We start from the raw sequence: 49,833 nt of genomic DNA on the forward strand, positions 1-49,833 counted from the left end.
GGCTGATGCCCCGCAGCGCGCCAATCTCCTCGAAGGACCAGCCCTCCACCTTGCTGAGCACCACGGCTTCACGGTGGTCCGGGTGGAGTTGTTGCAAGGCGTCCAGCAGGTGCCTGCGCAGCGACGGGTCGCTGTCATCCGGCGCCGCGGATGCGGGCGTCGCGGTGTCCTCCCGGGAGGCATAGGCGTCTACGTGCCGCTGATGCCTCAACGCGTCGCGCGCGGCGTTCGCGGCAATGGTCATCAGCCAGGGGATGAAGCGGGTGCCGGGCTCGTAGCGGCCCCGCGAGCGGATGACGGACAAGAAGGTGGCCTGGAGCAGATCTTCCGCGAGCGCGCCATTGCGCACCATCCGGGCCAGGAAGCCTTGGACCCGCGGCGCGTGCCGCGCGAAGAGGTCCTCGAAGGCGTCCTGTGCTCCGTCGCGAAACCGTTCCATGAGTGCTTCGTCCGTTTGGCTCCGCATCACCCGACTCCTCTACGGGCCACCTGCGAAAGTGTTTCCGGCGCTCGCGCTTCTCAAGGTTCGGTGAGGAAAGCTCTGGAAAGTCACGGGGTTGCGAACGCCAGCAGCATCCCGTCCTGCCCTGGAGGGCGAGGCCGTTAGTGTTGGGCGCGGAGGCACCTCGGACGCGTGGACCATTGGAGCATCGAAGGCATGGGGGCGGGGTTGGTGGCAAGCCTGCTGGCGGGCACGGCGACGGGACTGGGCGCGCTGCCCGTGCTCGTCACCTCGGAGCTCAGCCGGAAGGCCCAGGACCGGATGTTGGGCTTCAGCGCGGGCGTGATGCTGGCGGCCACGTCCTTCTCGCTGGTCATCCCCGCGATGGAATTGGTGAGAGGGCAGGGCCATGACGGGCCTTCGGCGGCACTGCGCGTGGCGGCGGGTGTGTTGCTGGGTGGGCTGTTCCTGCGCGTGTGGCACGACTTGATGCCGCACGAACACGCGCTCAAGGGCCACGAGGGCCATGGCGGCACGAAGTGGAACAGCGCGCTGCTGTTCGTGCTGGCCATGACGCTGCACAACTTCCCGGAAGGCCTGGCGGTGGGCGTGTCCTTCGCCGCGCCGCAGCCGGAGCTGGGCCTGTCGGTGGCGCTGGGAATCGGCGCGCAGAACATTCCCGAAGGCCTGGTGGTGGCGCTGGCGCTGCGGGCCTCGGGGGCGTCCGCGTCGCGCGCCGCGTTCCTGGCGCTGCTCACCGGCATGGTGGAACCGGTCGGCGCGCTGTTCGGCGTCCTGGCCCTGTCACTCAGCTCCGCGCTGCTGCCGTGGGGACTGGCCTTCGCGGGCGGGGCGATGCTCTATGTCATCAGCCACGAGATGATTCCGGAGAGCCACCGCGGCGGCTTCGAGCGCGAGGCCACCACCGGCCTCATGTGGGGCTTCGTGCTCGCGTTGGTGCTGGACATGTCGCTGGGCTGACGCGGCCCGAGGGCTACGCGGGCAGCAGCACCAGTCGGGCAATCTCCGGGGGCGCGCCCACGCGCATGGGTGGGCCGACGAAGCCACAACCCCGGCTGACGTAGATGAGCGAGTCGCCCGTGCGGCTCAGGCCCGCGTTGCGGTCTCCCCAGATGAGGTCGCCCATCAGGTTGCCCGGGAACATCTGTCCGCCGTGCGTGTGCCCTGAGACTTGGAGCCCCACGCCGCGCCGGGCCACCTCGTCGAAGTTGGACGGCTGGTGTGCCAGCAGCACGGAGGCACGGTCGGGCCGCACGTCGCGCAGCGCCGCGTCCAGGTCATAGCCGCGCTCGCCCATGCGGTGCGCGCTCCAGTCGTCCACGCCCGCCAACTGGAAGGAGGCCGCGCCGTCGCCAATGGACACGGAGCGGTTGCGCAGCGCGTGGATGCCCAGCCCCTCCAGGAAGGCGACCCACGAATCGGCGCCCGAGTAGTAGTCGTGGTTGCCGGTGACGAACCAGGTGCCGTACCGCGCGCGCAGCTTCCCCAGGCTGGCGGCGAAGCCCCCCAGCGCATTCACGGAGCCGTCCACCAGGTCCCCGGTGATGGCGATGACGTCCGGCTTGAGTGCGTTGGTGCGGGACACCAGCTCATCCATGAAGCGGCGCTGAATCACCCCTCCGATGTGGATGTCGGTGAGTTGCACCAGCGTGAGGCCTTCCAGCTCGCGCGGCAGGTGGGGCAGCCGCACGGGGATGTCTCGCACATCGGGTGGGTGGTATGCGCGCCAGCCGCCGTAGGAGCTCGTCGCCACGCCCGCGAGCCCCGCGCCCACCGCGAGCCCCTGACCCAGCAGCGCCCGGCGCTCCGGCGACGCGGGCGCGGTGGGGGCCGTCGTCTCCGCGCGTGCCTTGCGGCGCTCACGCCACGCGGCCAGGGCCCGCACCATGTCCACCGCCAGGGTGAACATGAGCAGGTAGAGGACCAGGCCAATCCACAGGAGGAAGACGATGCCCAGGCGCCGGGCGCCCTCCGAGGGCAGCACGGAGCCAATGGCCCGCGCGCTCAGGGCTCCGACGAAGCCCACGGCGAACAGACCCTGGGCGGTGCGCCGCAGCCACTTGCGCTTCGTCACGTCACGGACGAGCCGACGGTAGAGATAGACATGGCCCACCGACAGTACGGCGAGCACGGGAATGAAGAAGAGGAGCAGGCTGACCCAGCGTGGCATCGGGAATCCTGCATAACGAATGCGTTCCCGCCGCGCTCCAGGATTCCAGGGGGGCAGGCGGGAAGGCGGCATGGGCACACCCCTGGCCCCTTTCCCACGCCGCCGCGCCGGGGCAGGCTTCGCCATCCCGCGAGGCCGATTCCCGGTTCACGCACCCCTTCGAGGTCGTCATGCTCCGCTCCCTGCTGGTTCCCATGCTCCTGGCTGTCTCGCTGCTCGGCTGTGGCGACGACGAAAGCGTCAACCCCGATTCGGGAGACCCGACCAAGGTGACGTACGCGGAGTCACTCAATGTGGACCTGGCCGAGATGACCCGGCTGGAGAGCGGGCTCTACATCCAGGACACCTTCGTCGTGGAGGATGGCGCGCAGGCCGAGGCGGGCAAGCGCGTGCAGGTGCGCTACACGGGCTACCTGCCGGACGGCCGCAGCTTCGACGCCACCGGCAACGGGCCCGCCATCGGCTTCACCCTGGGCGTGGGGCAGGTCATCGCGGGCTGGGATGAAGGCATCGCCGGCATGCGCGTGGGGAGCCGTCGTCGCCTCATCATCCCGTCGTCCCTGGGTTATGGCGCCACCGGCTCGGGCAGACGGATTCCGCCGTACACGGTCCTCATCTTCGACACCGAGCTCGTGTCCGTCCGCTGACGGAGGCGAGGAACTCCGCTCGCCGACGTGCTATAGGATTTCCTTGTCTTCCGGGAAGTTCGGGTCGGCGTGGACCGGCCTGGATGTTCGTGGTGACCCGGAATGGGGGAGGCGAGCGATGTCGCGGTCCGAGGCGGAGATGAGTTTGGAAGGCCCCCGAGCAGCAGTCCCGGGGGAGGGCGCGTTCCACGGGCTGCTCACGCAGCCGTCGTCCGAGGTGGCGGCGCAGCTCTACGAGGAGCTGGGGAGCTCCCAACGCGAGCGGCTCCAGAAGGAGGCCGCGCAGGCCGCGGTGGCGGAGCGCCAGCGTCTGGCGGAAGTCCTGCGCCAGGCCCGTGACTTCTCGGGCGCCGCGCGCCTGCTGGATGGCTGCGGCGCCGCGGGCCTGGTGGCGGAGCTGTACGTCCAGGGCGGGCGTTACGTGGACGCGGCGGAGGCGTACCTGCGCGCGGGTGAGGTGGAGCGCGCCGCAGCCGCCTTCGAGCGGGGCGGCGCCATGGAGCGCGCGCTGGAGGCCTACCGCGGCCTGGGCGCGCGTGAGGCCATGGCGCACTGCCTGGTGCGCCTGGGGCGTCCGTACGAGGCGGCGCAGCTCTACCGCGAGCTGGGCCAGCCGCACGCGGAGGTGGAAGCGCTCGCGAGCGTTCCCTCCGGTGACCCGCGTCACCTGGAGTCCGTGCTGCGCATGTGCAAGCTGCTGGATGGCGAGGGCTTCACGCGGCGTGCGCTGGCGCTCCTGGCCGACACGGTGCGCGGCACGGAGTCGGCACGGGGAGACCCGGCGCTGGCGGCGGAGAAGGCCCGGCTGCTGCGCCGCCTGGGCATGGACGCGGAGGCCGAGGCCGTCATTGCGCGCCTGCCCTCGAACGCGGCGGCGCCGGAGGCCAATGGCTACCACTACTTGAAGGCCATCCCCATCTTCGGAGAGCTGTCGCTCGATGACATGAAGGACCTGTACCGCGTGGCGCGGCAGGTGCTCATCCCGGCGGGCGGGGTGCTGCTGGAGAAGGGCTCGCCGGGCAGCGGCCTCTTCGTGCTCCTGGAGGGCGAGGTGGACGTGTTCAGCGGGCCGGAGACGGATGCGCGCCGGCTCAACACGCTGGGGCCTGGCGCCTACCTGGGAGAAATCTCCCTGGTGCAGGATGCCCCGGTGTCCGCACACGTCCGCGCGCGCACGGCGGTCCGCGCCCTGCGCGTCACCCGCGCGGGTTTCCAGCACTACCTGGACACGCATGACGCGGCGGCGCTGCGCATCTTCCGCCTCTTCACGCACAACCTCGCGGCGCGCGTGCGGGCGCTCAGCACCTGACGGCGCGCATGTCTGTGATTCCGGGCTCGCGTGTTCGCACCCGTGCCCGGATTGACAACACGGCGTCTGTGCTTTAATTCAAACGCATCATGAGGCCCGTCTTCTTCAACGCCCTGCTGTGTGCGCGCACGTTCGCGCCGGCGGCGGACGTGTGCCTCGCCCCCCGTCACGAGGTTCTGCTCGACATTTGAGTTGGCGGACCGGTGTCTCCGGCGCGCGGGTTGGCTGGTTCCCGTGTGCCGTGAGCCCCGGCTCCGCCCTCTCTCTTGCCGCGTCCTCGTGTGTCCTCACGCGTCCCTGAGCGGGCCTGACGTGCCCCTCCGGCGAGTCGCGCGTGTGTGCCGCTGAGGCGTTCGCGGCGTCATCCCTTCATTTCAACCGGCGCCTCAATTCAACCCGCGGGCCTCGCTGCTCGACGGGAACGGGAGTCCTTCATGTCTCGCCACACACGCATCGAGCGGTACCGCAACATCGGCATCATGGCGCACATCGACGCGGGGAAGACGACGCTCACCGAGCGCGTCCTCTTCTTCACCGGTCGCATCCACTCCGTGGGAGAGGTGCACGACGGAGCCACGGAGATGGACTGGCTGCCGCAGGAGAAGCAGCGCGGCATCACCATCACCTCCGCGGCCACCACCGCGTTCTGGCAACCCCGGCAGGGGATGGGCGCGGGTGTGCCCCACCGCATCAACGTCCTGGACACCCCAGGGCACGTGGACTTCACCATCGAAGTGGAGCGCTCGCTGCGCGTGCTGGACGGCGCGGTCGCCGTCTTCGACGCGAGCCAGGGCGTGGAGCCCCAGTCGGAGGCGGTGTGGCGGCAGGCGGACCGGTACAACGTGCCGCGCATCGCCTTCATCAACAAGATGGACAAGGTGGGCGCGGACTTCGCCATGAGCGTCGCGTCCATCCAGGCGCGGCTGGGCGCGCGGCCGGTGGCCGTGCAGTGGCCCCTGGGCGCGGGCTCGGAGTTCCGCGGGCTGGTGGATCTGGTGCGCATGCGGGCCGTGATGTTCGACGGGGAGGACGGAAGCTTCGTCGACGGCCAGGCCGTTCCGGAGGCCGTGCGCGCGGAGGTGGAGGCGCAGCGGCTGCGGCTCATCGAGGCGTGCGCGGACGAAGACGCCACCGTGCTGGAGAAGTTCGTGGACGGGCGATTGGAGGACATCACCGCGGAGGACCTGGAGCGCGCGCTGCGCTCGGGCGCTCTCGCGCGGACGCTGGTGCCGGTGCTGTGCGGGTCGGCCTTCAAGAAGAAGGGAGTGCAGATGTTGCTGGACGCCATCGTCAACTACCTCCCCGCGCCGTCGGACATGCCCGCCGTGGAGGGCTTTGTTCCGGGCAAGGAGGAGCGTGTGTCCCGGCCCGTATCCGATTCGGGGCCGCCTTGCGCCCTGGCCTTCAAGCTCATGAGCGACAAGGCCGTGGGCGGCATCGTGTTCCTCCGCGTCTACTCGGGCACGCTGCGTGCGGGCACCGTCCTGCTCAACCCCGCCACCGGGCGGCGTGAGCGGGTGGGGCGCTTGATGTTCATGCACGCCAACCGCCGCGAAGAAGTGGCGGAGGTCCATGCGGGAGACATCTGCGCGGCGCTGGGCCTGAAAGGCGTGCGCACGGGCGACACGTTGTGCGACCCGGCGGAGCCCGTGGTGCTGGAGTCGCTGGGCGTCATGGAGCCCGTGGTGCAGCTCGCCGTGGAGGCGCGCTCGCCCGCGGAGCTGACGAAGCTGGAGGACGGCCTGCACCGGCTGGCGGCGGAGGACCCGTCGCTGCGTGTGGGCGTGGACCCGGAGAGCGGCCAGGTGCTGCTGTCCGGCATGGGTGAGCTGCACCTGGAGGTGGTGGTGGACCGCTTGAGGACAGAGCACGGCGTGGAGGCCCGCGTGGGCCAGCCAAAGGTGGCCTGGCGCGACACACTCCGGCGCCAGGTGCGGCAGGAGTACCGCCACGTCCGCCAGTCGGGCGGGCCTGGACAGTACGCGTACGTGGTGCTGGACGTGGGGCCGGCGCCGCGTGGCGCGGGGCTCGTCTTCACGGACGACACGCGCGGGGGCACCATCCCCAAGGAACTGGTGCCCGCCATCGAGAAGGGCGTGGCCGGGGCCATGGCCCGAGGCGTGCGGGACGGCGTGCCGCTGGTGGACGTGGAGGTGCGGCTCTTGGATGGGGACACGCACGTGCGTGACTCCACGCCCCAGGCCTTCGCCGTGGCGGGCTCCCTGGCGCTCCAGGCGGCGGCGCACAGGGCGGGCGTGCAGCAGTTGGAGCCGGTGATGGAGGTGGAGGTCACCACGCCCGAGGAGTACCTCGGCGAGGTGTTGGGAGACCTGGCGGCGCGGCGGGGGCGGGTGCTGGGCATGGAGGCGCGCGGCGTGGTGCGGCTCGTCTCCGCGCGGGTGCCCATGGCCAGCCTCTTCGGCTACGTCACCGGGCTGCGCGGCCGCACCCAGGGCCGGGCCCAGGCCAGCATGCGGCTGGGCGCGTACGAGCCGGTGCCAGAGGCACTCCAGGCCTCTTACGCGGCGGAGGCCCGTGCCTGAGGTGAAGGGCGGCCCCGGGAGCCAGGAGTGGCTCCCGGGGCCTGTAGGGCATTCCGGGTCTTTCGACTTGGAAGGATCTGGACCCTGTACAAATGTCCATCAGGGGCCACAAAACCGGAAAGCAAGCCGTTGATTTCACGGGACTTCCGGGACGGGAAAGTGCAGGGTCCCGCGCCGATTCTCCGGAATGGGTAGGGGAGACCCCCTGTTCCCATCCGTTCCCAAAGCGGTTCGGCCGGCCGGGCCCGACCGCGCACCGCCAGGCGCCCCGGACATACGTCCGACTGGGCGCGCTGCGCGGGCTTCCTCCCCTGGGGAGGAGGCGGGCTCACTTCAACGTCAGGAACCCATGACTTTCGACGATCTTCAGCTTCACGACACCCTCCTGCGCGCCGTCAAGGCAGAGGGTTACACCACCCCCACGCCCATCCAGCAGAAGGCCATCCCCCACGCGCTGGCCGGGCGGGATGTACTCGGCGTGGCCCAGACGGGCACGGGCAAGACGGCGGCCTTCGCGCTGCCCATCCTCCAGCGGCTGTCCGCCAAGGCGCCCGCGGGCGGGGCGCGCCCGGTGCGCTGCCTGGTCCTGACGCCCACGCGCGAACTGGCGGGTCAGGTGGGTGACAGCTTCGGGACCTACGGCAAGGGGCTTCCCCTGCGTCACGCCGTCATCTTCGGTGGCGTGGGCCAGAATCCGCAGGTCCAGACGCTGCGCAATGGCGTGGATGTGCTGGTGGCCACGCCGGGCCGCCTGCTCGACCTGATGGAGCAGGGCTTCGTGTCGCTGCGCTCGCTCGAGGTATTCGTGCTCGACGAGGCGGACCGCATGCTCGACATGGGCTTCATCCACGACGTGCGGCGCGTCATCAAGGCGCTGCCGCCCAAGCGGCAGACGCTGTTCTTCAGCGCCACGCTGCCCCCGGACATCGTGGACCTGGCGCGCAGCATCCTCACGGACCCCATCCGCGTGGAGGTGACGCCGGCGTCCAGCACCGCGGAGACGGTGAGCCAGCAGGTGTACTTCGTGGAGCGCGAGCAGAAGCGCGGGCTGCTGACGCACCTGCTGAAGGAAGGCAACATCCACCGCGCGCTCGTCTTCACCCGCACCAAGCACGGCGCGAACCGGGTGGCGAAGCAGTTGGAGGGCGCGGGCGTCAGCTCGGCGGCCATCCACGGCAACAAGAGCCAGAACGCCCGTGAGCGCGCGCTCGACGAGTTCCGCTCCGGGACGCTCCGCGTGCTCGTGGCCACGGACATCGCCGCGCGCGGCATCGACATCGACGGGCTGAGCTACGTCGTCAACTACGACCTGCCCAACGTGCCGGAGCAGTACGTGCACCGCATTGGCCGCACCGGCCGCGCGGGGGCCAGTGGCACCGCTGTGTCCTTCTGCGACGCCGAGGAGCGCGCGTACCTGCGCGACATCGAGCGCACCATCCGCCGCAACGTGCCCGTGGTGGAGGACCATCCGTACCGCTCGGGCCAGCCCGCGCCGCGTCCCGTGAGTCATGCGTCCGGCGCCGCGCCGGAGGCCCGCCCTTCGGGCAACGGTGGGCGGCCCCAGGGCACGCCGCGTCCCGCGGGCAACGGTGGTGGAGGCGGGCACTCCGCGGGGGCTTCGCGCCGCCGCCGGGGGGGCCGTGGTGGCGCTGGCGGCGGAGGCCGTGGGCAGGGTCGTCCCGAGGGTGGCCGCTCGGCGCAGGGCTCGGGTGGCTCCGGTGGCAACGCCAGCCGGGGTGGCCAGGGCGGTTCCAGGGGTTCGGGTGGCGGCCGTCCCGCGGTGGCGCAGGCTCCGGCGAAGGCCCCCGAGGCCTCCCCGCTTCCTCCGCGTCGCCCATCGCCCAAGTGGTTCTGAACGGCTGAGGCCAGGCGTCGGCTCCGGCCCGCCGTGAAGTCCAGGAAGGGAGCTCGCGCCAGTGGGGCGGGCTCCCTTTTGCATGTCAGTGGAGGACCATCAGCGCCATGGAGCCGAAGGCGAGGGCCATGGCCAGGATGCCCCAGCGGAACCACTTCTGCGTGAGCAGCAGGTAGTCGTCGAACGAGGCCCCGGTGTCGCCGAAAGCCTCGGCCATGGCCAACTGACGCGCCTGGATGGGGCGCAGCGTGAGCTGCCAGACGATGCCGCACAGCATGAAGCAGACCTGTCCCGCGGCGAGCGCCGGGTTCGTCCACAGGGGGATGTCCTGGAGGTGCGCGCGCAGCATGCCGGTGGCGGCGAGCGCGAAGACGCTTGGCACCAGCAGGTACTTGTCGGTGAACTGCACCAGCCGCAGGGCATAGACAATCACCCGGGGCTCGCGCGTCCTGTCCGCGAGCAACCGCCACACGGCCGTCACGACGATGTCGCCCAGGAACACCACGACGGCGATGAGGTGCAGGAGCTTCAGGACGTTGTGGACGTTCATGGGGTGGGTGTCGGACGTGGAATGAGCGCGAGCAGGTGCTGGGCGAGCACCGCCGCGTGCGGATCGCGGAGCAGCGACAGGTGGGTGCCAGGGACGGGGTAGGCCGAGCAGGCCTGCTGCGTCAACTGGCTCCAGCCGAGCGTGCCGTCTTGCACGAGCGCGTCGAGCGCCGCCGTGCTGGGGCCACTGCGGTCCTCCGCACGGAACACCGCCAGGGGCACCGGTTGTCCACGGCGGGGCCGGTAGTTCAGGGCGTCATGGGCCCGCGCCACGTTGAGGATGCCCTGCACGTGGACGGGCTGCGCGCCTTCGGGGAGGACCGCCGCGGCCTGGAGCCGTGCGACGAAGAACTGGAGCCGCTCGGCTTCGCCCATGGCGCGCACTTCGGGCAGGGCGAGGTCGATCTTCACGTTGAAGAACGCCTCCATGATGCCGGCGAGGTGGAGCATCCACTGCGCCGTGTCCCAACCCTCGCCCTGCGGCCGGGTGACGTCGGGGAAGGGCGCCAGGGTATCCAGCATGGCGACGACGCCCACCTCGCGGCCGCGGGCCTTGAGCTCCTGGGCCAGCTCATAGGCGATGTGTCCGCCCATGGAGTGTCCACCGACGGAGTAGGGGCCTTCAGGCTGCATGGCCAGGATGGCGTCCGCGTACCATGTGGCGATGGCCTCCACCGTCTCGTGGGGTGGCACGTCGCCATCCAGGCCCTGGGGCTGGAGGCCGAACACGGCGACGCCTTCCAGGTGTCTGGCGAGGGACAACAGGTAGAACGGCGTCGAGCCTCCACCGGGCACCAGGTAGAGCACCGGCGTCCGGTTCGGGTTCGCGGCGCCGGCGGCCATGAGTGCGTGGGCCTCGGGGGTGAGCGGCACCAGCGGAGAGACGGCCGCGTTCTCGGTCCGGAGGACCGCCGTGAGCTGCGCGGGCGTCGGGTTCCTGAACAGGGACACCAGCGGAAGCGGGCGGCCCAGGCGCTTCTCCACCGCGAGCTTCATCTTGAGCGCCAGCAGCGAGTGGCCGCCCAGGTCGAAGAAGCTGTCGTGGATGCCCACGGCGCGCACGCCGAGCACCTCCTCGAAGAGCCGGACCATCTCCAGCTCCAGCGCATCACGCGGCAGGCCCTCCAGGGCGGTGACGCGCGCGTCGGCGAGCTCCATCGCGCTCAGCGCTCGCGTATCCACCTTTCCGTTGGGCGCGAGCGGCAGCGCGTCCAGGAGGACGAACTGCCCAGGCACCATGTTCGCCGTGAGCTGCTGCTCGACGAAGCTCCGGAGCTCGGTGGGCTCGGGGCGCTGCGCGGACGCATGGGGCACCACGAAGGCCACCAGCCGGGAGTCTCCACCCGTGCCGCGCACCAGCGCGACGGCTTCACGCACCGCCGGGTGCCGGGCAATGGCGGCTTCGACCTCGCCCAGCTCGATGCGATGCCCGCGCAGCTTCACCTGCCGGTCGGCGCGGCCCACGAACAGGAACGTGCCATCCGCCAGCCGGCGGACCACGTCACCCGTCTTGTACATGCGCAGCGTCGGGCCTCCGGGGAAGGCGTGTTCGATGAAGCGCGACTGCGTCAGCTCCGGGCGGTTGAGGTAGCCGCGCGCCAGGCCGGGCCCCGCGAGATAGAGCTCTCCGGGGACACCCTCCGGGACAGGGCGAAGCCTGCCATCCAGGATGAGCGCTTCCATCCGGTGGATGGGCAGGCCAATGGGCTCGGTCGGGCCGTGCGCGCCCACCTGTCCGGGCAGACACCGGTGCGCCAGCGAATCGATGGTCGCCTCTGTCGGTCCGTAGAGGTTCCACACCTCCGCCTTCGAACGGCTGAAGAGCGTGGCGACGGTCGCGGAGGGCAGGGGCTCTCCACCCACGCAGACGCGCCGGAGCGCCGGGAGGTTCGCGAAGCCGGGCTCCTCCACCAGCGCCGTCAGCAGCGAGGGCACCAGTTGGAGCACGGAGACGTCGCGCTCGCGCAGCACGCGGGCCAGGTGCTCCGTATCCGCGCCAAGGCCGTGCGGCGCCAGCACCAGCCGGGCACCCACCATCAGCGGGGCGAACAGCTCCCAGACGGAGGCGTCGAAGCTGAGCGACGTGCGCTGGAGCACCCGGTCCTCGTGAGCCAGCGGCATGGCGTCGTCCATCCACGCCATGTGGTTGGCCAGGGCGGAGTGCTCAATCAGCACGCCCTTGGGCTGCCCCGTCGAGCCGGAGGTGAACAGGCAGTACGCCAGCGCGCCGCTCCGTGGCTCGAACGACTCCAGGGTGTCGTCCCCGAGCACCACCACGTCGGTCCCCGGAAACCGCGAGGTGAGGTGCGCTTGCGTGATGACCACCCGCGCGCCGCTGTCCTCGAGCATGAACGTCAGCCGCTCGCGGGGGTAGGCCGGGTCGAGCGGGACGTAGGCCGCGCCCGCCTTGAGGATGCCGAGCAGCCCCGCCATCATCCCCACGGAGCGTTCCACGGCGAGGGCCACCAGTGTTCCTGGCGTGACGCCGCGTTGGACCAGCGCCTGGGCAACGGCCTTCGCGCGGGCCTCCAGGGCCGCGTAGGTGAGGGTGCCGTCCTCGGCCTCGACGGCGATGGCCGTCGGCGTCTTCGCCGCCTGGGCCGCGATGACCTCGTGCACGGCGGGCAGGGACGGTGCCGCCTCCGGTGCGCGAGGCGTGAGCCGGGCACGCTCCTCGGCGCCCAGCAGGTCGACATCCACGACCTTCGACCGCGGCTCGGCGGCCAGCCGCGTGATGAAGCCCGTCAGCTGGCGCACCATTGCCTGGATGCGCCATGCGTCGAAGAGGTCGCGGTCGTATTCCAGCACGCCTTCGAACCCCTGGGCCGTCTCGGACAGCGTCAGGGTGAGGTCGAACTTGGCGGCGCCGCTGGGGATGGCCACCGGGGTGACCTCCAGGCCCGGCAGCGCCATCTTCGCGGTGTGCGTCTGCTGGTACGCGAGCATCACCTGGAAGAGCGGACTGGTTCCGAGCACGCGCTCCGGCTTGAGCACCTCGACCAGCTTCTCGAACGGGACGTCCTGGTGCTCATGGGCGTCGAGCACCTGGCGGCGGACACGCTGGAGGAGCTCGAGGAACGTGGGCTCTCCGCCCAGGTCGATGCGCAGGGGCAGCGAGTTCACGAAGAACCCGATGAGCGGCTCCGTCTCCGCGATGCGGCGGCCCGCGAACGGTGAGCCGATGACCACGTCGTCCTGCCCACTCACCCGGCCCAGGTAAGCGCCAAAGGCGGCGAGCAATGCCATGTAGGCCGTCACTCCTTGCTCACGGCAGAGCGAGGTGAGGGCCTGGGCCACGTCGGGCGCCAACGCCAGCGGCTCGGTGGCACCCCGGTGACTCCGGACCGCGGGCCGGGGCCTGTCAGTAGGCAGGTCCAGCACGGCGGGCGCACCCGCGAGCGCCTTGCGCCAATGGCCGAGTTGATGTTCCCGGGCCTGGCCGTCGAGCCAGCTCCGCTGCCACGCCGCGTAGTCCGTGTACTGGATGGGAAGGTCCGGAAGCGCCAGGGGCTCACCCCGGACCTCCGCGGCGTAGAACGCGGAGAACTCACGCATCATCACGCCGAAGGACCAGCCGTCGGACACGATGTGGTGCATGGCCACGAGGAGCACGTGTTCGTCGTCCGCGCGCTTGAACAGGTGCACGCGCACCACGGGGCCCACGTCCAGCGCGAAGGGCCGGGCGGACTCCTCGGCCAGCCGCTGGTCGAGGCTTACCGCGCCAGCGTGGCGGAGGTCCTCTGTGGTCAGCGTGAGCACCGCGTCGGCCACCCGGGCCACCGGCAGACCGTCGACGAGCGGGAAGTTCGTCCGGAGGACCTCATGGCGCTCCAGCACGCGCTGGAGGCTCCGTCGCAACGCGGCCTCGTCCAGCGAGCCGCGCAACGTGAACGCGAAGGGGATGTTGTAGGCCGCGCTCTGGCCTTCGAGCTCGGCGAGGAATCGCAGCCGCTCCTGCGCGAACGAAAGGGGCCGGTCCCCGGGGCTCGTCAGTCGGACCAGCGGAGGAAGCTGCGGTGCGGCCTCCTTGGCGGCAATCACCGCCGCCAGTGCCGTCAGCGTCGGCTGCTCGAAGATGGCGGAGAGGGGCACGTCGACGCCGAATGTCCTCCGCACGCGGCTCATGACCTGCGCGGCCAGAAGCGAGTGCCCGCCCAAGTCGAAGAAGTTGTCCTCCGCGCCAATCGGGCGGCGCTCCAGGAGCGACTCCCACAGCGAGGCCAGCGTCTGCTCGGTGGGTGTACGCGGGGGCACGAAGCGCGTCTCGCTCGCGGACGCCTCGAAGCGCGGCGGCGGTAGACGTCGCTTGTCCACCTTGCCGCTGGATGACAACGGCAGCTCCTCCAGGTGGATGAACTGCGCGGGCACCATGAACTCCGGGAGCTTCTTCCGGGCGTACTCGCGGAGCGCGTGCACATCCACGGGCTGGGTCGAGACGACGTAGGCAATCAGGGCCTTCACGCCCCCCTGGGCGCCCGCGGAATGAACGTTGGCCACGGCCTTCGCCACACCGGGGTAGGAGGCGAGCACCGCTTCGATTTCACCCAGTTCGATGCGATAGCCACGGAGCTTGACCTGATGGTCGATGCGCCCGAGGTACTCGAGGTTGCCATCCTTGCGCCAGCGGACCAGGTCTCCGCTCCGGTACAGCCGTGCGTCGGGCTTGAACGGATGCGGGATGAACTTTTCGCGCGTGAGCTCCTCGCGGTTCAGGTAACCGCGGGCGACACCGACGCCTCCGATGTGCAGCTCGCCCGGGACGCCAATGGGCAGCAGTGCGCCGTGGCGGTCCAGGGCGTACCCCTCCAGGTTGAGGGCGGGGCGCCCGATGGGCGGAGCTCCCGGGTCGTCCTGCCGGCAGTGGCCGAGCGTGCTGATGATGGACACCTCGGTGGGGCCATAGGCGTTGACGAACAGGACGCCGGGCCGCGCCCACGTGTGGACGACCTCTGGCGGAAGGGCCTCTCCCGCGGACGTCAGCATGCGAAGCGCGGGGTACTCGCGGTCGGTGGGGAGCGCTGCATACGACGTCGGAGGCAGCACCATGTGCGTGACGCCGTGAGCCAGCAGCACCTTGGCCAGTTCGTCGCCCGCGAGCAGCGTGTCCGCGGGGGCCACCACGAGCCGGCCCCCGTTGGTCAGGGCCATGACGATTTCCCAGACCGAGACGTCGAAGGAGATGGAGGAGAACTGGAGCATGACGCAGCCTGCGTCGGCGCCCAGTTCGTGCCGCTGCATCTCGATGACGTTCGCGAGCCCCCGGTGTTCCAGAATCACGCCCTTGGGTCTGCCCGTGGAGCCCGAGGTGTAGATGACGTAGGCGGCGTTCTCCATGCGAACGCCACTGTCGGGATTGCCGGTGGGCGCGGCATCCGCGGGCTCGTCCAGCCAGAGCGTCCGCACCTGCGGCGCGCGCCACTTCTGCTCCGCCGCATGGGTGCTCACCATGAGCGCGGCGCCCGAGTCCTCCAGGATTCCGTCGAGCCGATCCTTCGGGTACGAGAGGTCGAGCGGGACGTAGGCCGCCCCCGCCTTCCAGATGGCGAGCAGGCCGATGAGCATCTCGAACGACCGAGGCACGGCCAGGGCCACCAGCATCTCCGGGCCGGCGCCCATCGCGATGAGCTGGTGCGCGGCGCGGTTGGCCCGGCGGTTCAGCTCGCCATACGTGAGCCGCTCTTGCCCCAGTTCGAGCGCGATGGCATCCGGCGTTCGCTCCGCGTGTTCCTCCACGAACCGGTGGGCTGGGACGTGGCGGGTGGGCGCCACCAGGCGCCCCTGGGTGAACGCGGCGACGACGCCGCGCTCCTGCTCGGGGAGGAGCGCGAGCTCTGACAGCCGCTTCTCTGGATGCGCCACCGCGTCGGCGAAGAGCACCTGGAGGTGGGCGACCATCCGCTCGATGCGGTCCGCGTCGAAGAGGTCCGTGCTGTACTCGATGACGCCGGCCAGCCCTTCACGCGTGGGCTCGAAGCTCAAGGTGAGGTCGAACTTCGCGCTCTCGATCTCCAGGTCGATGGGCTCCAGCGCCAGCCCCGGAAGGCTCAGGTGGCCCTCCGGGGTGTTCTGCAGCATCAACATCACCTGGAACAGCGGGGCGTGGCTCAGGTTCCGCTCGACCCCGAGCGCCTCGACAATCTTCTCCAGGGGAACGTCCTGGTAAGCGTAGGCGTCCAGCGCGGAGGCACGGACGCGCGCGACGAGTTCCTCGAAGGTCGGATTGGCGGACAGGTCGATGCGCAGTGGCAGGGTCCCGACGAAGAAGCCAATCAGGGACTCGAGCTCCGCGCGGTCGCGGTTGGCCACGGGCGTACCGATGACGATGTCATCCTGCCCGGTGATGCGCGCCAGGTAGGCCGCGAATCCGCCCATGAGGACCATGAAGCTGGTTCCACCCGTGCGCAGGCTCAGGGCTTCGATGGCCTCGCTCAGCGCCTTGCCCAGGGCGATGCGCTCGGTGGCACCGCGCATGCTCGTCCGGGGAGGACGAGGCCGGTCCATGGGCAGGTCCAGGGCCGACGGCGCGCCATGAAGCGTCTTCCGCCAGTGGTCGAGCCGCTGCTCCAGCACCTCGCCCTGGAGGTGCCGCCGCTGCTGGTACGCGAAGTCCCGGTAGTCGACGGGGAGCTCGGGCAGCGTCACCGGCTGGCCGGAGACACGTCCGGCATAGAGCTGGGAGAGCTCGCGTACGAGCACGCTGATGGACCACCCGTCACCGACGGTGTGATGCATCGTCGCGACGACGACGTGTGCCGCCTCGTCGAGGCAGAACAGCTTCGCGCGGAACAGCGGGCCGTTTGTCAGGTCGAACGGTCGCGCGGCCTCCTCCGCGATGAGCAGGCGAAGCGCCTCGGGGGACGTCTCTCCCAGGGTGACCTGCTCGAACGGAACGTCCTGGTTCGCCCGCGGCTCTTGCCACACGCGGCCATCTCGCTCGACGAAGCGCATCCCGAGCACGGGGTGCCGCCGGACGATGTCGGACAGGCTTTCCTGGAAGGCGCTGACGTCCAATGTGCCCGTCAGCCGCAGCGCCATGGGCAGGTTGTAGGCCGTGGTGCCGGGGTAGAGCTGATCCAGGAACCAGAGCCGCTCCTGGGAGAATGACAGCGGAATGGCGGCGCCCTCGGGCGCCGGTTCAATCCGGGCAAGCGTCAGCGTCTGGCTTCCCCGGCGCGCATCGAGCACCCGGCTCAAGGAGGCGATGGTCGGATTCTCGAAGAGGTCGGAGACGCGGAACGCAGCGTCCACGTCGCCGCGAATCCGCGAGACGACCTGCATCGCGAGCAGCGAGTGCCCGCCCAGTTGGAAGAAGTCCTGCTCCCGCCCGACAACGCCGCGTCCCAGGACCTGTTCAAAGGCCCGTGCCACGGTCGCCTCCGTAGGCGTGCGAGGCGGCTCGGATGGGCTCTCGGCCTGCACGGGCGCGACGGGGGCGGGGAGCGCACGGCGCGCGACCTTGCCACTGGGCGTCCGGGGCAGCTCGGGCATCGGCACGAACAGCGCGGGAACCATGTACTCGGGCAGGTCCCTAGCGAGGAAGTCGGGCAGCTCGGCCAACCGCACCGTCTCCGGGACGACGTAGGCCACCAGCCGCTTCTCGCGCGTGGCATCACCGTCGACGATGACCGCCGCATCGCGGACATCGGGGTGCGCACACAGGGCGCGCTCAATCTCGCCGGGCTCCACACGGAAGCCGCGAATCTTGACCTGGTCGTCCGCGCGGCCGAGGAACTCGATGCTCCCGTCCACCGTCAACCGGCCAAGGTCCCCGGTCCGGTACGCCCGCACGGGGGGAGACAGGGGCAGCTCGACGAAGCGCTCGGCGGTGAGGTCCGGCCGTGACAGGTAGCCGTCGGCGAGGCACGTGCCCGCCAGATAGAGCTCTCCGGGCACTCCCACCGGAACGGGGCGCTGGTTCGCGTCGAGCAGGTGGACCGCCGCGTTGGCGATGGGCCGCCCGATGGACGGCAGCCCAGGCCAATGCCGCGGGTCGCCCTCCAACTCGAGCGCCGTCACCACATGCGATTCGGTGGGGCCGTAGTGGTTGTGAAGGCGCTTGCCACCTTCCTGGAACCAGCGGCGGATGGGGTCGGTGATGCGGAGTTGGTCTCCCGCGGTGATGACTTCCGTGAGCCCTGGAACGCGATGCTCGGTGCGCAGCGCGGCCTGTGCCAGATGGTGGAGCGCCACGGCCGGCAGGAAGAGGCGTTGGACGCGCGCCACATCGAGGAAGTCGGCCAACGCGTCTGGGTCGCGTCGGGTGCCTTCATCGATGAGGACCAACGTGCCACCCGAGCACCAGGTGGAGAAGGTCTCCTGGAACGACACATCGAAGTTGAGCGGCGCGAACTGGAGCGTGCGCAGGGGGCTGGCGTGTTCGGTCTGCCACTCGATGAGGTTGACCAGTGCCCGGTGCGGCATGGCCACGCCCTTGGGCTTGCCCGTCGAGCCCGACGTGTAGAGAACGTAGGCCAGATGATGCGGCTCCACCCGGGGCCGCGGTGTCTTCGTGGCAGGTGCCTCCGTGTCATCCAGCAGGACCTGCGTCAGGCCCTGAGACGGGAGCAGCTCGCTGTACTTCTTCTCCGTGAGCAGGACGCGCGGCCTGGCGTCCTCCAGCATGTAGCGAAGGCGCTCAGGCGGGTACGTCGGATCGAGCGGCACATATGCGCCCCCGGCCTTGAGGACCGCGAGGAGGGCGACCTGCGCATGGATGGAGCGGTCCAGACAGATGGAAACCCGGACCCCTGGGCCCACGCCCAATGCGCCCAGCCGGTCGGCCAGGGCTTCCGCGGCCTCATGGAGCTGGCGGTAGGTCCGCGTCTCGCCCTGGTGCTCCAGCGCGACCACGTCAGGCGTCCTCTGGGCCTGACGCTCGAACAGCTCGGGGAGGGTGCGGCCGGTGTACCTGCGCTCGGTGCGGTTGAGGTCGGCGTACAGACGCCGCTCCTCGTTGGACAAGAGCGGGAGCTCTGAGGTGTGGAGCTCGGGCTCCTCGGCGATGGCCTGGAGCAGCCGGCCGAGGTGCGCGGCCATCCGGTCAATCCGGTCCGCGTCGAAGAGGTCCGTGTCGTACTCGATGCTGCAGGCGAGCGCGCCCTCACGCGGCTCTACGAAGAAGGTGAGGTCGAACTTCGACGTCGAGCTCGCCGGCGCTTGAATCTCGGCGCGAACATCGGGGAGCTGGAGCTCGCCACCGCTCTGCCCCTGGAGGACGAACATCACCTGGAACAGCGGGTTGTGCGCAAGTCCACGCGGTAGCTCGAGTGCGGCCACCAGCTTCTCGAAGGGCACGTCCTGATGCGCGTAGGCATCGAGCGCCGTCTTGCGGACGCGCAGCAACAGCTCGGAGAACGTCGGGTCTCCAGACAGGTCGACGCGGAGCGCGAGCGTGTTGAGGAAGTACCCGACCACTCCCTCCGTTTCGTGCCGGTCGCGATTGGCGACAGGCGAGCCAATCACCACGTCCTCCTGGCCACTGATGCGCCCGAGGTACGCGGCGAAGGCGCCAAGCAGGGTCATGAACAGCGAGGCGCCCGAGCTCCGGGAGAGCGCTTCGAGCCGCTGGCCCAGCGGCGCGTCCAGCACGAAGCCATGAGTCTTCCCATGGAACCGCTGCCGTTCCGGTCGCGGATGGTCGGTGGGGAGCGGAAGGACAGGCGGGGCGTCCTTCAAGGCTTCACGCCAGAAGGCAACGCTCTCGTCCAGGCGTCCTGATTCCAGCCGCTGCCGCTGCCATGCGGCCCAGTCCGCGTAGCGAATGGGCAACGCGGGCAGGGCCGGCTCCGTGCCGCTCACCAGCGAGGCGTACACGATGCAGAACTCGCGCAGCAGGACCCCGACGGACCAGGCGTCCGCGATGATGTGGTGCTGGTTGAGGACCAGGACGTGGTTGTCGGGTGCGAGCCGGAAGTGCCGCGCGCGGAAGAGCGGGCCGTCCGTCAGCGAGAACGGCGCGGCGACCTCCTCGGCGATGCGTGCGTCGAGGAGGGCAGGGGAGACGTCCTCGCTCACGAGCACGGAGGCGGCAGGTGCCTGGACTCGCAGGACGGGCGTGCCTCCACGGTCGTGGAAGGTGCTCCGGAGCGCCTCATGGCGTTCAACCAGGAGCTGGAGCGTCCTTGCGAGCGCGCTGCCATCGAGCGTCCCCTGGAGCCTGAGCACCAACGGGACGTTGTACGCCGCGCTGTCTCCTCCGAGCGCGTCGATGAACCACAGGCTCTCCTGGCCCGGAGCGACGGGCGTGTCTCCCGTCAGCTCCACGTGCGGGATGGGCTCGACCGCCGTGCCCTGTCCGGAGAGCGTCTCCGCGAGCTGCGCGATGGTCCGGCGCTCGAAGATGGCTCGGACGGGAATGTCGACGCCGAAGGCCTCGCGGGTGCGCGCGATGACCTGCGTCGCCTTCAGTGAATGCCCACCGAGGTCGAAGAAGTCATCGTGGATGCCCACGCGCTCCTGGCCGAGCACCGCGCTCCAGATGCCGGCGAGAATCTCCTCATGGGGCGTCCGGGGCGCGGCCGAAGCCACCTGGGGCTGGGCCTCCAGGGCACGTGCTTCGAGCGCCGCGGTGTCGACCTTCCCGTTGGGCGTCAGCGGAAGCCGGTCGATGACGATGACCCGGCTGGGAAGGATGGCCGTGGGGAGCTTCGTCGCCAGAAACTGCGTGAGCACGGCCGCGTCGGGCTGAGGCACCACGTCGCTGACAGCAAACGCAATCAGCCGAACGTCGCCGTTCTGCCGCTGCGCCTCGCTCACCACGGCAGCAGCGGTGACGTCGGGGTGGGCCGCCAGCGCGGCCTCGATTTCGCCAAGCTCCACCCGCACGCCGCGAATCTGGACCTGACGGTCCGCGCGGCCGTGGAACGCGATGGTTCCATCTGGGAGGAACCGGGCGAAGTCACCGCTCGCGTACATGCGCGCTTCAGGCACGCCCGCGAACGGGTCGGGAACGAAGCGCTCCACGTTCAGGTCCGGCCGGTTCAGGTAGCCCCGGGTGACGCCCACGCCGCCGATGTACAGCTCTCCGATGACACCCGGAAGGACGGGACGCCGCTGGCGGTCGAGGATGTAGATGCGGGCATTGGCGACCGGCCGGCCGATGGAGGGCAGCCCTTGTTTGCCATCCGGCGCAACGGTTCCGGATGTCGCCACCACCGTCGTCTCGGTGGGGCCATAGTTGTTGACGAGCTGGAACGGAAGTCCCGCGGGCGGTGTGGCGTGGAGCCGGTCGCCGCCCGTGAGCACGAAGCGCAGCGCGCACGGCGAAGGCCACTGCAAGGCCAGCACGGCCTCTGCGACCACCGTCGGCAGGAAGCTGATGGAGATCTGCTGCGCCACCAGCCAATTCGCCAGGTCGGAGGGCGCACTGGACAGCTCGGGTGGGACCAGGTGCAGCGTGGCGCCCGCAGCGAGCGTCGGCCAGATTTCCCAGACGGAGGCGTCGAACGCGGTGCTGGCGAGCTGGGTCGTCCGGTCCTTCGCCGTGAGGCCGAAAGCCTCCGTGTGCCAGGACACCAGGTTCATCAGGTTCCGGTGTGTGACCAGGACGCCCTTGGGCGCGCCGGTCGAACCCGAGGTGTAGATGACGTAGGCCAGGTCATCCAGCTGCACCGGCTCCTTCGCGGGGACGTCGGGCGTGGCCGTCTCGTTCAGGACTCGGGAGACGTCGAGCCGGGGAACGCGCGTGTCCGCGATGGGGTCCGCACCCGTGTTGAGGATGGCGACCGGCGCCGCATCGCCCACGATGTAGGCCAGCCGCTCAGCGGGATAGTTGGGGTCCAGGGGCAGGTAGGCCGCTCCCGCCTTGAGCACGCCCAGGAGCGCCACCACCATCTCCACGGACCTGCCAATGCACACGCCGACGATGCGCTCCCGACCGGCGCCCAACTGTCGGAGGTGCCGCGCCACGCGCTCGGCGCGGCGGTCGAGTTCGCGGTAGCTGATGGATTGGCCGTCGGGGCCCACCACGGCGGTCGCGTCGGGTGCGGCCCCGTCCAGCAGGGCTGTCACAGGGCGGGTGACATCGTAGGCACGGGGATGCTGGCCCCACTCCGCCAGCACGCGCCGGGCGGCCTCGTCCATCAGGTCGATATCGCCGACCGTCTTCGCGCCCGGCAGCGACTCGAGCGCGGCTTCCAGCAACCGCGCGATGCGCTCCGCCATCGGGCGGGAGAACGCGTCCGCCGCATACATGACGCGCAACTCCAGCGACTCGCCCGGGATAGCGACCAGCGCCAGTGGGTAGCTGATGCGGTCGTGCGTGTTGACCGAGCTGATGGTGAGGCCACTGCGAGGCAGGAGCGTCGAGGCGTCGAGCGGATAGTTCTCGAACACCAGGATGCTCTCGAAGAGCGGCCGGTCCTTCGGCGCGTCCGACCAGTGCTGGATGTCCGCCAGCGAGGCGTAGCTGTACGGCTCGACCGCGCCTTGCTCAGTCTGAAGCCCCGACAGGAACGTGGCGACCGGCGCCGTGCCGTCCAGCCGCGCTCTCAGGGGCAGGGTGTTGATGAAGAGCCCGACAATGGACTCGGAACCGGCAAGGTCGGCGGGACGGCCGGAGACCGTCACACCGAAGATGACGTCGTCCGTGCCTGTCGCTCTCGCCAGGACCAGCGCCCACGCACCCTGGACCAGCGTGTTGAGCGTCAGCCGGTGCGCCTTCGCGAAGCCCGTGAGCCGCGCGGTCAGCTCTGGCGACAGCCGCTTTGTGACTTCCGGCTGCGTATCGCCGGCCGGTTCGCTGGTGTCCTGTCGCTCGGTGAAGGGCAGTGGCGTGGGTTGCTTGAAGCCCTGGAGCCGCTCGCGCCAGAAGGACTCCGCGCGGGAGGGGTCCTGCTCCTGGAGCCAGGCGATGTAGTCGCGGTAGGGGCGTGCGGCTGGCGGCAGCGCTGCGACGCCCTCCTCGAAGGCACCGAGCACCTCGCGGAGGACGATGGAGAAGCACCACCCGTCCAGCAGCAGGTGGTGGTAGGTCCACACGAACAGGTGGCGCGCATCATCGAGCCGGATCAGCGCGCAACGAATCAGGGGCGGCGTGCCCAGGTCGAAGCCCTGGAGCCGGTCCTCGCGCAGGAAGTCGTCAATCCACCGCTGCTGCGCGTCCTCCGGCACATGTCGGATGTCCTCGATGCGCCAGGGGACTTCGGCCTCCACCGCGACGACCTGGAGCGGCTTCTCCAGGCCTTCCCAGAGGAAGCCGGAGCGCAGGATGGGGTGCCGGGCGAGGACGTGCTGCCAGGCCTCCTTCCAACGGTTGATGGGCAGGTCCCCCCGGACCTCGCAGCTCAGTTGCTCCACGTACATGCCCGCGCCGGGCTCCATCAGCGCGTGGAAGAGCATGCCGTGCTGCATGGGGGCGAGCTCGTAGATGTCCTCGATCGACTCTTCTGACGTCATGGCGCTGTCCTGCCCCTCACCTTCCACCTGGCTCATCGCGGCTTCTTGGTCAGCGTGAGCACGCGCTTCAAATCCTTGGCACTCAGACGCGCCGCCGGGAAGTCAGACGCCACCCGGACCGCCGCGGCGGGCTCCGCGCGCTCGCGAATCATCGCTCGCACGTTGGCGTGGAACTCCGCGTTCAGCCGCTCGATGGTCTCCTTGTGGAAGACCTTGGCGCCGAAGGTCCAGTCGAGGCGGAGACGCTGACCCGCTTCGACCACGGCGTTGAGCTCGATGCGGTGGGGCCGGGTGGCGCCAGGCGCGTGCAGCAGGCCCAGTCCCTCCTTGGCGCGGCCTCGCACCACACCCTGCGTCGGCACGGCGCCCATCTGTCCCAGGTAGTTGAAGACGATGCCCGCGTTCGGAATCGCGCCGAGCCTCGAACGAATCGACGCATCCGGCGACAGCGCACGGAGCACGCCGTAGCCGATGCCGCCCCGAGGCGTCCGGCGCAGCGCGTCCTTCGCGCGGGCCAGCGTCTCACGCACGCCTTCCCGGGCACCCACGTGCAGGCGGAGCGGGAAGAGCGCGGTGAACCAACCCACCGTGCGGCTCAGGTCCACGTCCTCGAACAGGAACTCGCGTCCATGGCCTTCCAGGTCGATTCGGACAGTGCTGTTGCCGGACCAACCCGTGAGCGTCCGGGCGAGCGCGGCAATCAGGGCCTCGTTGACCTTGACGTCGTACGCCGTCGGGACCTCGTTCAGCAGGAGCTGGGTTTCCTCCGCCTCCAGCCACGTGACGAGCGTGCCCGCGTCGCTCACCGTGTCCGGGGCGTGGGGGTCGTTCAGCGGCAGGTCCTGCGAGTCATCCCGCTGCGCGGTGGCGAGCCAGGCGTCGAGCTCGGCCCGGGCGTTGGGCGTCGCCGCATACGCTTCGAGCCGCTTCGCCCAGTGCTGGAAGGACGTCGTCTTCGGCGGGAGGCCGACCTCCTGGCCATTCGACAGTTGGCTGTACGCCGTCAGCAGGTCCTCGATGATGATTCCCCACGACACGGCGTCCACCACCAGGTGGTGGGCCACCAGCGCGAGCCGCGCGGAGTCCCCACCCAGCCGCAGCAGGGCGGCGCGCATGAGCGGGCCCTGCTCCAGGTCCAGGGACTCGTGGAGGTCGGCGAGCGCCTCTTCCACGTGCTCGCTCCCGTCCACGTCCAGCGTGTCCAGGGGAATGCCAGTCAGCGCCGCCTCTTCCGCGTGGAACTGGGTCCAGCCGTCACCGTCCTTGCGGTAGCGGAAGCGGAGCGCGTCGTGGTGGCGCTCCACCGCTTCGAGCGCGCCGCGAAGCGCGGCCAGGTCGATTCCTGGCTCCACGTCGAGCATCACCGCCATGTTGAAGTGCTGCGGCCCGGCGCGGTTCTGGTCGAAGAACCAATGCTGGATGGGCGTGAGGGGCGCGCTGCCCGTCACGAGCCCCTGCTCGGCGTTGATGACCTGGGTGCTGGAGGCCACGCGCGCCAGGTCGGCGATGGTCTGGTGCTCGAACAGTTGGCGCGGACGCAGCCGCAGGCCCTGCTGGGTGGCGCGGGAGATGATCTGCAGCCCGAGGATGGAGTCGCCGCCGAGCGCGAAGAAGTTGTCGTGGATGCCCACGGACTCCTTCTTCAAGACGGTGGCCCAGATGCTGGACAGGATCTGCTCCTCCCGCGTCCGCGCATCGGCGAAGGCGGCGGGCGCCTGGGCCTGCACGGGGTCCGGAAGCTTCTTGCGGTCCACCTTGCCGCTGGGCGTCAGCGGGAAGGTTTCCAGCACGACGAAGTGCGCCGGCACCATGTAGTTCGGAAGCAGGCCCATGGCATGGTCGCGCAGGGACTGAATCGTCAGCGACGTGCCCGGACGGCCCACGGCATAGGCCGCGAGCTGCCCCTGGTGGACCGTGATGACCGACCGCTGGACCTCGGGGTGGCTGTCGACGACGGTTTCCACCTCACCCAGTTCGATGCGGTAGCCGCGCAGCTTCACCTGGTCGTCGATGCGGCCCAGGAAGTCGATGCTGCCGTCGGCACTCCAGCGCGTGAGATCGCCGGTTCGGTAGAGCCGGGCGTTCGGAGCGTCGGAGTACGGGTCCGGGATGAAGCGCGTCCGGGTGAGCTCGTCGAGTCCGTGGTACCCGCGCGCGAGCGCCACACCGCCCACGTACAGCTCGCCGGGAACCCCGATGGGGACCTGCCGCTGGTCGGCGTCGAGGATGCGCGCCACGAGCCCTGGCAGGGGCCGGCCGATAGACGGAACGCCCGTGTCGCCCTTCTTGAGCTCGGCGACCGTCGCGATGACCGTCGTCTCCGTCGGACCATACGCGTTGACGAAGCGACGGGTGTCCGTCACCCACTTCTTCACGAGCTCCGCGGGGAGCGCTTCTCCGGCCGTGATGAGCACGCGGAGATCGGGATAGGCACCCTCCGGCAGCGTCGCGAGCGCGGAGGGTGACAGCACCACCTGGGTGATGTGCTTCTCCGTGAGCACCGTGGCCAGGGCCTCGCCCACGCGCGCGGTCTCATCGGTGGGCAGCACCAGCCGGGCGCCGCTGGCGAACGCCATCACGATGTCCCAGACGGATACGTCGAAGGACAGCGACGCCGCCTGGAGGAGCCGACTGTCCGGTCCGAGACCGAAGAGCGGGGCCGAGGCCACGGCGAGGTTCGCCACGCCCCGGTGTTCCAGCACCGCGCCCTTCGGCTTCCCGGTGGAACCCGAGGTGTAGATGACGTAGGCGGCGGAGTCCGCGTCGGGGAACGGGAGGGTGGACGGCTCGGCGTGCTCCGGCAGGGGCTCATCCATCCACAGCGTCTGGCCCTGGAAGCCCGGCCGCTCGCCCAGGGCGCGCTCCGTGAGCAGCACCTCCGCGCCCGAGTCGTCCAGCATGTGGCCCAGGCGCGCCTGGGGGTACTCCGGGTCGAGCGGGACATACGCGCCGCCGGCCTTCCACACGCCCAGGATGCAGGTGATGAAGTCCACCGACTTCGGCAGGCAGATGGCGGCCCGCTTCTCCCGTCCGAAGCCCAACGAAACCAGGTGCCGGGCAAGGCGCGTCGCCCGCAGGTCGAGCTCGCCGTAGCTCAGGCGGACGTCGCCATGCTCCAGGGCAATGGCCTCCGGTGCGCGCGCGACCTGCGCCTGGAACAGCTCCATCACCGAGCCGGGCGCGAGCGGGGCACTGGGGCCTTGCTCCCACTTCGCCACCAGGCTGGCTTCGTTCGCACCCAGTAGCGCGAACGCGGGCACCCGGCGCTCTGGAGCCTGCACCGCTTCGCGGAGCATGACGACGAGGTGCTCGGCCATCCGCTCGATGCGCTCGCGGTCGAACAGGTCCGCGCTGAACTCGAGCAGGCCGGAGAGGCCATCCGCGGATTCCTGCATGGACAGCGTCAGGTCGAACTTGGCGGTGACGCTGTCCAGGTCGAGCAGTTGCACGTCGAGCCCGTCCAGCGCGGGCGGTGAGAACGGTGCGTTCTGGAGCGCGAACATCACCTGGACCAGGGGCTGGCGGCTGAGGCTCCGCTCGGGCGCGACCACCTCCACCAGCTTCTCGAACGGCACGTCCTGGTCCGCGTAGGCGTCCAGCGCCGTGCGCCGGACGCGCGACAGCAATTCCAGGAAGCTAGGGTCGCCGGACAGGTCCATCCGGAGCGCGAGCGTATTGACGAAGAAGCCAATCAGCGGCTCCGCCGCCGCGCGATTCCGGTTCGCCACCGGCGAGCCGATGATGAGGTCCTTCTGGCCACTCAGCCGTGACAGGTAGGCGGTGAAGGCCGCCAGCAGCGTCATATACAGCGTGGCGCCTTCCCGGCGGCTCAGCTCCTTCAGGCGCGCCGTGAGGGAACGGTCCACGTCGAAGCGGACCACGCCACCCCGGTACGTCGGCGTCTCCGGCCGGGGCCGGTCGCTGGGGAGGTTGAGGGACGTGGGCGCCCCCGTCAGGCGTTGCTTGTGCGCTTCGATGGACTCCGCGAGCGCACCGTCCCGCAAGAGCTGCCGCTGCCACAGCGCGAAGTCCGCGTACTGGACCTGGAGCGGCGGCAAGGCCAGCTCACGCTGCGAGCGCAGCGCGTTGTAACCGGCCGCGAGCTCACGCGCGAGGATGCCCACGGACCAGCCGTCGGAGACGACGTGGTGCATGGTGAGGACCAGCACATGGTCCGACTCCGAGATGCGGAAGAGGCGCATCCGCAGCAGCGGGCCCCGCTCGAGGTCGAACGGCCGGGAGACCTCCAAGCCCGCCTGGACCTGGATGAGCTCGAGCAGCTCCGCCTCCGAAGCGCCGGCCGGGTGGACCAGCTCCTCAGTGGGCGGAAGCTCGGCCGTGACGTTCGTGGAGATGACCTGGAAGGGCTGCGCGCCATCCGCCGGGAAGCACGTGCGGAGCACTTCGTGCCGCTGGACGATGGCGTCCAGGCTCAGTCGCAGGGCCTCGTGATGGAGGGGGCCTCGGAGCCGGAGCACCAGCGGGATGACGTAGATGGGGGCCCGCGTCTCCTCGATGCGGTCCACGATCCACAGCCGCTCCTGGGAGGAAGACAGCGGAATGCGCTCCGGGCGCTCCATGGGCCCGGTGAAGTCGACCGCGGCCACTCCGGGGCGCTGGCGCTGCTGTTGGACGGCCGTCACGAGCCCCGCGACGGTGGGGCTCGCGAAGAACGTGCGCAGCGGAATCTCCACGCCCAGTACGGCGCGAATCCTGGACACGACCTGCGTGGCCAGCAACGAGTGGCCGCCCAGGTCGAAGAAGCTGTCGTGCACACCCACGCGCTCCGCGCCGAGCAGTTCGGCGAAGATGCTGGCCAGGATCTCCTCCTCGCCGTTGCGCGGCTCGACGTAGGCCGTCTCCAGGCCCTGTGAGACGGATGGAACGGGCAGGGCGCGCCGGTCGACCTTGCCGTTCTCGGTCAGGGGAATCCGGTCGACGACCATGATGCTCGCGGGCACCATGTACTCGGGAAGGCTCGCCTGCGTCCGCTTGCGCAGCTCGCTCTCCAGGCGGCGATCCACCCGGCTCCGGAGCGGGTCATTGGCGCGGCGTGCCCCCACGACGATTTCCGGTGCACTGCCGAAGAGGGCCACGGGCCCGTGCGCCGACTTCGCAGCCGGGGTGAAGACCGCGTCGAAGGAACCATCCACGCCGCCGCGCGACCAGTCGAGGGCGACGTTGAGGGACAGGGCCTCCGCGAGCTGGTGGAGAGACTCGGGGTCGATGCCAGGCTCCGGATCGCTCGCGGGCGTCGTGGCATCGCGGTCCAGCACACGCCGACGGAGCTTCTCGAAGGAACCGGGCCGCGAGGATGCTCCATCCGTCACGCTCGCCAGGGCGTCCAAGGATGCCTCGACTCGCGCGTTCCGGATGCCACGCAGGCCGACACGCCGGGTGCCGTCCTGGGTCAGCCGGGCGCGGAGCTCGGGCAGGCTCACGTTGCCCGGGCCCCAGGCCACGTCGGAGGCGGGGCTGGGAGGGGTGTCCAGGTGGATGAGCACGTCGTAGCGGAAACGCGTCAGCTCGTTCAGGCACGCGCCCCGCTTCGGGCGAATCTCCACGTGGGTGAGGCGAGGGATGCGCTGCTTGAGGGCCCAGAAGAAGTCCGGGGCGAGCACCAGCTCCTCTTCCGCCGCCATGCGCTGCGCCACGCGGGTCTTGAGCACCTGTGGGTCGAGCGTGCCGGACGCCTGCGCCAGGATGATGGACGCGTGGAAGGCCTCCAGCAGGCGGAAGTTCCGTACGTCACCCACGAAGATGACGCCGCCCGTGTCCAGCCGCTGTGAAGCCTTCTCCAGGGCCTGCGCGAGGTACTCCGCGCTCGGGAAGTACTGGACCACCGAGTTCAGCATCACCGCGTCGAAGCGCATGTCGCCGAAGTCGATGCCGTCCAACTGGTCCGCCGCGCAGTGGAAGAGCTTCGCATGCTCGAGTCCGGCCGACTTCGCCGTGTTGCCCCGGAGCATGTTGACGACGACACCCGAGACGTCCGTGGCCCAGTAGGCCTCCGTGGACGGCGCAATCCGCGTGAGGAGCAGACCGGTGCCACAGCCGATTTCGAGCACGCGGCGGGGCTTCCGCACGAGAATCTGGTGGACCGTGTGGTCGACCCACTCCTTCATCGCCTCCGCGCTGAGCGGTGCGCCGGTGTAGCTGCTGTCCCAGCCCGCGATGTTGAAGCTGGGGTCCAACTGCGGCTCGCTGGCGGAGCGTGCATAGAGGTCGTCGTAGAGCGCCTTCCACTCGCCCACGTGCGTGTCGCCGACGCCGCCGTCCGCATCCGAGGACAGGAGCGTCTCCGCGGCGTTGTCCCTGGGCACGACGTAGGCGGCGATGCGGCGGTCATCCGCGCTCCGCTCATGCGTGGTGACGTAGGCATCCGCGACCGCCGGGTGCGTGGCGAGCACCGACTGGATTTCACCCAGCTCGATGCGGAACCCGCGAATCTTCACCTGGTCGTCGATGCGCCCCAGGTACGTGAAGCCGCCCTCCGGAAGGCGGATGGCGAGGTCGCCCGAGCGGTAGAGCCGCTTGCCCGGCGAAGACGGGTCCTCGATGAAGCGCTGCGCGGTGAGCTCTGGGCGCTTCAGGTAGCCGCGTGCAACACCAGCGCCGCCGACGTACATCTCCCCCGGAACGCCGGCCGGTACGGGCTGGCCGTGCTCGTCGAGCAGGTGCAGCTCGAGGTCTGGGAGCGGGCGCCCGATGGGGCTCGCGGCGGAGGTGAGGTCGGCCTCGGTCACCCGGTAGTACGTGACGTGCACCGTGGTCTCGGTGATGCCGTACATGTTGATGAGCTGCGTCCCGGCGTCCCCATACCGCTCGAACCAGGGGCGCACGGTCGCCGCGTCCAGCGCCTCACCACCGAAGATGATCCACTTGAGGCCGCGGCCGCCCTTGCCATCCGCGATGGACGGCGCGCGCGTCAGCGCTCGGAATGCGGACGGCGTCTGGTTGAGGACCGTCACGCCCTCACGTGCAATCAGCTCACCGAAGGCCTCGGGCGCGCGCGTCATCCAGTGGGGCACGACGACCAGGCGCCCGCCGTACAGCAGCGGCCCCCAGAGCTCCCAGACGGAGAAGTCGAACGCCGCGGAGTGGAACAGCGTCCAGACGTCATCCGGCCCGAAGCCGTAGAGCGGCTCCGACGTCGTGAACAGCCGGGTGGCGTTGGCGTGGGTGACGACGACGCCCTTGGGGCGCCCCGTCGAACCAGAAGTGTAGATGACGTAGGCGGCGTTGTCCGGCGTGATGGCCGGCTCGGGATTCGGCGCGCGCCGGCCGCCCTTCCAGTCGAGCGCGTCCACGAAGACGGTGGGCACACGCTGGGTGGGAAGCTCGCCGGTGCGGCTGGACTCAGTCACCAGCGCGGCGACCTCCGCGTCCTCCAGAATCAACGCGAGCCGGTCCTTCGGGCTGGCGGGGTCCAGCGGCACATAGGCGCCGCCGGCCTTGAGCACGCCGAGGATGGAGACGACCAGCTCCGCGCTGCGGTCGACGCAGATGCCCACCAGTGACTCGGGGCCCACGCCGTGGTCGCGCAGCGCATGCGCCAGGACATTCGCCCGGGCGTTGAGCTCGGCGTAGCTGAGGTGCGTCTCGCCAAACGTCAGCGCGGTGGCATTCGGGCTGCGCTCGGCCTGGGCCTCGAACCAGCCGGTGAGGGTCTGGGCGGTGGTGACGGCCGGGGCGCTTTCAACGCGCGCCTCGTGCACGGGGGACGGGGCCTTGACCGCCAGGGACAGCCGGGCCACCGGCTCATCCGGCGCGCGGACCATCTCCTCGACGAGCTTCTCGAAGTAGCCGCGCCACAGGGCGACGGTGTCGTCGTTGAAGAGGGCGCGATTGAAGCGGAGCACGCCGGAGAAGGCGCCCCGCGTCTCCCACATCTCCAACGTGAGGTCGAACTGCGACTCCTGGTCGCTGATGGGGAAGGGCTCGAGCTGCAGGTTGCCCCAATGGACGCGGGCGTCCTCGTCGGGCGAGGCCCACAGCGCCATGGCGCCGCCGCCCTCGCGCGAGGCGTGGAGCGAGATGGACGCCTGGAAGAGGGGAGACACGCCAGGACGGCGCTCGATGTTCAGTCGCTCCACGAGCGATGCGAACGGGAAGTCCTGGTGCGCGAGCGCCTCGTGGACGACGGTGCGCATCCGGCCCAGCAAGGTCCGGGTGGACGGCGCACCGGAGAGGTCCGCGCGCAGCGCCACCGCGTTGGCGAAGTAGCCCACCACGTCATGGAAGGCGGAGCCGGGCCGGCCCGCCGTGGGCGAGCCAATCAGGATGTCCTCCTGCCGCGCCAGACGCCCCAGCAGGGCGGCATAGGCGGACACGAGCACGACGAAGGGCGTGGACTCGGCGCTCTGTGCGAGCGCCTTGATGCGGGCCGTCAGCTCCGCGGAGAGGCGGAACGGGCTCGCGCCACTCCGGTTCGCGGAGACCGCCGACCGGCTGCGGTCGGCGGGCAGCGCCAGGATAGGAAGCTCACCATCGAGCTTCTTCTGCCAGTAGTCCCAGTGGGCCCGCCCCGCGGCACCCGACATCGTCTCCGCCTGCTGCGCGACGAAGGCGGCGTAGCTGCCCGTGACGGGCGGCAGGGACGGCTGCTCGCCTCGCGCGATGGCCTGATAGAGCTGATTGAACTCCTGCTGGAGGATGCCCGCGGACCACCCGTCGTAGACGATGTGGTGGACGGTCATCAGGAGGACGTGGTCCTCGGACCCCAGGGAGAAGAGGTTCCCCCGGAGCAGCGGGCCCCGCTCCAGGGAGAACGGCTGACGGTAGGCGCGGGCCACCTCGGACTGGAGCTGCTCGGCGCTCCAGCCCTGCGCGTCCACGTGGGTGAAGCTCGGCTCGAGGGTCGGGTGGCACGTCTGGACGAGCTGCCCTTCCGCGGTGGACGAGAACGTGGTGCGCAGGGACGCGTGGCGCTCGGCCAGCATTCCGAACGCGCGCTTGAGCGACGCCACATCCATTTGCGAGCGGATGCGCAGTGCGAAGGGCGTGTTGTAGGCCGCGCTCTCCGGGGCCTGCTGGTGCAGGAGCCACAGCGCCTTCTGGCCGGACGCGAGCGGGGAGAGGCGGGGGGCCGCCTTTCCGGACTTCGCCATGAGCTCCGCGAGCAGCTTGCGCTTCGCCTCGAGTGAGAGGCCCTTCATGTTGTCAGCCGGGGTGCTCATGCCGTCTCCCTCTCCTGCGCCGTCTGCGCGGCGAGCATGGCCTGGAGGATCGTGTCCAGCTCACCCTCCGACATGCTGTTCACCTGCTGCTCGATTTCGGCTTCCTCCGTCACCGGTTCCGGCGCGGGCGCCGCGACGGCGGCGGCGGGCCCGTCGAACTTCGATGACAGGTTGGTGGCGACCTCCACCAGGCTCCCGGCGCGCAGCAACTCCAGCGCGGGAATCTCGATGCCGAGCGCCTCGCGGATGGTCCGCTGGACCTGCATCGACAGCAGCGAGTCCACGCCCAGCAGGGACAGGGGCTTCTGCGGTTCCACCCGCTCCATGGGAATCTGGAGAATGGTGGCGAGCCGTTCGACGAGGAACTTCTCCAGCTCTGGCTGCCGGGCCTCGGGGGCCAGCCCCGACAGATGTCCGCGCAGCTGCTCCGCTTCGCTCTGTGCGCCACCCTGGGCACTGCCCAGCAGGTGTGACGTCCTGGCGGACTTGCCCAGGTGTGGGGCGGCGCGGCCCAGCTTGGACCACTGCACGTCGAAGAGGCCCAACTGCGGCGTGCGCAGGCGCAGCACCCGCTTGAGCGCGGTCAACACGGTGGCGGGCGCCATCGGGTTGAGGCCGAGCGATTCGAGGTAGGTTCGCACCGCTTCGTCCTGGGCCATGCCGAACTCACCCAGCACGCCCCAGTGGATGCTGATGGCCGCCAGCCCTCGCGCGGCCCGGTGCTCCGCGAGCGCGTCGAGGAAGCTGTTCGCCGCGACGTAGTTGCCCTGACGCGGGTTGCCAATCAGCGCGGCGACGGACGAGAACAGGACGAAGAGGTCCAGCGGCCGGTCCTGCGTCAGCTCGTGGAGAATCCACGCGCCGCCCGCCTTGGGAGACATGACGCGCTGGATGCGCTCGAGGTTCAGGTCGGGCATCGGCGCGTCGTCCAGCACGGCCGCCGTGTGCAGCACGCCCTTGAGCGGCGGGTGCGTGGCGTCGATGCGCGCGAACAGCGCCCGCATGTCGTCCATGCTGCTGACGTCCGCGGCGGCCGCGGTGACGCGAGCGCCGGCCGCCTCCAGGTCCTGGACCAACTGCTTGGCTTCCGGCGTGGAGGCGCCCTTGCGGCCGGTGAGCACGAGGTTCCGTGCACCCTCCGCGACCATCCACCGGGCGAGCGCAAGGCCGAACCCGCCGAAGCCGCCGGTGACGAGGTACGTGGCGTTCGCATCGAAGAGCGGCTCGTCCGCCGCCGGCGCGAGCGCGAGCGGCTCACCATCGGCGAACGTCAGCGTGAGCCGGGCCAGGCCCTGGTCCCGCGAATGCTCCGCCAGCCACGCCGGTGCCTCCTCGGCGCGGGTGACGGGCCAGGACTCGGACGGCAGCGCCGGCAGTGTCTGGAACCGACCGAGGACGGACTGGAGCCGCGCGGCGACCTCCTGGGGACGCTGGCGCAGCATGGCCGCGACGTCCACGCGTGCGCAGGCCGCGCCACGGGGCCAGGCGGTGGAGAACAGGCCCTCCGCCGGAGCGAGCGGGCCCGCATCGACGAAGCGGCCGAAGGCCCCGAGCACACTGGTGATGGTGGGCTCCGCGTCGCAGGACGCGTTCACCAACAGGTCCACGCCCGCGCCGTCCGTCCACTCCAGGATGTCTTCCGGGAGGGATGGCGAGCGCCGGTCGAAGACGCGAACGCCCTCTGGCACCTGCCGCGTGTCGCCGTCCAGGATGATGCCCGTCCGGGCTCCCGCGGCACGGCCGAGTTCGATCACGGCGGTCCCCACGCCACCGGCGTCCCCGATGACGAGGAGCCGTTCGGAGGCCTGGATGTGGCCATGCACATGAAGCGCGTACTCCGCGCTTAGGAAGGGCAGCAGCCGTCCCTGGGACGTGCCGGCGCTGACGAAGTCCCGGTCCAGGCGCAGCACCACGTGCGTGCCCACCACGGGCGCTTCTTGCGCGACCAGCGCCTGCACCACCTGGCCGGACGTGAAGCCCGGGGTGGCCTCGCCTACCGCGACGACCACACCGCCCACCTCCAGCGGCCAGTGCGTGTCGGACGCACGCCGGCCTTGCACGGCCGCGGCGCGCGTCAGCGTCACGTGGGTGACCTTGATTTCGACCTCTCCGCGCGCGGGCTGCTGGCGCGTGGCGCGACGCGGTCGGCGCTCGGCGCCGTCGAGGGCGATTTCGAACACCTGCTCCACGCCAGCCGGCGCGGGCGTGCCCTTCGTCTGGGCCTCCCACTCCGGAAGGGGCTTCGCGCTGAGGCGGCGGACGAAGCGGCGGGTGTCGCGCAGCGCGACCTCCTCCTCCTGCGTCTCCGCCAGCAGCTCACGAGCAAGCCGCTCGATCAGCTCCGGCTGCGACGCCGAGGCGCTCTTCGGCAGGTCGATGGAGCGGGTCCGCAGGTGCGGGAACTCCGCGGGGACGACGCGCGCGAAGCCAATCAGCGGCGTGGCGGACAGCGCACCCAGACCGTCACCCGGGGCCGCGCGCTGTGCGTCGCGGGTGACGATGCGCAGCGACGCGCCATCGCCCGGCGCCAGGGCCAGCACCACGTCGAGCAGCGCCTGCACGTCGTTCGACTCGACTCCCGGACGCGCGTCCAGGCCGGCGAGGTAGGCAACGTGCTGGATGCGGACACGGCCCACGGCCTCCACGAGGGAACGGACGTCCTCCGCGTTTCCGGGACGAATCTGGAAGCGGTGGTTCGACTCGCGGACGAATGTCTCGCCCCGCGTCACCAGGACCAGGTCCTGGATGCCGGTCCGCTGGAGTTCACGCGTGAGTTCGGCGCCGATTCCGCCCTGGTCGGCGAAGACGAGCCAGGTGCCCTGGCTCTTCGCGGGCAGCTCCTCGGCGGTGGCCTCGAAGGCGTGCGTGTACGTCCAGTCGTAGAACGCCGGCCTGGGCACGGACTCCTCACGGTCCGCGAGCGCGGCGCACTCGACGCCCGTCAGCTTCGCGCACACCCGTCCATCGCCGTCCAGCAGCGTGATGTCGCACTCGAGCTTGTGGGCCGTGCGCGCGCGAATCCGGGCATGGCACCACAGCGGCGCGTGGGCCACGGGAGGGGTGGAGAGCTGGATGCTCCGGCAGCCCATGGGCAGGTAGAGCCGCGCGTCGTCCTCGGGAAGCCAGGACACCATGGCCTGGAGGCACGGGTCCAACCACACGGGGTCGAGCAGCATCTGCGAATCCGCGGTGATGCGCGCCACTTCCGCTTCGGGAAGGACAATCTCGGCCAGCAGCTCCTTCTCGTTGCGGCGCAGCGTGCGGATGCCGCGCAGGCTGGGGCCATACTCGAGCCCGCGCGTCGCCAGCATCCGGTACAGCGCCTCGGTGTCGAGCGGCGCCTCGGCGTGGATGGCGAGCTCGCTCACCCGGGCCTGTGTCTCCGGTGGCGTGTGGACGTTCCGGCGGATGCGCGCGGTGGCGTGACGGGTCCACGCCGTGCGGTTGTCGCGCGGCCGGCTGTAGATGGTCACCGTCTGTGCCGCCTCGTCGTACGTGGTCCGGACGACGGGCTCGTCATGGCCGGTGACGACGAGCGCGTTCTCGAACCGCACCTCTTCCAGTGCATGCGGCTCGGAGAGGCCCATGGCGCGGCGAACGGCGAGCGCCAGCTCGACGTAGGTGGCGCCAGGGACGACGAGCGAGCCCCGGACGCGGTGGTCCTGGAGGCACGGCAGGAAGCGCGCGTTCAGCCCGCGTTCCCAGGTGGGCAGCGGCGCGGAGACGCGGGGGCCGAGCAGCGAATGCTCGTCAGAACCCCGACGGTCCGTGAGGGCCTCCTCCGACTCGTGCCAGTGCTTCTCACGCTGCCAGGGGTAGGTGGGGAGCTGGGTGTAGCGCGAGCCCTGCGGATAGAGGCCGCTCCAGTCGATGGGAATGCCCGCGACGTAGAGTTCGGCCACGGCCTTGGTGAACGTCTTGTGCTCGGGCTCCTGTCGCCGGAGGGAGGTGAGGACGCGGCCCTCGACGCGGGCCTCCGCGCAGCACTCCTTGATGGACGCCAGCAGCACGGGGTGGGGCCCCAGCTCGATGAAGAGCCGGTAGCCGTCCTTCAGCATCTGCCCCGCGGCCTTCGCGAAGAGCGTGGGCTCGCGGATGTTGTCGCACCAGTATTCCGCGTCGTAGGCAATGCCTTCGATGCGCCCGCCCGTGACGGTGGAGTAGGTGGGCAGGTGCCCGGCGGAGGGCTTCAGCGCGGCCAGGCTGCGGCGCAGCTCGGGCTTCAGGCCCTCCATGGCGGGGCTGTGGTACGGCACCTCGACCTTCAGGATGCGCTGGAACACGCCGCGCGCCTCCAGCTCCGCGGCGATCTCCTCGATGGCCTTCGCGTCACCCGACAGTGTCACCGCGTTGGGGCCGTTGATGGCGGCGATGGACACCAGGTCCTCACGCCCCCGGATGGCGGCGCGCGCGCCTTCCTCGGAGAGGCCCACGGCGGCCATCTTTCCCTGGCCCGCGGCCTTGGCCTGGATGCGGCTGCGCTCGTAGATGACGAGCATGGCCTGCTCCAGCGTGAAGCGGCCGGCGGCATAGGCCGACGCGACCTCACCCGCGCTGTGGCCAATCACCGCCGCGGGCGTGATGCCCGCGCGCCGCCACATCTCCAGCAAGCCAATCTGGAGGAACGTGTTCGCGGGCTGCGCGATGTCCGTCCGCGCCATGTTGGAGGACTGCTCGTCCGCGAGCATCTGCTCCAGCAGCGACCAGCCCGCCAGCCGCTGGAAGAGGGCGTCGCAGCGGTCCAGGGTGGCGCGGAACAGCGCGTCTTGCGCGTAGAGCTCCCGGCCCATGGCCCACCATTGGGGCCCCATGCCGGTGAACACGAAGACGGGCCGGGCATCCGCGGCCTGGAGCGTCCGGCCGGAAGCGCCCAGCTCGGCGGGGTTGCCCGACGCGAAGGACTCCAGCCGCGCCGTCAGATCGGCCACGTCCTCCGTCGCCAGCAGCGCCAGCCGGTGCTCATGGTGGGCGCGGCGCGTGGCCGCGGAGAAGCAGATGTCCGGCAGCGAGGCCGGCGCCGGCGTGGCGAGCATCTCCGCGTAGGACTGCGCCAGGGCGCGCAGCGCCTCGGGGCTGCGGGCGGAGAGGGGGAGGAGCAGCGGCGCCGGGGTTGCATCGGCGCGGGCTTGCGATGCGGCGGACGGGGCCTGCTCGATGACGCAGTGGGCGTTGGTGCCGCCGTAGCCGAAGGAGTTGACGCCCATCCGCAGCGGCTCGTCCTTCCGGGGCGCGAGCGTTTCAAGCGCGCGCGGGATGCGGATGCCCAGCGTGTCGAAGGGGATGGCGGGGTTGAGGTTGCGCAGGTTGGCCTGCGGGGGCAACTGCCGGTGCTGCAGGCACAGGCTCGCCTTGATGAGACCGGCCACGCCAGCCGCGGCCTCCAGGTGCCCGATGTTGGCCTTGAGCGAGCCGACCCACGGTCCCTGGCCGTCCTCGCGCTTGGAGACGGCGCCCAGGCCACCCAGCTCCGCCGGGTCACCCACGGCGGTGCCCGTGCCATGGGCCTCGAAGGCATGGATTTCGGTGGGGTCCAACGCGGCGCTGGCGCAGACGCGGCGAATCAGCGCTTCCTGCGCGCGAGAGCTCGGCGCCGTCATGGACTCGCTGTGGCCGTCCTGGTTGACGCCCGTTCCTCTAATGACGGCGTAGACGCGGTCCTGGTCGCGGACCGCGTCGGAGAGCCGCTTGAGCACCACGATGCCGGCGCCCTCGCCACGGCCGTAGCCGTCCGCGCGGGTATCAAAGCTCTTGGAGTACCCGTCCGCCGACAGGAACTTGCCCTTGCTCATGGCCACGAAGATCTCGGGCCGGAACATGACGTTGACGCCACCCGCCAGCGCCAGTGACGTGGTGCCGCTGCGCAGGTCCTGGCACGCCAGGTGGACGGCGACCATCGACGAGGAGCACGCCGTGTCCAGGGAGATGCTCGGCCCCTGGAAGTCGAACATGTACGACAGGCGGTTGGAGAGCACCGTCATCGTCGAGCCCACCGCCGTGTGCGGTCCGATGAGCTCGCGGTTCATCGGCCCCATGTGCGTGAGCATGCTGTCGAGCATGAACCCGCCGACGTAGACCCCCGTGGGGCTGCCCGCGAGCTTGTCCGCCGGAAGGCCCGCGTCCTCCAGGCTCTCCCACGCCACCTCCGCGAGCAGACGCTGCTGCGGATCGAGCGTCGCCGCCTCCCGGGGCGAAATGGAGAAGAAGGCCGCGTCGAACGTGTCGATGGCCTCCTGCAGGAAGCCTCCCGCCCGCACGTACGTCTTGCCTGGCTTGTCTGGGTCCGGGTCGTAGTACCGGCGGTGGTCCCAGCGCTCCTTCGGGACTTCTACGATGGCGCAGCGGCCCTGGGTGAGCAGCTCCCAGAGGTGGCGTGGTGACTTCGCGCCCCCTGGAAAGCGGCAGCCGATGCCAATGATTGCGATGGGGTCGTGCTCAATATTGGACACTGCGCTCATATCTAAAACCTACGCCAATAGCGGATTGCTCGTAAAGCCAAGGCTGTATTCTTAACTCTCGAGATTGGTTGTGTATGAATGGGTTACAGCATGTGTCACAGCCGCGTTCCCTCTGAGACACGACGTCTCAATCCGGTGAGAAAACGCTCAAGGCCAGGTTTCTTCACCCAATTCCTGTTACGGATGTCGCGCGGGTCTCCCCCTCTGGCATTGGCGCCCGGGGACATCCTCTCAGGACTGTCTGACACTTGTGGGGCTCCGCCGTGTCCCTTGCGTCTTTGCCAGTGCGCGACTTCCGTCATGATTCGGAACGCGGCCGCTGGGAGCGACTTCGGGCCGTTGCTCCGGATTCTCGACGCACGAGACGCGTGTGTCGCCGCATGTCACAAGCACGGCTTCGCCGCCGGATCGGATGAATCATTCTCACTCACTGAGACACCGGGAGTGATGTGAGGCATCCATGTCTACTTCACGCCCGTGGGGCTGGGGATGCCGCCCAGGCTGCTGGCCCGGCTCCAACTGCCTGACCACGGCGGCCTTCGCGGCGACTGAGCGAGAACGTTGGCGAGTCAAACACCGCCGGTGCATCCGCTTTCCCGCACCGCTTGACTCCCCTAGGGTGCCGCGCCACCGATGCCAGCCGAAGTCACTGTTCAATCAACGTTGTTCGAATCCCTGGTCCGCCTGGCGCAACCCGACGCGAAGCTCCAGGCCGAGTTCCTGGCCGCGGGCTTCGACATGGACAAGCCCCGCGCCACCTATCCGGCGGCCGTGTTCGTGGGTTGTCAGGACGCGACGGTGCGCTACCGCTACAAGGGCATGGACCGTAAGTCGGCCTACCGGACCCTGGGGCGGGAGCTGGTGCGCAGCTACTTCGACACCCTGGTGGGCAAGGTGGTGGGAATTGCCCTCAAGGTGGCCGGACCCGAGCGCGCCATGAAGCGCGTGTCGCTGAGCTTCAGCTCCGTCTTCTCCCCGGTGGACATCCAGGTGGAATCCCTGGGGCCGGCGGATTGGCGCGTCCGTTTCCGGGGCTACCCCTTCCCGGCGGAGGCCGCCGCGGGCACCTGTGAAGGTGCGCTGCGGCAGGCCGGCGCCACCGAGCCCCAGGCGAACGTGGAACGCTACGAGCCGCCCGACGGCTTCGACCTGCGCATTCGCTGGAGCTGACCCGTCAGGGCGTGGACGGGCTCCCCAGCGCTACCGCGGACGCGACGGTGGGCTCCGTCACGTTGTCGGTGGACGTGCGGTCGATGAGCACGTTGAGCGGGTCGATGCCCACCTGGGCGGGCTTCACGGGAACGGTGAAGGTGAACTCCGATTCGCCCTTCGTCACCCGGCGCTTCTCCAGGAAGATCGCCTCGCCGCGCTCGTCGAGCGCGCCCACGTCCATCCAGTCGTTGAAGTCCACCTCTGTCTGTTCGCCCTTCTCACCGGCGCGGTACTTCTTCGACTTCACCTTGAGGGTGACGTCCCAGGTGCCCTGGTCGTTCTGCCGCACCTGCGCGGAGACGGCGCGGTTGTCGTAGAGGGTGATGTTCTCGAACAGGTCCTCGATGAGGTACTGGTACTCCGGCGGCGTCTCTTCCCGGAGGAAGCCCAGCAGCTCGGAGGAGCCGGTGTACGGCGGGCCCTGGAAGCGGACCTTCTCCACGTAGCGGCGCAGGGCGCGGTTCACCCGCTCCTCGCCGATGAAGTCCTGCAGCGCGTACATGACGAGGCTGCCCTTCTGGTAGTGGATGTACAGCTGCTGTTCCACCCGTGCCAGCGGCACCTCCTTCTTCGATTCGAACGCGCGGGCCGCGAGGTAGCGGTCCAGCTCGAACTTGAGGAAGCGCTTCATCTTCATCGGCCCGAAGCGGTGCTTCATCACCATCAGCGCGGCGTACTGCGACATCGTCTCCGACGTCATCGTGGCGCCCTGCGCGCGCGCGCCCACCACCTGGTGCGCCCACCACTGGTGGGCAATCTCGTGCGCGGTGACGTAGTACGGGTAGTCCACGTCGTCGGCGCGTCCGTCCTCCACGCGGGCGATGAAGCCCAGTGCCTCCGAATACGGAATCGTATTGGGGAAGGACTGGGCGAAGCTCGCGTAGCGGGGGAACTCCAGGATGCGGGCCTGCCGGTGCTGATACGGCCCGAAGTTCTCGCTGCAGTACTCCAGCGTGTCCTTCATGCCGCGCATCATCCGGTCCAGCGCGAAGGTGTGCGTGGGGTGGTGGTAGATCTCCAGCTTCACGTCGCGCCACGTGTCGCGCATCACCTCGTAGCGCGCGGACAGGACGGAGAAGAAGTTGAGGATGGGTTTGTCCATCCGGTAGTGGAAGAAGCGGCGGTTGCCCTCGGTCCACTCCTTCTCCAGGTAACCCGGGGCAATGGCAATCTGGTCCTTCGCCGTGCTCACCGTGGCCTCGAAGGCGATGAAGTCCGAGTCCTGGCGGATGTAGTTGTCCTGCTTCGCCTTCGGGTCGTCGCGGTCCGGCAGGCGCTCGCGAGGCGGCAGGCCGTAGTCCTTGCGGTCCCGGTCGTCCTCCAACTCGGCGCCCGTCTGGTAGCCGAGCACCGGCAGCTTCATGTTGTCGAAGAAGGTGCCGTTGCCCACGATGTCCGTGCGCGCCCCGCCGTGCTTGAAGCCCTTCGTGCCGAACTCCAGGTCGAACACGATGGCGGAGTCGGCGCCGGGCGCCAGCGGCGTGGGCAGCTCGTAGATGAAGATGCCGAGCTCGGCGTCATGCATCGCGGGCTTCGTCACGCCGGCGAGGGACAGGCCGCGCACCCGGGCGTCGTCCGGAAGGTTGAGCATCACCTTGGAGATGGGCGCGTCGGTCTTGTTGCGGATGCGGTAGCTGCCCAGGGCCTCCAGGCGCAGCTCTTCCGGGTGGATGTGGAAGGTGACCTTCGCGGCGGTGATGCGTGGGTGGGGCAGGGCGGCGTAGGACGCGTACTCTTTTTCGTAGCGGGCCTGCTGCCGCTCCCGGTCCTTCCGCGTGATGTACGGGTTGAGGATGTGGGTGTTGTAGTAGATGAACGCGCCCGCCCCGATGAAGACGCAGAGCGACAGCGCCGCGGCCGCCGTCCACGCGCCCGTGCGCCGAGCCTTGGCTGCTGCCCAGCGCTGCTTCCAGCGCGCCTCCAGGCCTCGGACCGTGAGCAGGTAGCCCACCGCCACGAGCAACGCCGCCAGCCCGTACCAGTAGACGCGGTGCCACACGAGCGCGGGGATGATGCTGCCGAAGCGGTTCAGGTCGGAGTAGCGAAGCGTGGGCTCGGAGCCGTAGCGGACCAGCAAGTCTTCCACGCCCATCAGGCCCAGCGCGGCCTGGAGGACGAAGTAGAGCACCATCACCAGGTACGCCAGGTACTTCTGATGGATGAGCACCTGCGCGAAGAAGGCCAGCACGCACAACAGCGCGTCATGCGGGAAGTCCAGCAGGAAGAGCTGTGTGGCGTAGAGGTTCCACTCGATGTCGACGTAGCCGCGAAGCACCTGGGAGAGCAGCGCGGACAGCAGCGCCACGGCCTTCAGGGAGAAGGCCACGAGCAGCAGCGCCCCCAGCTTCGCGCCATAGGTGACCCAGGACGGCACGCGCGTGGCGTCCACGATGTCGGCCAGCCCCGCGTCGCGCTCCTTCCACACCAGCTCACCCGCATAGAAGGTGATGGTGATGAGCAGGAAGGGCTGGAACGTTCGCGTGGCCGTCTCCAGCACCTGCCACGTCACCGGCCAGGTGGCGGTGCCGTATATCTGCTTCGAAATGGAGATGCCCATGGTGCCCATGGCCAGCCCTGCCACGACGAAGGACCAGAACACCGGGGAGCGGAGGATGTCGCGGTATGCCAGCCAGGAGGTGGCGAAGGCCGTGCGCAGCCAACTGCCCGTCGTGGGCGACGCCAGGGTGGTGGGGATGGCGACCGGGGCGGGGGCCTCCTTCTCCTTGCGCGTGCCGCGTCCCCGCTGCTCCTCCACGGTGGTGCGGAAGCGCAGGACGGCCAGTCCCAGGAGCGCGGCGCCCACCACACTCCACAGCAACCGGTTGGCGAGCAGCAGCCCGGCGAAGGGGACGTGGTCCTGGTTGCGCTCGGCCGCCGTCCAGTAGCGGGTCGCGTTCTCGAAGGTGAGGAAGCCGAACGGGTCCAGCAGGGACGCCAGGTCCTGGTGCTGCACGTCGGACATGGCGGCGCTGAGCGTCAGGTACCCCATCACCAGCACCACGACGCCCACGTACACGGGGGCCATGCGCCGCGTCAGGGCGGCCAGCGAGAAGAAGACGGCGCCGGCGAAGAAGAGCGTGGGCCAGACGCCGATGACGTAGGGCCAGAGGTAGGAAGTGAGCTGGAACGGAGCGAGCCGATCGGCATCCACCAGCCACACGCCCGCGGCGCCCACCATCAGCCCGGGGATGATGGCCAGCATCAGCACCGCGCTGAAGAGGTACGCACCCAGGAACCGGCCGAGCAGGTACGGGCCCTTCTTCACGTTCTTCGTGAAGATGAGCATCCACGTGTTGTGGCCGAAGTCCTGGTAGGCGGCCTGGCCGAAGACGGCGGCCACCATGAAGAGGCCGAAGTAGGCCAGGCTGATGGTGAAGCTGAAGACGGTGTGCGGGCTGTTGACGCGGACCAGCTCCGGGCCCGACGCCACCGAGAACCCCTTGAACACGGCGCCAATCGCCAGCGTCATCAGCGCGGCGGCGGCGGCCAGCATCAGGGCGTAGACCCAGGTGGAGATCATCTTCACCCGGCGCCGCAATTCGAAGGTCAGGAGGGCGGTGAACATGGTGGGCCCTCAGGGCTGCTTGGATGCCCGGGCGAGCGCGTGGAAGTACACGTCCTCCAGGTCGGGGCTGGCGGGCTCGAAGCCCTCTGGCGGGGACTCCGCGTAGACATGGACCAGTCGCTGACCGGCCACGCGCCGCACGGCGATGACCTCCAACTGTTTCATGAGCGCGTCCAGTTCCTCCTGGTGGGTGACGAAGCGCTTCCACACGCGCTGGTGCAGGGACTCCACCAGCTTCAGCGGGTGGCCGCTGGCCACGACGTTCCCCTGGGCGAGGATGGCCATGTTCTGACAGAGGTCCGCCACGTCGGAGACGATGTGCGTGGACAACAGCACCACCACGTCGGTGCTGATCTCCGCCAGCAGGTTGTGGAAGCGGAAGCGCTCGGCGGGGTCGAGCCCGGCGGTGGGCTCGTCCACGATGAGCAGCTTGGGATTGCCGAGCAGGGCCTGGGCGATGCCGAAGCGCTGCTTCATGCCGCCGGAGAATCCACCGAGCCGCCGGTCGCGATGCTCCCAGAGGTTCGTCTTCTGGAGGAGCGCCTTCACCGTGTCATGGCGCGGGCCGCGCTGGGCCAGGCCCTTGAGCTGGGCCAGATGGTCCAGCATGTCCCAGGCCGTCACCTTGGGGTACACGCCGAAGTCCTGTGGGAGGTAACCCAGTACCTCGCGCAGCCGGTCCTTGTCCCGGCGCAGGTCGATGCCGTCGAAGGTCATGGTGCCCGCGTCCACGTCCTGCAGTGTGGCGATGCTGCGCATCAGCGTGGACTTGCCGGCGCCGTTGGGCCCGAGCAGCCCGAACATTCCGCGCGGAATCGTGAGGTTGACACCCTGCAACGCACGGGTGCCGTTGGGGTACGTCTTCGACACGCCTTCCAGTCTGAGCTCCATGGCGGCGAACCTAGCCCAGTCCTCGGGACCGATGCGTGGAGCGCGTGGCGTCGTTACCATGTAGGCATGCCCTTTTCTCGCCGGACCTCCACCGCCTCCGCGGCCGTCGCCTTCCTCCTGGGGGCCTGCGGAGAGGGGGACCCGGTCATGCTGGAGGCGGTGGCCGCAAGCTGCTCGGGCGGTCCGGCGCAACACCTGGACCGGTTGCCGTCCGGCGCCATGGTGCTCAACGCCTACTTCCTACAGGAAGAGGCCACCCGGGACGCGCGGCGGGGGGCGGCGGAGTCCCCGGTGCTGGAAGAGGTGCTCGCCAAGGCCTCCGCGCTGGGCGTGCGCGCGCTGCGCACCAATGGACACAACGACGCGCTGTCGAAGGTGGGGGACACCGCCATCCAGGTGGCGCCGCTGGAGTACGACGAGGTGGCCCTGGTCGGCCTGGATTGGGTGCTCACCCGCGCCCGCTTCCATGGCGTTCGCCTGGTGCTGACGCTGGGGAACTACTGGGATGCGTATGGGGGCGCGCGCCAATACGTGGAGTGGGCGGGGCTCCCCCGGCCCGTGGAAGGGGATGCTCGGTTCTTCACCGACCCGGTGGTGGTGGCGCACTTCAAGGCGCATGTGGCGCGGTTGCTCAACCGGGTGAACACGGTGGACGGCATCCGCTATGGCGACCACCCGGCCGTCCTGGCCTGGGAGCTGCTCAACGAGCCGCGGGGACGGGGGCTGGACAAGGAAGGGGCGCGGCTGCGCGCATGGATTGATGACGTGGCGCGCGAGGTGAAGACGCACGCGCCCGGCCACCTGGTGGGGACGGGGGAGGAGGGCTTCGAGCCGTCTCCCGACGGGTACGACCCTGGCTTCTGGTCCCGCTCCGGGTCGCCGGTGCTTCGCACGCCGGGGGCCAGCTTCACGCGCAACACGGCGTCCCCGTACATCGACTTCGCGTCGGTGCACTTCTATCCGGAGTCCTGGGGCCTGGGCGGCATCGACACGGCCGAGGCCGGCGCTCGGTGGATTCGGGAGCACGCCGCCATCGCCCGGAACCTGGGCAAGCCCTTGTTCGTGGGCGAACTGGGGCTGCGCAACGAAGGCGCGTTCGACGTGTCGCAGCGGCGCGCGCTCTATCGCGGCTGGCTGGAGTGCATGCGGAAGGAAGGCGTCGGCGCAGGGGCGCTGTGGATGTTCTCCACCGACGCCCGGCCGGAGGCCTGGGACGACTACACCTTCTATTACCGGGACGGCACGCAGCCGGGAGACCCGGTCAACCGGTACGCGGACCTGGTCATGGAGGCCGCCGCCGCGGAGCGTCCGGGCGCGGCGGTCTCCACGGGGCGCTGAGCGCGGCGCTCCGGCTCAGACGGAGATGAGGCCCTTGCGGATGCCTTCGGTGACGGCCTCCACGCGGTTGGTGACCTCCAGCTTCCGGTAGATGTGCTCCAGGTGCGTGCGGATGGTGGCCTTGCTGAGGTCGAGCAGGCGCGCTGCCTCGCTGTTGGAGACGCCCTTGGCGATGAGCTGGAGGATTTCGCGCTCGCGGTCCGACAGCGGCTTGAGCAGGGGCTCCTGGGGCAGGTCGCTGGCCGACGGCTCCGGCGCGGCGGGCGGTGAGATCAAGGGGCTGGCGTCGGGCTCCACGCGGAAGTGACGGAGCAGCCGGCGGGCCAGGTTGGGCTGGATGACGGTGCCGCCCGCGCGGACTTCCTTGATGGCCTCGATGATCTTGTCCACCGGGGCGCCCTTGAGCAGGTAGCCGGAGGCGCCCGCCTTCACGGCCTCCAGCACTTTGTCCTCCTCGTCGAAGATGGTGAAGATGAGGATTTCAATCTTCGGGAAGCGCGCCTTCACCTCGCGCGTCACGTCGATGCCGCTCATGCGGGGCAGGCCCAGGTCGAGCAGCAGCACGTCCGGCATCAGCTTGGGCACTTCCTCCAGCGCGGCTTCACCGGAGAGCGCGGTGCCGATGATGTCCATCTCCGGGTGGTTCTCGAAGAGGCGGAGCTGGTTCTTGAGGATCTTCGTTTGATCCTCGACCACGAAGACGCGAATGGGCGGCGAATCAGGAGGCTGCGGGGCGTCCACGGGAGCTCCGGTCATGACGGGCGACAGGGAAGGGAGAATGCCACCTGGGCGCCAGCGCCGGGTGACGAGTCCACGATGAGCTGGCCACCGAGCTTCATGGCGCGCTCGCGCATGTTCAACAGGCCATAGTGGCCGCGCGGCGTCCGGGAAGGGTCGAAGCCCTTGCCGTCGTCGCGTACGACGAGGTTGACACGGTCCTCGCTGAAGTCGAGCCGCACCTGGACGCCCTTGGCCTCCGCGTGCTTCACCGCGTTGGACAGCGACTCCTGGAGGATGCGGAACAGCGCCAGTTGCACGTCCGGGTCCAGCTTGCGCTGGAGCCCGGTGCGCTCGAAGCGGATGTCCAGGCCCGTGCGCTCGCGGAACGTCTTCGCGTAGTCCTCCAGGCCCTGCGCCAGCTCGAAGTCCTCGCGCATCATCCGCAGGCTGCGCCGCAGCTCCTCGATGGACTCCTCCGCGGTGAGCTTCAGTTCGCGGATCTCCTCGCGCAGGCCCTCCTCGCGCGCGAGGTTCAGGATGTATTCGGACTGGATGATCATCGACGACAGGGACGCGCCCAGGCCGTCGTGGATCTCCCGGGCCATCCGGTTGCGCTCCTCCACCACCGCGAGCTCCTTGAGGTCTCCCTGGAGCGACACGACCTCGCGGTGCGCGGCGGCCTCGCGCTCGTTCAGGTACACGAGCACGTAGACGATGATGAAGTTGAGCGCCAGGTACCAGAGCAGGGTCAGCAGCTCCACCGCCGTCACGGAGCGGTTGAGGAGCAGGTCCAGCCGGGTGGTGATGGGCAGCGCCAGCAGCGGCGGCAGGATCGCCAGCGGCTTGGGAAAGAGGATGGCGAAGAGCGTGGTGAAGAGCAGCTGCGTGGCCAGCAGCGGGCTCTGGAGACCGCCGCCGACGTGCGGCTTGGCGATGAGCACCACGCTGATGGTCACGTCCAGGCAGAGGGTGATGTACGTCACCCAGCGGCCGGCCTTGGGGTGGTCGATGACCAGGAGGTTGGCGACGCTGTAGAGCAGCATCGCGAAGTAGCCCACGAAGGAGAAGGGCCCGGTGAGGCCGAAGTAGCCGCTCCAGGCCGGCACCGCGAGGATGAGCAGGCCCAGCGTGAGGAACATCATCCGCGCGTAGAAGAGCGCGCGGGCCCGTGCCACGAAGCGGTCCTGCTCCCACGAGGCGGCGGCCTGCTCCGCCGACACGCTGTCCGTCAGCTTGCGGCGCTCCAGGACCTTCCGCACCCGGGCGCGCAGGTCGTTGGCAGGCGTTTCCTCGCTCAATGCGAGTTGGGAATCCATTCGTCCGGCAGTCTACGGGAGCAACCGGGGGGCCGGGAATCCCGGAGGTGGCCCGCCCCGTTTTCTGGGGGGCGAGGGGGCAGGCCCCACGCCGGGCGGAAGCACCGCGTTACTCCGCGGCGGCGTCACCCGAGCACGCCTGGCGGACTTCGGGCTTGTTCTTGAAGATGAAGTCCAGCCGATCGATCTGCTCACCCGTGCGCTCATTGAAGAGCGGCGTGCCGCCCGCGTACATGCTGCCCTCCGGGTTGCCGTACGCGTCCAGCCCCTGCTTCTGGAGCCACGAGTCCACGCAGGCCTCCTGGGCCGCGCGAGCCGTGCTGCCGGAGCCCGCGTCCTCGGCGCGCAGGGCCCCCTTGCTGGCGCCCGTGCGCGCGGCTTCGTCCGTCGCGGCGGAGGCGTCGGTGGGGCCCGGGGCCTCGCCCGACTTGCGGGTGCAGCCAGGAGCCAGGAAGAGGACAGCGGAAAAGACGAGCACGCCGGTCAGGTTTTTCATATGTCCTGGCAGGTGGGGGCCGCGCGGACGCGGGACGGTGGAGAGACACCTGCGCCCTTCTGCATCGTGGTACGCAGGCGGCCCCACCATATTCGTTTCCGACCGCGTGGAGCAGTCATCCGATGCATGGCCACGGTACAGACCACCACCCCCGAATTCCCCATGCGTCCCGGCTGGAGCGCGCGCGCGTACTGCTGGTGGGGGCTGGCGGGCTCGGATGCCCGGCGTCGTTGGCGTTGGCCCAGGCCGGTGTCGGGCACCTGACGCTGGCGGATCCGGACTGCGTGGACGTGACGAACTTGCCGCGCCAGCTCTGGCACCGGGGCGAAGACGTGGGCCGGAACAAGGCGGAGTCCGCGACGGCGGGCCTGGCGCGGGCCTTTCCCGGCCTGAGCACGGAGGCCATCCCCGAGCGCGTGGACGCGAGCAACGCGGAGGGGCTCTTCCGCGCGCATGACGCCGTCATCGACGCCACGGATGGCGTGGCCACCAAGTTCTTCCTGTCGGACGTGGCGGTGCTGACGGGCGTGCCGCTCATCTATGGCGGTGTGCTGCGCATGCAGGGCCAGGCGATGCGCGTGGACCCGGGGGGGCCGTGTCTGCGCTGCCTCTATGAAGCGCCGCCTCCGCCGGATGCCGTGCCCACGTGTGCCCAGGCGGGGGTGCTCGGCTCGCTGGCGGGGCTGGTGGGCGCGGTGCAGGCCCTGCTGGCGCTGGAGCTGCTGTCGGGCGCCGCGCGAGGTGGGCAGGGCGAGGCTACGCTGCACGTGCTGGATGCGGTGTCGATCCTGGGACGGCGGACACGCGTGGCGCGGGCACCGGACTGCGAGGGCTGTCGAGTCACGGCCATCCCCGCGTACCCGGAGTCTCCGGAGGCGTGCGCGACATGACGGCGAGGCTGGACATCACCCGCGAGGTCTGTCCGATGACCTACGTGCGGACGAAGCTGAAGTTGGAATCACTGGAGCCGGGCACGTTGCTGGAGGTGCTCCTTCGGGGCACCGAGCCGCTGAAGAACGTGCCTCGCAACGCGCGCGACGAGGGCCACGAGGTCGTGTCCCTGGACGCGCTCCCGGACGGGACGCACCGGCTGGTGCTCCGCAAGCAAGGCAGGTGAGTGAGTCATGGCGACCCTTCGTATTCCTACTCCGATGCGGGGCTTCACTGGCAATCAGGCGGAAGTCGCGGCTCCCGGCGCCACCGTGGGTGAGGTGCTGAAGAACCTGGACGCGCGCCACCCGGGCATTGGCGGCCGGGTGTTCGACGAGCGCGGCGCGGTGCGGCGCTACGTCAACGTGTTCCTCAACGACGAGGACATCCGCGCGCTGAACGGGTTGGACACGCCGGTGAAGGACGCTGACCGCATCACCCTCATCCCCGCCATGGCGGGGGGCTGACGGCCATGGCGCTGCGCGAAGATCAGATCCTGCGCTACTCCCGGCAGATCCTCCTGCGCGAGGTGGGCGGACGTGGCCAGGAGTCCCTGCTCGCGGGCACGGCGCGGTTGGATGGCATTGGCGCGTCGGGGCTGACGGCGGCGGCGTACCTGGCGGGAGGTGGCACGCCGGTGACGGGCGCGGGCTCGCTGACGCTGGGGCCCTGGGCGCCGGGCTTCCTGATGGGGCCTTCCGACGTGGGCCTGCCCGTGACGGAGGCGCTGGCCCGCGAGGTGCCCGCGCTGAATCCGGACGCGGGCGCGGTGGGGCAGGGGGGCGGGCTGGTGGCGGAGC

Annotated in this window: 21 protein-coding genes and 1 pseudogene (1 of these 22 running past the window's edge); 11 read left to right on the forward strand and 11 right to left on the reverse strand. The window is 69.9% G+C overall.

Annotated features, from left to right (window positions below; genetic code table 11):
* Positions 1-466 carry the 5' portion of an RNA polymerase sigma factor gene (locus FMQ63_RS13310; RefSeq protein ID WP_020478333.1) on the reverse strand. The gene continues 86 nt to the left of window position 1, outside the view, so the window shows 466 of its 552 coding nt (coding positions 1-466); its start codon is at positions 464-466; its stop codon lies off the left edge, out of view.
* A gap of 192 nt (positions 467-658) precedes the next feature.
* On the opposite strand from FMQ63_RS13310, the gene FMQ63_RS13315 reads away from it, so the two are divergent.
* The gene (locus FMQ63_RS13315) at positions 659-1,423 is read left to right on the forward strand and encodes a ZIP family metal transporter (RefSeq protein WP_011554094.1); all 765 of its coding nucleotides are present in this window, start codon (positions 659-661) and stop codon (positions 1,421-1,423) included.
* A 13-nt stretch (positions 1,424-1,436) separates the two neighbouring features.
* Here FMQ63_RS13315 and FMQ63_RS13320 read toward each other — a convergent pair whose 3' ends face one another.
* Positions 1,437-2,633 (reverse strand): metallophosphoesterase, encoded by a 1,197-nt coding sequence (locus tag FMQ63_RS13320; RefSeq protein WP_011554093.1) that lies wholly within the window; start codon positions 2,631-2,633, stop codon positions 1,437-1,439.
* A gap of 170 nt (positions 2,634-2,803) precedes the next feature.
* Between FMQ63_RS13320 and FMQ63_RS13325 the strand changes: the two genes are divergently transcribed.
* The 4 genes from FMQ63_RS13325 (at position 2,804) to FMQ63_RS13340 (ending at position 8,987) form a co-directional block, all read left to right on the forward strand.
* Positions 2,804-3,280 carry an FKBP-type peptidyl-prolyl cis-trans isomerase gene (locus FMQ63_RS13325; RefSeq protein ID WP_026114233.1) on the forward strand — a complete coding sequence of 159 codons (477 nt, stop codon included), beginning with the start codon at positions 2,804-2,806 and terminating at the stop codon, positions 3,278-3,280.
* Positions 3,281-3,398: 118 nt separating this feature from the next.
* Entirely contained in the window at positions 3,399-4,589 is a 1,191-nt protein-coding gene (locus FMQ63_RS13330; RefSeq protein ID WP_011554091.1) for a cyclic nucleotide-binding domain-containing protein, read from the forward strand.
* Positions 4,590-5,023: 434 nt separating this feature from the next.
* Positions 5,024-7,132 carry an elongation factor G gene (gene fusA / locus FMQ63_RS13335; RefSeq protein WP_011554089.1) on the forward strand — a complete coding sequence of 703 codons (2,109 nt, stop codon included), beginning with the start codon at positions 5,024-5,026 and terminating at the stop codon, positions 7,130-7,132.
* Between the two features lie 349 nt (positions 7,133-7,481).
* On the forward strand, positions 7,482-8,987 hold the full coding sequence (locus tag FMQ63_RS13340; protein WP_011554088.1) for a DEAD/DEAH box helicase: 1,506 nt from the start codon (positions 7,482-7,484) through the stop codon (positions 8,985-8,987).
* A gap of 85 nt (positions 8,988-9,072) precedes the next feature.
* Here FMQ63_RS13340 and FMQ63_RS13345 read toward each other — a convergent pair whose 3' ends face one another.
* From FMQ63_RS13345 to FMQ63_RS13360, 4 genes are read right to left on the reverse strand one after another with little or no spacing between them, the layout of a single operon-like run.
* Positions 9,073-9,537: a DUF2269 domain-containing protein gene (locus FMQ63_RS13345; protein ID WP_011554087.1), complete on the reverse strand. Its 465-nt coding sequence runs from the start codon at positions 9,535-9,537 to the stop codon at positions 9,073-9,075.
* On the reverse strand, positions 9,534-22,967 hold the full coding sequence (locus FMQ63_RS13350) for a non-ribosomal peptide synthetase (RefSeq protein WP_020478335.1): 13,434 nt from the start codon (positions 22,965-22,967) through the stop codon (positions 9,534-9,536). The genes FMQ63_RS13345 and FMQ63_RS13350 overlap by 4 nt, the downstream gene beginning before the upstream one ends.
* Positions 22,964-32,110 (reverse strand): non-ribosomal peptide synthetase, encoded by a 9,147-nt coding sequence (locus tag FMQ63_RS13355; RefSeq protein WP_011554085.1) that lies wholly within the window; start codon positions 32,108-32,110, stop codon positions 22,964-22,966. Before FMQ63_RS13355 ends, FMQ63_RS13350 begins: the two co-directional genes overlap by 4 nt.
* Complete coding sequence (locus FMQ63_RS13360) at positions 32,107-38,556, reverse strand: type I polyketide synthase (RefSeq protein WP_020478336.1); 6,450 nt, start codon at positions 38,554-38,556, stop codon at positions 32,107-32,109. Before FMQ63_RS13360 ends, FMQ63_RS13355 begins: the two co-directional genes overlap by 4 nt.
* 642 nt (positions 38,557-39,198) lie before the next feature.
* On the opposite strand from FMQ63_RS13360, the gene FMQ63_RS13365 reads away from it, so the two are divergent.
* Positions 39,199-39,735: a DUF2378 family protein gene (locus FMQ63_RS13365; RefSeq protein WP_011554083.1), complete on the forward strand. Its 537-nt coding sequence runs from the start codon at positions 39,199-39,201 to the stop codon at positions 39,733-39,735.
* Positions 39,736-39,739: 4 nt separating this feature from the next.
* Here FMQ63_RS13365 and FMQ63_RS13370 read toward each other — a convergent pair whose 3' ends face one another.
* Positions 39,740-43,342 carry a M1 family aminopeptidase gene (locus FMQ63_RS13370; RefSeq protein ID WP_011554082.1) on the reverse strand — a complete coding sequence of 1,201 codons (3,603 nt, stop codon included), beginning with the start codon at positions 43,340-43,342 and terminating at the stop codon, positions 39,740-39,742.
* 9 nt (positions 43,343-43,351) lie between these two features.
* A complete protein-coding gene (locus tag FMQ63_RS13375; protein WP_011554081.1) occupies positions 43,352-44,233 on the reverse strand; it encodes an ABC transporter ATP-binding protein in 882 nt (293 codons plus the stop codon).
* A gap of 66 nt (positions 44,234-44,299) precedes the next feature.
* Here FMQ63_RS13375 and FMQ63_RS13380 point away from each other — a divergent pair, with 66 nt between their 5' ends.
* Entirely contained in the window at positions 44,300-45,571 is a 1,272-nt protein-coding gene (locus tag FMQ63_RS13380) for a cellulase family glycosylhydrolase (protein WP_020478337.1), read from the forward strand.
* Between the two features lie 15 nt (positions 45,572-45,586).
* On the opposite strand, the gene FMQ63_RS13385 is transcribed toward FMQ63_RS13380, so the two are convergent.
* The 3 genes from FMQ63_RS13385 to FMQ63_RS13395 all read right to left on the reverse strand — a co-directional run bounded on the left by FMQ63_RS13385 (position 45,587) and on the right by FMQ63_RS13395 (position 48,103).
* Positions 45,587-46,327: a response regulator transcription factor gene (locus FMQ63_RS13385; RefSeq protein WP_011554079.1), complete on the reverse strand. Its 741-nt coding sequence runs from the start codon at positions 46,325-46,327 to the stop codon at positions 45,587-45,589.
* Positions 46,324-47,607: a sensor histidine kinase gene (locus FMQ63_RS13390; protein WP_011554078.1), complete on the reverse strand. Its 1,284-nt coding sequence runs from the start codon at positions 47,605-47,607 to the stop codon at positions 46,324-46,326. Before FMQ63_RS13390 ends, FMQ63_RS13385 begins: the two co-directional genes overlap by 4 nt.
* A 109-nt stretch (positions 47,608-47,716) precedes the next feature.
* Positions 47,717-48,103 carry a hypothetical protein gene (locus FMQ63_RS13395; RefSeq protein WP_225909301.1) on the reverse strand — a complete coding sequence of 129 codons (387 nt, stop codon included), beginning with the start codon at positions 48,101-48,103 and terminating at the stop codon, positions 47,717-47,719.
* Positions 48,104-48,225: 122 nt separating this feature from the next.
* Here FMQ63_RS13395 and FMQ63_RS13400 point away from each other — a divergent pair, with 122 nt between their 5' ends.
* From FMQ63_RS13400 to FMQ63_RS13415, 4 genes and pseudogenes are all read left to right on the forward strand, one after another.
* Positions 48,226-48,993: a HesA/MoeB/ThiF family protein gene (locus FMQ63_RS13400; RefSeq protein ID WP_011554076.1), complete on the forward strand. Its 768-nt coding sequence runs from the start codon at positions 48,226-48,228 to the stop codon at positions 48,991-48,993.
* Positions 48,981-49,220: a sulfurtransferase TusA family protein gene (locus FMQ63_RS13405; RefSeq protein ID WP_011554075.1), complete on the forward strand. Its 240-nt coding sequence runs from the start codon at positions 48,981-48,983 to the stop codon at positions 49,218-49,220. The genes FMQ63_RS13400 and FMQ63_RS13405 overlap by 13 nt, the downstream gene beginning before the upstream one ends.
* Before the next feature lie 7 nt (positions 49,221-49,227).
* Positions 49,228-49,500, forward strand: coding sequence for a ubiquitin-like small modifier protein 1 (locus tag FMQ63_RS13410; RefSeq protein WP_011554074.1), 273 nt, complete (start codon positions 49,228-49,230; stop codon positions 49,498-49,500).
* 5 nt (positions 49,501-49,505) lie between these two features.
* Positions 49,506-49,833: pseudogene (locus FMQ63_RS13415) on the forward strand (ThiF family adenylyltransferase); the annotation flags it as partial.

The organism is Myxococcus sp. CA005, assembly GCF_006518205.1.
Lineage (GTDB): Bacteria > Myxococcota > Myxococcia > Myxococcales > Myxococcaceae > Myxococcus > Myxococcus xanthus.

Excerpts from the sequence above, each read along its gene's own strand:
- FMQ63_RS13320 (WP_011554093.1), bottom strand. The coding sequence starts at position 2,633 with ATGCCACGCTGGGTCAGCCTGCTCCTCTTCTTCATTCCCGTGCTCGCC.
- FMQ63_RS13380 (WP_020478337.1), top strand. The coding sequence starts at position 44,300 with ATGCCCTTTTCTCGCCGGACCTCCACCGCCTCCGCGGCCGTCGCCTTC.
- FMQ63_RS13365 (WP_011554083.1), top strand. The coding sequence starts at position 39,199 with ATGCCAGCCGAAGTCACTGTTCAATCAACGTTGTTCGAATCCCTGGTC.
- FMQ63_RS13350 (WP_020478335.1), bottom strand. The coding sequence starts at position 22,967 with ATGAGCCAGGTGGAAGGTGAGGGGCAGGACAGCGCCATGACGTCAGAA.
- FMQ63_RS13385 (WP_011554079.1), bottom strand. The coding sequence starts at position 46,327 with ATGACCGGAGCTCCCGTGGACGCCCCGCAGCCTCCTGATTCGCCGCCC.
- fusA (WP_011554089.1), top strand. The coding sequence starts at position 5,024 with ATGTCTCGCCACACACGCATCGAGCGGTACCGCAACATCGGCATCATG.
- FMQ63_RS13345 (WP_011554087.1), bottom strand. The coding sequence starts at position 9,537 with ATGAACGTCCACAACGTCCTGAAGCTCCTGCACCTCATCGCCGTCGTG.
- FMQ63_RS13375 (WP_011554081.1), bottom strand. The coding sequence starts at position 44,233 with ATGGAGCTCAGACTGGAAGGCGTGTCGAAGACGTACCCCAACGGCACC.
- FMQ63_RS13315 (WP_011554094.1), top strand. The coding sequence starts at position 659 with ATGGGGGCGGGGTTGGTGGCAAGCCTGCTGGCGGGCACGGCGACGGGA.
- FMQ63_RS13325 (WP_026114233.1), top strand. The coding sequence starts at position 2,804 with ATGCTCCGCTCCCTGCTGGTTCCCATGCTCCTGGCTGTCTCGCTGCTC.
- FMQ63_RS13340 (WP_011554088.1), top strand. The coding sequence starts at position 7,482 with ATGACTTTCGACGATCTTCAGCTTCACGACACCCTCCTGCGCGCCGTC.
- FMQ63_RS13395 (WP_225909301.1), bottom strand. The coding sequence starts at position 48,103 with ATGAAAAACCTGACCGGCGTGCTCGTCTTTTCCGCTGTCCTCTTCCTG.
- FMQ63_RS13370 (WP_011554082.1), bottom strand. The coding sequence starts at position 43,342 with ATGTTCACCGCCCTCCTGACCTTCGAATTGCGGCGCCGGGTGAAGATG.
- FMQ63_RS13330 (WP_011554091.1), top strand. The coding sequence starts at position 3,399 with ATGTCGCGGTCCGAGGCGGAGATGAGTTTGGAAGGCCCCCGAGCAGCA.
- FMQ63_RS13390 (WP_011554078.1), bottom strand. The coding sequence starts at position 47,607 with ATGGATTCCCAACTCGCATTGAGCGAGGAAACGCCTGCCAACGACCTG.
- FMQ63_RS13410 (WP_011554074.1), top strand. The coding sequence starts at position 49,228 with ATGGCGACCCTTCGTATTCCTACTCCGATGCGGGGCTTCACTGGCAAT.
- FMQ63_RS13355 (WP_011554085.1), bottom strand. The coding sequence starts at position 32,110 with ATGAGCACCCCGGCTGACAACATGAAGGGCCTCTCACTCGAGGCGAAG.
- FMQ63_RS13400 (WP_011554076.1), top strand. The coding sequence starts at position 48,226 with ATGCATGGCCACGGTACAGACCACCACCCCCGAATTCCCCATGCGTCC.